The organism is Pseudonocardia sp. ZF1, assembly GCF_056835605.1.
On record NZ_JAJNBY010000001.1, the window covers coordinates 3,580,234 to 3,635,812 of the forward strand.

The 55,579-nt window shown below is 70.4% G+C and carries 59 protein-coding genes, 7 tRNA genes and 1 pseudogene (1 of these 67 cut by a window edge); 36 read left to right on the forward strand and 31 right to left on the reverse strand.

Annotated features, from left to right (window positions below; genetic code table 11):
* The 6 genes from ZF1_RS17165 to ZF1_RS17190 all read right to left on the reverse strand — a co-directional run.
* Positions 1 to 500: the start of a GmrSD restriction endonuclease domain-containing protein gene (locus ZF1_RS17165; protein WP_482637782.1), read on the reverse strand. Its footprint begins 1,966 nt before the window's first position; 500 of the gene's 2,466 nt are visible here — the first part of the coding sequence; its start codon is at positions 498 to 500; its stop codon lies off the left edge, out of view.
* A 122-nt stretch (positions 501 to 622) separates the two neighbouring features.
* Positions 623 to 859: a hypothetical protein gene (locus tag ZF1_RS17170; protein ID WP_482637783.1), complete on the reverse strand. Its 237-nt coding sequence runs from the start codon at positions 857 to 859 to the stop codon at positions 623 to 625.
* Positions 837 to 3,836: an AAA domain-containing protein gene (locus tag ZF1_RS17175; RefSeq protein WP_482637784.1), complete on the reverse strand. Its 3,000-nt coding sequence runs from the start codon at positions 3,834 to 3,836 to the stop codon at positions 837 to 839. Before ZF1_RS17175 ends, ZF1_RS17170 begins: the two co-directional genes overlap by 23 nt.
* Positions 3,837 to 4,052: 216 nt before the next feature.
* A complete protein-coding gene (locus ZF1_RS17180) occupies positions 4,053 to 5,309 on the reverse strand; it encodes an IS256 family transposase (RefSeq protein WP_073574061.1) in 1,257 nt (418 codons plus the stop codon).
* A gap of 83 nt (positions 5,310 to 5,392) precedes the next feature.
* Entirely contained in the window at positions 5,393 to 6,703 is a 1,311-nt protein-coding gene (locus ZF1_RS17185; RefSeq protein WP_482637785.1) for an AAA family ATPase, read from the reverse strand.
* A 707-nt stretch (positions 6,704 to 7,410) separates the two neighbouring features.
* Positions 7,411 to 8,016 (reverse strand): TetR/AcrR family transcriptional regulator, encoded by a 606-nt coding sequence (locus ZF1_RS17190; RefSeq protein WP_482637786.1) that lies wholly within the window; start codon positions 8,014 to 8,016, stop codon positions 7,411 to 7,413.
* Between the two features lie 45 nt (positions 8,017 to 8,061).
* Between ZF1_RS17190 and ZF1_RS17195 the strand changes: the two genes are divergently transcribed.
* From ZF1_RS17195 to ZF1_RS17205, 3 genes are all read left to right on the forward strand, one after another.
* Complete coding sequence (locus tag ZF1_RS17195; protein ID WP_482637787.1) at positions 8,062 to 9,114, forward strand: hypothetical protein; 1,053 nt, start codon at positions 8,062 to 8,064, stop codon at positions 9,112 to 9,114.
* A 68-nt stretch (positions 9,115 to 9,182) separates the two neighbouring features.
* Positions 9,183 to 9,389 (forward strand): hypothetical protein, encoded by a 207-nt coding sequence (locus tag ZF1_RS17200; RefSeq protein ID WP_482637788.1) that lies wholly within the window; start codon positions 9,183 to 9,185, stop codon positions 9,387 to 9,389.
* Between the two features lie 331 nt (positions 9,390 to 9,720).
* Positions 9,721 to 11,169, forward strand: coding sequence for an RNA-directed DNA polymerase (locus ZF1_RS17205; protein WP_482637789.1), 1,449 nt, complete (start codon positions 9,721 to 9,723; stop codon positions 11,167 to 11,169).
* Between the two features lie 48 nt (positions 11,170 to 11,217).
* Here ZF1_RS17205 and ZF1_RS17210 read toward each other — a convergent pair whose 3' ends face one another.
* Positions 11,218 to 12,405 (reverse strand): IS701 family transposase, encoded by a 1,188-nt coding sequence (locus ZF1_RS17210; protein ID WP_482637790.1) that lies wholly within the window; start codon positions 12,403 to 12,405, stop codon positions 11,218 to 11,220.
* Between the two features lie 718 nt (positions 12,406 to 13,123).
* On the opposite strand from ZF1_RS17210, the gene ZF1_RS17215 reads away from it, so the two are divergent.
* From ZF1_RS17215 to ZF1_RS17225, 3 genes are all read left to right on the forward strand, one after another.
* On the forward strand, positions 13,124 to 13,591 hold the full coding sequence (locus tag ZF1_RS17215) for a nitroreductase family deazaflavin-dependent oxidoreductase (protein ID WP_482637791.1): 468 nt from the start codon (positions 13,124 to 13,126) through the stop codon (positions 13,589 to 13,591).
* Between the two features lie 94 nt (positions 13,592 to 13,685).
* On the forward strand, positions 13,686 to 13,859 hold the full coding sequence (locus ZF1_RS17220; protein WP_357439865.1) for a hypothetical protein: 174 nt from the start codon (positions 13,686 to 13,688) through the stop codon (positions 13,857 to 13,859).
* 572 nt (positions 13,860 to 14,431) lie between these two features.
* Positions 14,432 to 15,229, forward strand: coding sequence for a transposase family protein (locus tag ZF1_RS17225; RefSeq protein WP_161152599.1), 798 nt, complete (start codon positions 14,432 to 14,434; stop codon positions 15,227 to 15,229).
* A gap of 318 nt (positions 15,230 to 15,547) precedes the next feature.
* Here the strand turns inward: ZF1_RS17225 and ZF1_RS17230 are convergent, their stop codons facing one another.
* Positions 15,548 to 15,853, reverse strand: coding sequence for a hypothetical protein (locus ZF1_RS17230; RefSeq protein WP_482637792.1), 306 nt, complete (start codon positions 15,851 to 15,853; stop codon positions 15,548 to 15,550).
* 1,070 nt (positions 15,854 to 16,923) lie between these two features.
* On the opposite strand from ZF1_RS17230, the gene ZF1_RS17235 reads away from it, so the two are divergent.
* The 9 genes from ZF1_RS17235 (at position 16,924) to ZF1_RS17275 (ending at position 24,635) form a co-directional block, all read left to right on the forward strand.
* The gene (locus ZF1_RS17235) at positions 16,924 to 17,928 is read left to right on the forward strand and encodes a hypothetical protein (RefSeq protein ID WP_482637793.1); all 1,005 of its coding nucleotides are present in this window, start codon (positions 16,924 to 16,926) and stop codon (positions 17,926 to 17,928) included.
* A complete protein-coding gene (locus ZF1_RS17240) occupies positions 17,925 to 18,815 on the forward strand; it encodes a hypothetical protein (RefSeq protein WP_482637794.1) in 891 nt (296 codons plus the stop codon). The genes ZF1_RS17235 and ZF1_RS17240 overlap by 4 nt, the downstream gene beginning before the upstream one ends.
* A 53-nt stretch (positions 18,816 to 18,868) precedes the next feature.
* Positions 18,869 to 19,864: an ImmA/IrrE family metallo-endopeptidase gene (locus tag ZF1_RS17245; RefSeq protein ID WP_482637795.1), complete on the forward strand. Its 996-nt coding sequence runs from the start codon at positions 18,869 to 18,871 to the stop codon at positions 19,862 to 19,864.
* Between the two features lie 107 nt (positions 19,865 to 19,971).
* Entirely contained in the window at positions 19,972 to 20,271 is a 300-nt protein-coding gene (locus ZF1_RS17250; protein ID WP_482637796.1) for a multiubiquitin domain-containing protein, read from the forward strand.
* Positions 20,246 to 21,535 carry a ThiF family adenylyltransferase gene (locus ZF1_RS17255; protein ID WP_482637797.1) on the forward strand — a complete coding sequence of 430 codons (1,290 nt, stop codon included), beginning with the start codon at positions 20,246 to 20,248 and terminating at the stop codon, positions 21,533 to 21,535. The genes ZF1_RS17250 and ZF1_RS17255 overlap by 26 nt, the downstream gene beginning before the upstream one ends.
* Positions 21,532 to 21,951 carry a ubiquitination-like system serine protease family protein gene (locus tag ZF1_RS17260; protein WP_482637798.1) on the forward strand — a complete coding sequence of 140 codons (420 nt, stop codon included), beginning with the start codon at positions 21,532 to 21,534 and terminating at the stop codon, positions 21,949 to 21,951. The genes ZF1_RS17255 and ZF1_RS17260 overlap by 4 nt, the downstream gene beginning before the upstream one ends.
* Before the next feature lie 567 nt (positions 21,952 to 22,518).
* A complete protein-coding gene (locus ZF1_RS17265; protein ID WP_337826584.1) occupies positions 22,519 to 23,574 on the forward strand; it encodes an HPP family protein in 1,056 nt (351 codons plus the stop codon).
* Positions 23,575 to 23,907: 333 nt separating this feature from the next.
* Complete coding sequence (locus tag ZF1_RS17270) at positions 23,908 to 24,228, forward strand: hypothetical protein (protein ID WP_161152560.1); 321 nt, start codon at positions 23,908 to 23,910, stop codon at positions 24,226 to 24,228.
* A 29-nt stretch (positions 24,229 to 24,257) separates the two neighbouring features.
* A complete protein-coding gene (locus ZF1_RS17275) occupies positions 24,258 to 24,635 on the forward strand; it encodes a hypothetical protein (protein ID WP_161152561.1) in 378 nt (125 codons plus the stop codon).
* A gap of 252 nt (positions 24,636 to 24,887) precedes the next feature.
* Here ZF1_RS17275 and ZF1_RS17280 read toward each other — a convergent pair whose 3' ends face one another.
* The 3 genes from ZF1_RS17280 to ZF1_RS17290 all read right to left on the reverse strand — a co-directional run bounded on the left by ZF1_RS17280 (position 24,888) and on the right by ZF1_RS17290 (position 26,645).
* Positions 24,888 to 25,499, reverse strand: a complete 612-nt coding sequence (locus tag ZF1_RS17280) for a flavodoxin family protein (RefSeq protein WP_345645670.1) — start codon at positions 25,497 to 25,499, stop codon at positions 24,888 to 24,890.
* 29 nt (positions 25,500 to 25,528) lie between these two features.
* Positions 25,529 to 25,678, reverse strand: a complete 150-nt coding sequence (locus tag ZF1_RS17285; protein WP_482636432.1) for a hypothetical protein — start codon at positions 25,676 to 25,678, stop codon at positions 25,529 to 25,531.
* A gap of 667 nt (positions 25,679 to 26,345) precedes the next feature.
* A complete protein-coding gene (locus ZF1_RS17290) occupies positions 26,346 to 26,645 on the reverse strand; it encodes a hypothetical protein (RefSeq protein WP_345645667.1) in 300 nt (99 codons plus the stop codon).
* Between the two features lie 73 nt (positions 26,646 to 26,718).
* Between ZF1_RS17290 and ZF1_RS17295 the strand changes: the two genes are divergently transcribed.
* The gene (locus tag ZF1_RS17295; RefSeq protein ID WP_345645664.1) at positions 26,719 to 26,979 is read left to right on the forward strand and encodes a hypothetical protein; all 261 of its coding nucleotides are present in this window, start codon (positions 26,719 to 26,721) and stop codon (positions 26,977 to 26,979) included.
* Positions 26,980 to 27,147: 168 nt separating this feature from the next.
* Here ZF1_RS17295 and ZF1_RS17300 read toward each other — a convergent pair whose 3' ends face one another.
* The 3 genes and pseudogenes from ZF1_RS17300 to ZF1_RS17310 all read right to left on the reverse strand — a co-directional run.
* Positions 27,148 to 27,903 (reverse strand): ANTAR domain-containing protein, encoded by a 756-nt coding sequence (locus tag ZF1_RS17300; protein WP_482636431.1) that lies wholly within the window; start codon positions 27,901 to 27,903, stop codon positions 27,148 to 27,150.
* 652 nt (positions 27,904 to 28,555) lie between these two features.
* Positions 28,556 to 28,807: a hypothetical protein gene (locus tag ZF1_RS17305; protein ID WP_345645658.1), complete on the reverse strand. Its 252-nt coding sequence runs from the start codon at positions 28,805 to 28,807 to the stop codon at positions 28,556 to 28,558.
* Positions 28,808 to 29,225: 418 nt separating this feature from the next.
* Positions 29,226 to 29,429, reverse strand: a pseudogene (locus ZF1_RS17310) (putative RNA methyltransferase); the annotation flags it as partial.
* 255 nt (positions 29,430 to 29,684) lie between these two features.
* On the opposite strand from ZF1_RS17310, the gene ZF1_RS17315 reads away from it, so the two are divergent.
* A complete protein-coding gene (locus ZF1_RS17315) occupies positions 29,685 to 30,356 on the forward strand; it encodes a hypothetical protein (RefSeq protein WP_482637799.1) in 672 nt (223 codons plus the stop codon).
* A gap of 391 nt (positions 30,357 to 30,747) precedes the next feature.
* Here ZF1_RS17315 and ZF1_RS17320 read toward each other — a convergent pair whose 3' ends face one another.
* The 4 genes from ZF1_RS17320 to ZF1_RS17335 form a co-directional block, all read right to left on the reverse strand.
* Complete coding sequence (locus tag ZF1_RS17320) at positions 30,748 to 31,935, reverse strand: IS701 family transposase (protein WP_482637790.1); 1,188 nt, start codon at positions 31,933 to 31,935, stop codon at positions 30,748 to 30,750.
* A 396-nt stretch (positions 31,936 to 32,331) separates the two neighbouring features.
* Positions 32,332 to 33,144 carry a hypothetical protein gene (locus ZF1_RS17325; protein ID WP_482637800.1) on the reverse strand — a complete coding sequence of 271 codons (813 nt, stop codon included), beginning with the start codon at positions 33,142 to 33,144 and terminating at the stop codon, positions 32,332 to 32,334.
* 338 nt (positions 33,145 to 33,482) lie between these two features.
* Positions 33,483 to 34,379 carry an IS3 family transposase gene (locus ZF1_RS17330; protein ID WP_482637801.1) on the reverse strand — a complete coding sequence of 299 codons (897 nt, stop codon included), beginning with the start codon at positions 34,377 to 34,379 and terminating at the stop codon, positions 33,483 to 33,485.
* The gene (locus ZF1_RS17335) at positions 34,376 to 34,687 is read right to left on the reverse strand and encodes a transposase (RefSeq protein WP_482637802.1); all 312 of its coding nucleotides are present in this window, start codon (positions 34,685 to 34,687) and stop codon (positions 34,376 to 34,378) included. Before ZF1_RS17335 ends, ZF1_RS17330 begins: the two co-directional genes overlap by 4 nt.
* 464 nt (positions 34,688 to 35,151) lie before the next feature.
* Between ZF1_RS17335 and ZF1_RS17340 the strand changes: the two genes are divergently transcribed.
* A complete protein-coding gene (locus tag ZF1_RS17340; RefSeq protein ID WP_482638718.1) occupies positions 35,152 to 35,706 on the forward strand; it encodes an HD domain-containing protein in 555 nt (184 codons plus the stop codon).
* On the opposite strand, the gene ZF1_RS17345 is transcribed toward ZF1_RS17340, so the two are convergent.
* Entirely contained in the window at positions 35,697 to 36,164 is a 468-nt protein-coding gene (locus ZF1_RS17345) for an NUDIX hydrolase (protein ID WP_482637803.1), read from the reverse strand. The two genes, ZF1_RS17340 and ZF1_RS17345, sit on opposite strands and share 10 nt — an antisense overlap.
* Positions 36,165 to 36,171: 7 nt before the next feature.
* Entirely contained in the window at positions 36,172 to 36,915 is a 744-nt protein-coding gene (locus ZF1_RS17350; RefSeq protein ID WP_482637804.1) for a helix-turn-helix domain-containing protein, read from the reverse strand.
* Between the two features lie 157 nt (positions 36,916 to 37,072).
* On the opposite strand from ZF1_RS17350, the gene ZF1_RS17355 reads away from it, so the two are divergent.
* The 7 genes from ZF1_RS17355 (at position 37,073) to ZF1_RS17385 (ending at position 42,581) form a co-directional block, all read left to right on the forward strand.
* Entirely contained in the window at positions 37,073 to 37,396 is a 324-nt protein-coding gene (locus ZF1_RS17355) for a hypothetical protein (protein WP_482637805.1), read from the forward strand.
* Positions 37,397 to 37,511: 115 nt separating this feature from the next.
* Positions 37,512 to 38,321: a hypothetical protein gene (locus ZF1_RS17360; RefSeq protein WP_482637806.1), complete on the forward strand. Its 810-nt coding sequence runs from the start codon at positions 37,512 to 37,514 to the stop codon at positions 38,319 to 38,321.
* Positions 38,314 to 39,285, forward strand: coding sequence for an FtsK/SpoIIIE domain-containing protein (locus ZF1_RS17365; protein ID WP_482637807.1), 972 nt, complete (start codon positions 38,314 to 38,316; stop codon positions 39,283 to 39,285). Before ZF1_RS17360 ends, ZF1_RS17365 begins: the two co-directional genes overlap by 8 nt.
* Positions 39,282 to 39,599: a hypothetical protein gene (locus ZF1_RS17370; RefSeq protein WP_482637808.1), complete on the forward strand. Its 318-nt coding sequence runs from the start codon at positions 39,282 to 39,284 to the stop codon at positions 39,597 to 39,599. The genes ZF1_RS17365 and ZF1_RS17370 overlap by 4 nt, the downstream gene beginning before the upstream one ends.
* A complete protein-coding gene (locus ZF1_RS17375) occupies positions 39,599 to 41,131 on the forward strand; it encodes a replication initiator (protein WP_482637809.1) in 1,533 nt (510 codons plus the stop codon). Before ZF1_RS17370 ends, ZF1_RS17375 begins: the two co-directional genes overlap by 1 nt.
* Positions 41,132 to 41,151: 20 nt before the next feature.
* Entirely contained in the window at positions 41,152 to 41,343 is a 192-nt protein-coding gene (locus tag ZF1_RS17380; protein WP_482637810.1) for a helix-turn-helix domain-containing protein, read from the forward strand.
* Positions 41,343 to 42,581 (forward strand): tyrosine-type recombinase/integrase, encoded by a 1,239-nt coding sequence (locus ZF1_RS17385; RefSeq protein WP_482637811.1) that lies wholly within the window; start codon positions 41,343 to 41,345, stop codon positions 42,579 to 42,581. Before ZF1_RS17380 ends, ZF1_RS17385 begins: the two co-directional genes overlap by 1 nt.
* Before the next feature lie 97 nt (positions 42,582 to 42,678).
* Here the strand turns inward: ZF1_RS17385 and ZF1_RS17390 are convergent.
* The 4 genes from ZF1_RS17390 to ZF1_RS17405 all read right to left on the reverse strand — a co-directional run bounded on the left by ZF1_RS17390 (position 42,679) and on the right by ZF1_RS17405 (position 44,946).
* Positions 42,679 to 42,750: transfer RNA gene (locus ZF1_RS17390), tRNA-Val, on the reverse strand.
* A gap of 62 nt (positions 42,751 to 42,812) precedes the next feature.
* Positions 42,813 to 43,340 carry a TIGR02611 family protein gene (locus ZF1_RS17395; protein ID WP_482637812.1) on the reverse strand — a complete coding sequence of 176 codons (528 nt, stop codon included), beginning with the start codon at positions 43,338 to 43,340 and terminating at the stop codon, positions 42,813 to 42,815.
* A 26-nt stretch (positions 43,341 to 43,366) separates the two neighbouring features.
* Positions 43,367 to 44,248 carry an anti-sigma factor gene (locus ZF1_RS17400; protein WP_482637813.1) on the reverse strand — a complete coding sequence of 294 codons (882 nt, stop codon included), beginning with the start codon at positions 44,246 to 44,248 and terminating at the stop codon, positions 43,367 to 43,369.
* A 20-nt stretch (positions 44,249 to 44,268) separates the two neighbouring features.
* Entirely contained in the window at positions 44,269 to 44,946 is a 678-nt protein-coding gene (locus tag ZF1_RS17405; RefSeq protein WP_251784990.1) for an RNA polymerase sigma factor, read from the reverse strand.
* A gap of 278 nt (positions 44,947 to 45,224) precedes the next feature.
* Between ZF1_RS17405 and ZF1_RS17410 the strand changes: the two genes are divergently transcribed.
* The 6 genes from ZF1_RS17410 to ZF1_RS17435 all read left to right on the forward strand — a co-directional run bounded on the left by ZF1_RS17410 (position 45,225) and on the right by ZF1_RS17435 (position 46,462).
* Positions 45,225 to 45,653: an SsgA family sporulation/cell division regulator gene (locus ZF1_RS17410; RefSeq protein ID WP_482637814.1), complete on the forward strand. Its 429-nt coding sequence runs from the start codon at positions 45,225 to 45,227 to the stop codon at positions 45,651 to 45,653.
* Positions 45,654 to 45,809: 156 nt separating this feature from the next.
* A tRNA-Gly gene (locus ZF1_RS17415) sits at positions 45,810 to 45,882 on the forward strand.
* A 19-nt stretch (positions 45,883 to 45,901) separates the two neighbouring features.
* Positions 45,902 to 45,976: transfer RNA gene (locus ZF1_RS17420), tRNA-Val, on the forward strand.
* A gap of 235 nt (positions 45,977 to 46,211) precedes the next feature.
* Positions 46,212 to 46,284 (forward strand) — tRNA-Gly (locus ZF1_RS17425).
* Positions 46,285 to 46,314: 30 nt separating this feature from the next.
* A tRNA-Cys gene (locus tag ZF1_RS17430) sits at positions 46,315 to 46,386 on the forward strand.
* Position 46,387: 1 nt separating this feature from the next.
* A tRNA-Val gene (locus ZF1_RS17435) sits at positions 46,388 to 46,462 on the forward strand.
* Between the two features lie 68 nt (positions 46,463 to 46,530).
* On the opposite strand, the gene ZF1_RS17440 is transcribed toward ZF1_RS17435, so the two are convergent.
* Positions 46,531 to 47,277 (reverse strand): SDR family oxidoreductase, encoded by a 747-nt coding sequence (locus ZF1_RS17440; RefSeq protein WP_405416578.1) that lies wholly within the window; start codon positions 47,275 to 47,277, stop codon positions 46,531 to 46,533.
* A gap of 113 nt (positions 47,278 to 47,390) precedes the next feature.
* Here ZF1_RS17440 and ZF1_RS17445 point away from each other — a divergent pair.
* A tRNA-Gly gene (locus tag ZF1_RS17445) sits at positions 47,391 to 47,466 on the forward strand.
* Between the two features lie 2 nt (positions 47,467 to 47,468).
* Here the strand turns inward: ZF1_RS17445 and ZF1_RS17450 are convergent.
* Entirely contained in the window at positions 47,469 to 48,287 is an 819-nt protein-coding gene (locus ZF1_RS17450) for an SDR family oxidoreductase (RefSeq protein WP_405416577.1), read from the reverse strand.
* 97 nt (positions 48,288 to 48,384) lie between these two features.
* A complete protein-coding gene (locus ZF1_RS17455) occupies positions 48,385 to 48,792 on the reverse strand; it encodes a hypothetical protein (RefSeq protein WP_405416576.1) in 408 nt (135 codons plus the stop codon).
* Between the two features lie 75 nt (positions 48,793 to 48,867).
* Here ZF1_RS17455 and ZF1_RS17460 point away from each other — a divergent pair, with 75 nt between their 5' ends.
* Both ZF1_RS17460 and ZF1_RS17465 read left to right on the forward strand, forming a co-directional pair.
* Positions 48,868 to 49,122, forward strand: a complete 255-nt coding sequence (locus ZF1_RS17460; RefSeq protein ID WP_020624102.1) for a type B 50S ribosomal protein L31 — start codon at positions 48,868 to 48,870, stop codon at positions 49,120 to 49,122.
* A gap of 21 nt (positions 49,123 to 49,143) precedes the next feature.
* Entirely contained in the window at positions 49,144 to 49,446 is a 303-nt protein-coding gene (locus ZF1_RS17465) for a hypothetical protein (RefSeq protein WP_179762439.1), read from the forward strand.
* Between the two features lie 65 nt (positions 49,447 to 49,511).
* On the opposite strand, the gene ZF1_RS17470 is transcribed toward ZF1_RS17465, so the two are convergent.
* Both ZF1_RS17470 and ZF1_RS17475 read right to left on the reverse strand, forming a co-directional pair.
* Positions 49,512 to 50,855 carry an FAD-dependent oxidoreductase gene (locus tag ZF1_RS17470; protein WP_482637815.1) on the reverse strand — a complete coding sequence of 448 codons (1,344 nt, stop codon included), beginning with the start codon at positions 50,853 to 50,855 and terminating at the stop codon, positions 49,512 to 49,514.
* A gap of 57 nt (positions 50,856 to 50,912) precedes the next feature.
* Positions 50,913 to 51,788 carry a metallophosphoesterase family protein gene (locus ZF1_RS17475; RefSeq protein WP_251784996.1) on the reverse strand — a complete coding sequence of 292 codons (876 nt, stop codon included), beginning with the start codon at positions 51,786 to 51,788 and terminating at the stop codon, positions 50,913 to 50,915.
* Positions 51,789 to 51,910: 122 nt separating this feature from the next.
* Between ZF1_RS17475 and ZF1_RS17480 the strand changes: the two genes are divergently transcribed.
* A complete protein-coding gene (locus ZF1_RS17480) occupies positions 51,911 to 53,251 on the forward strand; it encodes a cytochrome P450 (RefSeq protein WP_482637816.1) in 1,341 nt (446 codons plus the stop codon).
* 2 nt (positions 53,252 to 53,253) lie between these two features.
* On the opposite strand, the gene ZF1_RS17485 is transcribed toward ZF1_RS17480, so the two are convergent.
* Together ZF1_RS17485 and ZF1_RS17490 are read right to left on the reverse strand one after the other, a co-directional pair.
* Positions 53,254 to 53,739: a DUF6069 family protein gene (locus ZF1_RS17485; protein WP_062395952.1), complete on the reverse strand. Its 486-nt coding sequence runs from the start codon at positions 53,737 to 53,739 to the stop codon at positions 53,254 to 53,256.
* Between the two features lie 103 nt (positions 53,740 to 53,842).
* Positions 53,843 to 54,916, reverse strand: coding sequence for a phosphotransferase family protein (locus ZF1_RS17490; RefSeq protein WP_482637817.1), 1,074 nt, complete (start codon positions 54,914 to 54,916; stop codon positions 53,843 to 53,845).
* Between the two features lie 140 nt (positions 54,917 to 55,056).
* Between ZF1_RS17490 and ZF1_RS17495 the strand changes: the two genes are divergently transcribed.
* A complete protein-coding gene (locus ZF1_RS17495; protein ID WP_224402138.1) occupies positions 55,057 to 55,533 on the forward strand; it encodes an SRPBCC family protein in 477 nt (158 codons plus the stop codon).
* Positions 55,534 to 55,579 lie beyond the last annotated feature (46 nt).

The following is a 55,579-nucleotide window of genomic DNA, read 5'->3' on the forward strand; positions in this document are numbered from 1 at the left end:
TCGAGCTGCAGCAGCCGGGACAGGTACACGCCGAGGTTCGGGCGCATCCACTGCTCGTCGATCAGCTGGTCGTACTTCTTGGCCTGGTCGGCGTTGAAGAGGCCGGTGACGTCCACCCACAGCAGGTCGGCCCGCGCGGTGGACGGAGCGAGGAACTGGAAGGCCTCGGTCTCCACGTTGAAGTAGAGCCGGGTGAAAATCGCCGGGTCACCCTCGAAGAACGCGGGTGGGCGCCCGCGGATGATGCCGTAGAGCGTGGTGATCCGCTGCTGACCGTCGAGGAGGAGTTGCTTGGTGCCGCTGCCGGCCTCCGCGCCACGGACTGCCTGCTGGTGCCCCTCCGCCTCCCAGACGAGCAGCGCGCCGACGGGGAAGCCCTTGTAGAGCGACCGCATGAGGCCGCGGATCTGGTCCTTGTTCCACACGTAGCCGCGCTGGAACTCCGGGAGCAGCATCGACCCCGAGTCGATCTGATCCAGGATGGTGCTGAGCCGCGCCATGTCCGCCCCTCCATTGCCGCCGTGCTGCGCCTTCCCGATCCCAGGGCGCCCGTTGATGATGTACCGAACGTGACCGTGTTGCCGTCCTCACCCCAATCGGACACCCCGATCGTGTCGGCGACTCAATCCGCCGTGCCGGGCAGGACGTAGCGGGTGCCCTTCGTCCGCCCCACCTTCTCGAGACGGCCGTCTTCCACGAGCGCGGTGAGGATCAAGCGTGCCTCCGGCAGGCTCACGGCCAGGAGGTCCGCGACCTGGCTCGTCGACAGCGCGCCTCGGCCGGCCAACATGAGGACGAGGCCGGAGCGATCCGCGTCGGGGTCCTCGTCCGGCTGTTCAACGACGGGTGGTAGGATCACCGGGACGCCGAGGACGGGTGTGGGGGCCTCGTCCTCCATAAGCTCCGGCCGCTACCGTCACCTCCGCCGTCTCGGCGAACTCGGGCATCTCAGGGCTCTCGGCCGGTGCGTCGCTCGCCACCAACGGTCCGATCCCCAGGGTGTCGAGCTCGGCCCACACCGGGGCCAGGGCGCGCTCCTCGTTCAGGACGTACTCGGACTGCCGGATCCGCTGGAACGTCCACCCGCACCGCTTGAGCTCCTGCTCACGGTGGAGGTCCGCGAGCTGCTGTTCCGGCGTGGTGTGGAACGCGTCCCCGTCGCACTCCACGGCGAGCTTGCCCGCCGCCCCGGTGACGACCAGGTCGATGAAGCGCCCGTTGGCCTCCACCTGCGGGGTCACGTGGAAGCCGCGACCGAGAAGGTCGAGGAAGACCCGCTGCTCGAAGAGCGAGTCGAAGGCGTCGTGGCGGCGGGTCCGGGTCACGTCGGCGAGCACCGGGGGGAGCTCCGCGCCGGCGCCGGACGTCATGTGGTCCAGCAGCGACCGCCGCAGGTCCGTCGGGCGCAGCAGATCAGCGGTCACCGAGTGGAACAGCCATAGCTGGTCCTGGGCACGGGAGACGGCCACGTTGAAACGTTGCTCCGCGTCCCGCTTGGTGAAGGGGAACGCGGCCCGCTCCTTCGGGGCCACGACCATGGACAGGAACACGACGTTGCGCTCGTCGCCCTGGAATTCGGGCGGGGTGCCGACTCGGATCCGCCGCCGGTCCCACTCCTCCGGATCGATCACCCGCTTCAGCGCGGAGGCGATGATCTCTACCTGCGCCTGTCCCTGGAGGACTACGACCCCGAACGACAGCCCGTCGTACGCCTCGTCCGCCAGGCATGCGGCCAGTGCCGCCGCGATCTCCTCCGCCTCGGCGACGTTGGCCGCCCGACTGCCCGTGCCCTCGGTGAACCCGCCCTCGACGTAGGTAGCGCGCAGCGGCGGGAGCCGGTCGGCCCCGAACTGCCGGAGTGGGACGAGCGGCGCGTCCCGGTAGAACGAGTTCGAGCACCAGCTGATGATCTCCGGCATGCACCGGAAGTGCTCCCGCAGCCGGATGACCTGGCCGAACCGGCTGCGCAGCAGCGAGAAGATGCTGTCGCGAGGCGTGAAGCTCGTGCGCAGGTACTGGGGAATGTCATGCAGCTCCGAGTCGATGCGGTCGAAGATGGGCTGCAAGGAGCCACTCGTGACCTCGGACGGTGTGCACTGCTTGTCGTCGCCGACGACGATCACCCGCGGCGCGAGCCACAGCAGGAACGCGCTCGTCAGTTCGGCCTGGCTCGCCTCGTCGACGATCACGACGTCGAAGGTGTTCGCCCGCGGCGGGACCGAGGCCAGGACCTGCTGGATCGGCATGACCCAGGCGGGGACCGCGCCCTGCGCCACGCGCATGGCGTCCCGCGCGGCCTGCCGGTAACGCTCGGCGTACTTTCCGGTGCCCTTACCGACGTTCGCCATGTTGTTCTTGTACGACTGCAGGGCCTGCACCTGGGTCGCGTTCATCCGGCTCAGGCAGGCGCGCCAGGACCGGGCGGCGGCCAGGCGGCCGGTCAGCCGGGCCAGGTCCTTGGTCGCGATCGCCAGGTCGGCCTCGAGGCGCTGCTCCCGGCCCGGATCGATCTGGACCTGCAGCCAGGTCGCCGCGCACGCCCGCGCCCAAGCCTCCGGCCAGCGGCGGAGACGGTCCGTCCAGCCGTCGAGCGGGTGCTCGCGGAGGTCCGCGGCGAGGTGCGGCGCCGCGACGTGGACGCGGTCGAGCAGCTCGTCGCAGCGCAGCTGGGCCGTCTGCTGGTCCGCGGCATGGGCCAGCGAGGCGAGGGCCTCTGCGTAGGCGCCCTGGTCCGCCGCCTCGAACGCCCGCAGGGCATGTGCCAGCTCGTGCGGGCGCACCTCCAGCGGCACCGCGGCCACGAGGTCGTCGCGAGCGGCGTCGAGCTCGGCACGGGCGATCGCGGCCGACCGGGCGTGGGTCACCTGGACCGCGACAGCCGTGACCTGCTCGACGGCCCCGATGTCGTACAGCGCGGGCCTCGCGGCAGGCGGCAACGTGGCGAGCACCGCGCGGAGGGCGTCAGTGGCGGCCAGGACCCGCGCGATCACCCCGCACACCGTCCGGAGCTGCTGGAGGAGGTCGATCAGCACCACGCGGGGCTCGCCGAGGCCGACGCCGATGCGAAGGGGCCCGAAGGCCACGTTGATCTGCTGCCCGATCGCGAGGACCGCCAGGTGATGGGCTGCAGCGTGCGCCGCGGCCGCGGAGTCCACCGGCCGTCCGCCCACGAGCACGGCCGCCTCGAACGGTGCGACGGCCTTCTGCTCGGGGCTCTTGAACATCTTGCGGAGGGAGCCACCACCGTCGAGGTGGGCGCCGAGCGCAGCGAAGGCGTGCGCGGCGGCGTCCAGATCGACCTGGGCGTGGACGGAGACGTCCGCGAACCCGGCCGCCTGGTTGTGCTGCACCGCGGCGTCCACCAGCCCCAGACGCTCCACTGCGCGCTGCCAGGCGTGCGGCCCCGTTCCGCCCAGCAGTGCGGACGTCATGTCCCGCGCCCAGTCCCGGTGCGCGGGCAGGTCCCGCAACGCCAGGAGGCTCTCGTCGGCTTCGGTGCAGGCGGGACCCAGCCGGACGAGCTGCTCACCGTCGAGAGTCTCGAGCGTGGCCACCAACAGCGACGTGTCGCCCCGCCGGACCGACTCACCCAGCGCGACCGCCTCCGCTAGCTCACCGAAGCGGCGCTGGTCGAGCAGACCGGTAGGAATCCGCTGGTCACGACGGCTACGGCGTTCGTCGGTCTCTTCCCCGAGCAGCCGCACCAGCTCACCGAGCTCGGCGGCCGACACCGGGAGCTCGCCCGCGACGCCCTCCCCCAGCCAGCCATCCCGCTCCTGCGTGCGACCGAGCTCTGCCGCGATCCGGGCGAGCGTGCCCCGGAAGCCGACGGCCACCTCGGGGTGCTCGAAGGTCTCCGCCTCGCGGACGGCGCGAATCTCCTCCAGGAGCCGCGCGCGGTCCCGATGGACGGCCTCGCGCTTCTCGGTGAGGTCCGCGATCTCGCGGTCGGCCCGGGAGGGGTTGAAGTCGGTCTTGCGCCCGGCGAGGGTCGGGTCACGTCCGGCGGAGTGGTGTATGAGATCGACTCCGCGTGATCTTGGTTCGGGATTCTAGGCGGTTATTGCCTCGGTTGTCATGAGTGCCTCGCTGCCGGTCGGTGCGGCTTCGGTGGTGACGATGCGGATGCGTGAGCGGGCCAGTAGATCGAGGCCCATGTAGCGGCGGTTCTCGGTCCACTCATCACTCTGTTCGGCCAGGACGGCGCCGACGAGGCGGATCAGGGAGTCGCGGCCGGGGAAGATCCCGACCACGTCGGTGCGACGGCGGATCTCCTTGTTCAGTCGCTCTTGAGGGTTGTTCGACCAGATCTGGCGCCAGACCTCGCGCGGATATGCGGTGAACGCCAGCAGCTCATCGCGGGCGTTGTCGAGGTGCTCGGCTGCGTCGGGCCAGCGCGCGGTGAGAGTGTCGACCACGCGTCCGTACTGGGCTGTGACGGCGTCGGCGTCGGGCTGGTCGAAGATCGTGCGCACCTGCGTAGCGACATGCGGCTGCGCCGACTTCGGAACACGGGAGAGCAGGTTACGCAGGTAGTGGGTGCGACACCGCTGCCACGCCGCACCCGGCAACGCCGAGGCGATCGCCGCCACCAAGCCGGGATGGGCGTCGGAGATGACGAGCTGGACCCCGGACAGGCCGCGGGCGACCAGACCGCGCAGGAACGCCAACCAGCCCGCTCCGTCCTCGCTGGAGGCCACATCCAGGCCGAGGATCTCGCGGTGCCCGTCGGCGTTCACCCCGGTCGCGAGCAGCGCGTGCACGTTGACCACCCGGCCGTCTTCGCGGACCTTCACCGTGAGCGCGTCGACCCACACGAACGTGTACGGGCCCTGGTCGAGCGGGCGCTCGCGGAACGCGGCGACCTGCCCGTCGAGGTGGGTGGCCATCTCGCTGACCTGCGAACGCGACAGCGACTTCACCCCGAGTTGTTCGGCCAGCTTCTCCACCCGCCGGGTGGAGACACCGAGTAGGTAGGCCGTGGCCACGACGGTGACCAGGGCCTGCTCGGCGCGGCGGCGGTGGGTCAGCAGCCAGTCCGGGAAATAGGAGCCCTGGCGCAGCTTCGGCACCGCCAACTCGATCGTGCCCGCTCGGGTGTCCCACTCCCGGGCCCGGTAGCCGTTGCGCTGGTTCGTCCGCTCGCTGCTGCGCTCGCCATAGCCGGCCCCGCACTGCTGATCGGCCTGCGACGACATCAACGCGTTCGCCATCGTCGCGATCATCGTCTGCAACAGATCCGGCGACACACCCGCCGAGGCGAACTCCTCGACAAGCTGGGCAGGGTCCACACTGTGTGGTGCGGCCATCGTGGTGGTCCTTCCTGGAGTTCCTTGGTCGGTACTCGAGAAAGATCACGCGGTGGCCGTCTCACGTCACGACGCCACGCCGCTCACCAGCGACGAACCCGTACACCACCTCCGCGGACGTAACCGAGGGTCGCCACGCTGCGCGAGAGGTCGGACTTCCCCTTCGCGGAGGCGTCGGTGAGCGACACGCACAGCTCCTGCATCTCGGGCGGCAGCTTGTCCCGCAGCACCCGGAGGGCCTGCGCCTTCTCCGCGGTGACCAGGACCCGCTTGCCCTGGGCGAGCAGCGCGCTGACCAGGTTGGCGATGGTGTGGGTCTTCCCGGTGCCGGGCGGACCCTCGACCACGACGCCGCTGTCCGCATCGAGCCGATGGATGATCTGAGACTGTTCCTCGTTCGCGGCCAGAGGGAAGAGCGGGGCCTCCCCCGCCGTGGCAGTGCTGAAGCCGGTGCGCTCCAGCCAGGCGAGGCGCTGCTCAGGCTCGATTGCCTCAACAAGCTGCGCGAGCCCCAGCGGCACGGGCGAGGACTCATCCGCGAGGGACGTGGCGATCGCGTCGTAGTACGCCCTGATCGCGTAGGCGCCGCGCGGCCGGGCGACGAGTGCCGGACTCATCGACACCAAGGAGTGCTCGGTCCGCTCAGGCTCCCAACCGTCACTCACCTTGTGCGCGACCTGCAGAACCCGGGCCGCCCACTCCTTCAGGAACTCGGGCAGAGCGGGTTCGATCGGGCCCACAGCCCGCTCGAGAAGCTTGTCCCGCAGGATCGCGCTACCGGACAGGTCGAAGGAGTCCAGCCCGCCCAGGAGCTCGTCGTCCTCAAGGCGGAGGCCGGACTCGTCGGCGAGGACGCAGATCATGTCGCCGGACTCGAGGTCCTGGTCGATCCGCACGGCCTGGCTGATCATGTGGACCCGCACGCCGGGGGTCTGCAACAGCCCGGAGGCGAGCACGAGCTCGACGGACTCCGGCTGGTCCTGTGCGAGCCGGTGCATGTCGAACAGCGCCTCGAAGACCTGGCGACGAGGCCTCCGCAGCCGCTCCTGCTCCGCCCACGCCCGCCAGTCGACGAGCCACGCGTCGAACTGCCCGCGGATGTGAGGGTGCTCGTCGATCGGGACCTCGCCCTGCCCTCGGACGACTACGCGCTCCTTGAGCCGCGGCTCGCTGAGGTCGTCTGTGACGGAGCGGTCCAGCCACCGCTTGAGCTCGCGGGACACCGCCGGTTCGGGATCGCGGTGCACCCGGGAGACACGGAGCACCTCGGCCCCAGGTCCGTCCGGGCTCTGGATCGTGGTCGCCTGCTGGGCGTAGTGCAGCCACAAGGTCCGGTGGTAGCGGTCGACGCTTCGCACAGGCGCGAAGCGGGCCGCGGCCATCTGCCGTAGCACGCCCATCAACCGTGTCACGCGATCCCTGGTCAACGGGTCGTGCTCGTGCGTCATCGACTTCCTCCCCCGAAGTGCCCGATCTGAGCGCCACACCCCTCATCGAAGGCAAGCACAACACCGTCACCGAGACGAGGAAGATTCACTCGAATCGCGCAAGGGATTCGGGACTCGCTACGAGGCACGTGCGGATTCGCACTCCGCTGCCTGGCCAGATGGCCGGATACGCGGGCTAGTTGTACTCGACCCCCGGGACGTTGAAGCTGATGTCATCCGGGCTTTCCACCCGCCCATCAACGTCGACCACGCCCCGGGGCACGCCACCGAGGTCGTCAAGGCAGCGCGACGCCGCCACTACGACAGCGCCGGGCCGCGCCCGTCCGACGGGCAGCCGTAGCCAGTTTGGAAGGCCTCGTAAGACTGGCGTTCTCCGTCATCGACTAGCAAGAACAGCGGACTACACACCCCTGCGGCTGACCTGGTTGACCGCCGGTAGGTGCACGCCAATTGCACGCTCCGAGCACTGCAGCTCCGGTCACGAGCTCTTCCGTGTGAAGCAACCGGACCGTCGAGCAGACGGGCGGTAGTGCCCGTCTCACCCCCGGGCGTCCGCAGGACGCTGCCGTAGTGAGCAGTCGCCGTCAGGCAGTTGGTCGAGCAGACCGTGGTCACGTCGGTGCCGCTCCCTGGATCCGGGGAGACGAGATCCGCTACGTCAGCCCGCACTCGGAGAGACCCCGTCCACGGATGAGCGGCATGAAGAGCTCGTCGATGATCTCCATCAGGACCTCGTCCGGTACGGCTGGAACACCGCGCAGGGCGTACTCGCCACGCAACACCGTCATGGGGAGCGCCGCCACCCGCGGATGAACGGCCTCCGGCGGAGCTTCGCCGCGTGCCACTGCCTGGTCCACGATCGTTACCCAGGCGGCGTCCAGCGCGCCCCCTCCGGCCTGCTCGCGCAGCAGCTCCAGCAGCGCGGGCTCGTCGGCGGCCGCGGCCAGGAGATCACGCAGGATCTCCCCATGAGACGAGGACCAGGTGGAGTTGACCTGCCGCAGCAGCTCGACGGCATCACCGCGGAGTTCGCCCGTGTCCGGCGTCAGAGTGCGAGCGTCCGCGACGTAGGCGTAGGCGGCGACGCCGAGCGCGGCGCGCCCGGGCCAGCGCCGGTAGATCGCGTTCTTGTTCGTGCCGGCGCGCCGAGCGACCTTGTCCATCGTCATACCGGCGTAGCCGGAGGCAACGAGTTCATCGGCGGCCGCACGCAGGATCGCCTGCTCCAGTTCCGCACCGCGCCGCCGCCCCCCTGTCACGGTACGGAGCGTACCTCCCACCTGATACGGTACTGTTCGTACCTTATGGAGGTTGCGATGCGCGCATGGGGCGTCACCTACGACACCGGCTTCACCAACTGCGGAAGCACGACACACGAACCGTTCGACCCCACGGTCGTCGCCGAGGACATGCGGATCATCCGTGAAGAGCTTCGCGCCGACGCCGTACGGATCACCGGCGGAGTCGCCGACCGCCTGGAGACCGCCGCACGGCACGCGGCAGCCGTCGGGCTGGAGGTCTGGTACTGCCCGTTCACCCATGACCTGACCACCGACGAGCTGTTGGCATTCCTGCTGGACGCAGCCGAGCGCGCGGAGCGCATCCGACAGGAAGGTGCGGACATCCGGTTCCTCACCGGCTCGGAGATCAGCATCATGACGATCGGCCTGATGCCCGGGCAGACGCTGGCCGAACGATCCGCCGTGCTCACGGACGCGGCGCGTGTTCGCGAGATCCTCCCGGGAGTGCAGCACAGGACCAACGCGCTACTGGCCCGAGCAGTCGAGGGGGCACGCGAGCGATTCGGAGGCCTCATCGGCTACGCGTCACTCCCCCTGGAGGGAGTGGACTGGACGCCGTTCGACTTCATCGCGACCGACGCGGGTTACCGCGATGCCGGCAACGCTGACGCCCTTCCCGCGAACCTCGCCGCCATGACCTCGCAGGGAAAACCGTTCGCAGTGACCGAGTTCGGCTGTGCAGCCTTCTCCGGAGCAGCCGATCGGGGTAGCCGGGGCGACATCATCGGCTACGACGACCGGACCGGGCACGCAACGCACCTCACAGAGACCGTCGAGCGCAACGAAGCCGAACAAGCCGCCTACCTCCTGGAACTCCTCCACCTCTACGACTCGGGAGGCGTGGACACGGCGTTCGTGTACACCTTCGCCTCCCGACACCTGCCGACCTCCGATCAGCCAGAGCGGGACTTCGACCTGGGGAGCTTCGGGATCGTCAAGACCCTTACCCACGGGCGCACCGGCAACGCCTACCCAGGTATGCCGTGGGAGCCAAAAGCAGCCTTCTCGGCACTGGCCGAGTACGGCCGAATGCGGACCGGCCACCCCGTGACCTGAAGCTGCGACGAGCCGCCGCGTACCACCCGTTTCCCTGTGGAGGGCCCCGCGGATGTCGGCTGCACCGCATGCCTACCGGCACAGACAACTCACGCAGGAAACAGCGCCGGCTCGTCGACGACGGCGTCCCGCCGAACATGGTGCAGCGGATCCTGGGCCACGAGCGGTCCTCGACGACGCTGGACCTCCACCCCCGGCGGACCGACAACAGCGAGCGCATCCTCCAGGCCCTCGACGACGAGGACGATCGCGGAACGTCCGTCGCTCCGGAATGAACGATGCTCCAGAAATGCTCCGGGAACACCCCGGGGAACGACGAAAACCCCTGGTCACATCCGGCTCGGTGAGCCTGTGACCAGGGGTTTTGACTGTGGGCGATACTGGGATCGAACCAGTGACCTCTTCGGTGTGAAGGGCGCTCCTCGGTGTCAGGCTGTGCCGCCAGCTCCTGGCGTCACCTCCTTGACCAGCAGCGGCGTGACTCCTCGTGCCAGCTCGGACTGCCGCTCGGTGATGGGCTTGCTGTCGGATCGCTGCCTACGATCATGGGCGCCGGGGCGGGGTTCTCAGTACAGTCGCAGGTCCGCACGTAGGGAGTTCGATGGCATGTCGTCGTTTCCATTTGGCCTGAACCTTAACGCAGGATCGAATCTTTGGCGCCAAGAAATATACGGAGACTGGCATCGAGACCCGTGGAGCTGGCCCGAACTAGACTGGGTTGAGCAAAGTCCCGAGTTATTCCCTCTGGACGACTTCGTAACCAAAAAGCCTAATCAACTACGCGTACAGGCTTCGTTCCACCCTCTGGATGTTCCTAAGAACACGATCGGCACTAGACCAGCGGTTGTGCAGGATCCGCTTAGCCGACTGCTCTACCTTGCCTCAATCGGAACAATTGCCGCTAGGATCTGTGCCCAGTTAAACAAAGATGTCTACGGGTGGCGATATCGCGAGAATCAGCCCACAGAGAACAGTTCGGAGTGGCAGGCCTATCTGGAACGAGTTCGATCAGGTAAGGACTCCCCAGAAGGCCTCCGTACAGACATTACTTCATTCTTTGCGTCGATTGATCGCGATCGTCTAATCGAAGACCTATACTCCATTAACGGCCAGCTTGCTGCCGTCAGTCTGATCTCGGATGTCACCGAGCAGCACAGCAGACTTCAAACTCGGAATGGTCTGCCGCAGCGAAGTTTCGGTTCAGCAATTCTGTCTAATGCGTACTTGGCCCCCCTTGATGACCTACTCTTCGGATTAACGAAGCGTTCCGGGATCGACGTCGCAGTGCGCTGGATGGACGACATAACCCTCTTCGGTTCGGAAAAAATGCTATTCGCCGCCCACGTTGAGATTCAAGAGCGGATGCGCCTTCTGGGACTTGAAGCGAACGCGTCGAAGAGCTCTCTAGTGAGCTCAGTGGAAGCTGTCGCCGAAGTAGACTTAGAAGCAGAGTCGCCATTCAGGGTCGAGATCGAGCACCGTCCAGGGCCAGCGTCTGGAACTGTTCGTTACGTGAGTAACCCGGACGACGCTGCACGACTAGACGAATTACAGGAAGCGCTTTTCGGGGACCCCAAGAGCGTTGGGCGAACGCAAGTACGCGCAACGCTGGTCACGTTAAGAAACTCTGGGATTTTCGACGAGGTTCAAAGTTGGCAGTACGTTGCGAAGTACCTGCCGCACGGTTCGGACCATGTAGGGCGATACTTGCGCGATGCCGCGGCATGGGGCGAGTGTGAAGATGCAGAGTTCAAGTTCGGCGATCTCGAAGAATGGCTAGTCGACTTTCTTAGCAGTGAATGGGCTGCAATAGATTGGGTCAAGGCACAGTTGGCCCTCGCCGTCCCGACCGGATGGACCGGCAAGGCACTCCTAGATCGAATGGAGACGTGGCTTCTCTTCAGTAATCACTTAGATCTAGTACTGCAACGGCGTTTTGTCAGGCTGGTGGGCGTTGGCCGCGGCGGCGGTAGTGGCAGGTCCGGGCCTGGTGCTGGCGTCGTCGGCGCCAGGTGGACCAGGCGAGTGTGCTGGCCAGGCAGGCGGCTGGGGTGAGGATGAGGGTGGCGAGCAGACGCCGTATCTCGTTGCCGCTCAGCGGGATCAGGCCGGTCCGCTCGGCTGGAGATCCCCCTTTTCGGCCTCCTGTGCGCGGGTGACGGACAAGTAGGCGGCGGCGAGCATGGCCAGTGTGATGTGGGCGTACCAGGCTCGGTAGGAGCGGACTTGGTAGTGGTCGAGGCCGGCTTCGTCCTTGGAGGTCTGGAAGCATTCCTCGATCGCCCAGCGTGCGCCGGCGACGCGGACCAGCTCGCGCAGCGGCGTGGCCGCGGGGGCGGCGCAGCGGTAGAACGCCAGCTCCCGGGTGGTCTTGCCCTGCCCGGGTTCGGTCTGGCGGCGCACGAGCAGCCAGTGTCCCCAGCCGTGGGGTAGGCCGGCCGGGTCGAGGGCGACGGTGGTCCAGTCATAGATCCGCTCTCCGTGCGCGCCCGCGCCGACCTGGCGCCGTTCCCACCCGCTGCGGCCGGTGTCGGGGTCGCGGGCGCCGGCGATCGTGGCGAGGACCTTGGCCTGGCGGCGATGCCCGTCCGGGCTGGTCAGGACGTCGTCGTTGCGAGTGGCCAGCACGAACGGAATCTCCCGGTCGGCCAGCCAGGTGCGGAAGGTCGGATTCTGTCCGTAGATCTCGTCGGCGGTCACCCACGAGCGGGGTGTGAGGGCCCCGCAGGCGTGGGCGCGGTCGAGCATCGCCAGCCCGAGCTGGGGTTTCGTGGCGAACCCGACCTCATCGGGCACGTCGGCTCTGGCGCAGCGGTCCCGGTCCTCGGTCCACGAGGTCGGCAGGTAGAGCTCGCGGTCGATCAGCGCCCGCCCCTTCGAGCTGGCATAGGCCAGGAACACCCCGAGCTGACAGTTGTCGACCTTGCCGCTGGTACCGGTGTACTGGCGTTGCACTCCCGCCGAACGCAGGCCCTTCTTGATGAACCCGGTCTCGTCGACCACGAACACCTCACTTGCGGGGTCGCCGAGGGCGTCGAGGACGTAGTCGCGCACGTCGTCGCGGACCCCGTCGACGTCCCAGTCAGCGGTGCGCAGCATCCGCTGCGTCCCGTCCGGCGAGACCGCCCCCGCATGCTCGGCCAGAGTCCACCCGTTCTTGCGCTCCAACCCGGCCAGCAGGCCGCGCACATACGCCCCGGCCCGCGCGCGGGGCTCACGACGGAAGAACCGCGGCCCGATCGACGCGATGACCTGGTCCAACGCCGCTACCCATCCAGCAAGATCCACCACCCGGCGATCATCACCGCCGAACCCGGATCAGCCTCTCACGACACGCCGAAACGCCGTTGCAGTACTAGGAGGCCGACAACGGGGCAAGATCGATATCTGGCGGGCTCGGGCGCTGCTCAAGCCGTGGTGGGAATCCGGTGCCAACGTCGCCGGGCTGCGCCACGCCCTCGAGCATCACCCCGAACGGCCCGACCGTCCGCGTGGCCCGGTCACCACCGGTGCCCGGGATCCGTTGGGAGTCATCGGCGCGCGGCTGCGGCCGTGGCAGGGACGCCTCGGCGAGATTCGTGCCGTGCAGATCGGTCGTATGCGCGCCGTCCCGAGCGGCACCGAGCCCTCCTCGCCCGTTTCAGGAGCAGTTGTGGGACTGCGCGACCAGGCCGCGGGACGCGGAGCGCGGATGGCAGCACGCGAGGCGCTCAGCGAGCACCTCCGCGAGCTGCGCGAAGCCCGCGCAGGACGTGATGACCCGCGCTCCTCAGTGCCGCCGGCCGCGGGGTGACCGCGCCCGGTCCGTCCGCCCGCGCGGGCCCCGGGCTCTTGGCCCGCGCGCGGGGAGACGCCACCAGCTGCACACCGGTAGGCCCCACGCTCGACCCGTCCGGGCTTGCGTCCCGCGACCTGATCGGCACGGCGCTGCCCTGAGACAGCGGCGCAGCTCGAACGCCGTCGCCGGAACACGGGTGCGTCCGCCCGGCCGCAGCCCTAAGGTCGGGCGATGGGCAGGTCACCGGTGCAGCGCGTCGTCCGGTCGCTCGCCCGCGCCCCGATCCCCGTCTTCACCGCCGGCTACGGCGTCGTGTTCGGCCACCGCGTCCTCATGGTCGAGCACGTCGGCCGGCGCACCGGACGTCCCCGCCACGTCGTGCTGGAGGTGATCCGCCACCTCCCCGACGGACGCGTGCTCGTCCCCGCCGGCCTGGGGCGGACCGCCGACTGGTTCCGCAACGTCGAGGAGAACCCCCGGGTGCGGTTCTGGCTCTCGCGGCAGCGGGGGGTGCCGGCGACGGCGCGCGTGCTCGGCGAGGCCGAGGCGCTGGACCGCTTCGCCGAGTACCGGACGGAGCATCGCTGGACCTGGTCGCTCGTCCGCCGGCTGCTGACCCGCATGCCGGGGCGCGCCGGGCAGCCGGACGAGGCGCTCTTCCGGTCGATCCCGCTGGTGGAGCTGACCCCGGACGGCTGACGTCGCCGCCGTCGCGTCCCGTCCGGTCAGTCCGCCGGGGCGATCGGCGACGGCCGTGCGCTGGCCGCAGCGCTGACCCCCGGGGCCGAGCGCGGTGCAGGTCGGCACCGCGCTGCTGCGCACCTCCGAGGCCGGGATCGACGACGGCTGGTCCGCCCGCCTCGATGGCCTCGACCCGACCGGCACGACGACCACCCGCGCCTACGCCGGCCGGCTGGCCCGCGGGTTCGGGCAGCGAGCATCAGTGGTCATGGCTAGGCGACCGTAACAGCGTAATGTCGCCCGCAAAACCCTTCCAGCATGATCCACATCGCCGTCACGAGTTATTCGGTACCGGCATCTAGGTCAGAAGCTTGCATTCCTCGAAAGTATCCATAAATGCTACTGTCTGGTGTGGTTGGGGTTTCTGAAGTAACGACTACTGACTTCCTTCTTTCTGGGTAGTCATCAGTTCCGGAGTTTCTGGGGGCGGAGCAGTCCGTGGGCGAGCTGCGCCCGTGGCGCGACAGGAGTCAGTCCTTGGGCGCAGAGCTGGCGACGGCGCGCCGCCGGCCGGACCTGGTCGGCGGGACTCTCGACTCTCGTGTCGTGCCCGGTCCCGAGGGGTGCGTTCGGACTCGCCGTTCTCCGCGGGCGATCTCGCGGAAGGCTCTCTGTGTCTGCTCCGGCGGTGCTGTCGGTCGGCGTGCACCTCTTGTCGCGATCATCGGTGAGTGAGCCTTTGCCAACCTGACGGACGGGCAGGTCAGAGCGTGTGCGGCGTGGCGTGACCTCGAAGGGGTGAAGCTCCTGGTAGACGAGCGGTTGCTGAGACCAATCCGTCCGACCAGGAGCTTCAAGGTGCTGTCCTACCCGTCCGGGATGACCGTGTCCACCCACACGCTGAAGATGGTCAGCACGCTGCTGCGTCGTCACCGCCGCGAACGCGCGACCCGCTGGCGCAGGCTCACCCCGGGCCGTCAAGCCCTGCTGGTCGTGGCGCACCTGCGCACCGGTGACACCTACGCCCAGCTGGCCTGCGGATTCAAGGTCGGGACCTCCACGGTGTACCGCTACCTGCGCGAGGCCATCGACCTGCTCGCTGCGATGGCCCCGACCCTGGAGCAAGCGATGCAGGTCGCGGCGCGCAAAGCGTTCGTGATCATCGACGGGACCCTGCTGCGCATCGACCGGGTCGGCATGGCGAGCGGCTATGACCGGGGGTTCTACTCGGGCAAGCACAAATGCCACGGGCTGAACGTGCAGGTCATCGCCGACCCGGTCGGCCGGTTGGTGTGGATCTCCCCGCCGCTGCCCGGGGCCCGTCACGACATGGGCGCAGCCCGCGAGCACGGCATCATCGACGCGCTCACCGAGTACGCGATCCCGGCCGCCGGCGACACCGCCTACCAGGGTGCCGGGCCTACGGTCGCGGTCCCGCAGCGCCGTCGGCGCCTCGACCCCGACACCGGTCGTTACCGACCCTTGTCGGTGAACCAGAAGGCGGTCAACGCCGCGCACGCCCGCCGTCGCGGGCCGGGCGAGCGGGTCAACGCCGAGCTGAAGACCTGGAAGGTCCTGCGCAAGATCCGCTCCAGCCCGAACCAGGCCGCAGCGCTCATCGCCGCAGTTCAGACCCTCATGATCGCCAACACTTGATCAGGTTGGCAAAGGCTCACTGTGTGAGCAGGCAACTGTCGTGTTCGGACGCGACGATGGCGGCAGCACGACAGCGGGCCGCGCGGGAGGGAGGCCTGGCCGCGCCGTTCGACAGGGCCAATCCGCGGCATCGGACACGCCCAAGGCTCCGCCGGCTGGCAGCCCAGGCGGGCGACGGCGGCTACGGCAGGGCGGCGGCCTACACCCCGCCGGCGCGACCCGACTGCACCCGCACCACCGTGATCACCACGGAACGCGAGTCCGAGTTCGCCTCACCCGCAGCGATCATCGCCCCGTGGGGCCTCGGACCAGGGGTAGCTAGGCGGGGAACAACGCCGTCTGCTCCGGAACCCCTGCCGACGGTCCGACGCGCATCGCGCACTTTCGGCACGTCACGGGATCACTGGTGGCGAGTAGGTCGCCGGCGGCGGCGAAGCCTGACCAGCCCTGGTGGCAAGCCGGGACCGGCAGCGTGAGATCCCCGAGCCAAGCGCGGAAGGCGACAGCGTGCACGACTCGGGAGCGGCCTATGCGGAGCTGGTGGTCGGTGAAGCGCTCGACCTGGGCGCGGGCGAAGTCCTCCGGATCCACCCGGCGGGGGAACAGCTCCAGGGCGATAGTCACCGCGCAACTCCTCCTCCGGACGGGCCGGGCTCATCCGGAGCGTGGCACACAGGACCGACAGTCACCGCTGCTGATCGGCAGCAGCGCGGCTCGGCGCTGGCCTCCGGAGCAGTGGTGGTCCCCGCTGGAGTCCGGCCCCGAGGAGAGGATGCTCAAGGGGCGGTGCCGCCATGCCAGTCGCAGTAGTCCTTCGCTGCTGCCCGGTCGCCGCGGGCGGAGGAGGAGTACACCGCGACCGAGGCTTCGCCTTCCTGGGCGTAGCACCGGACATCGCCGCCGGGCAGCGCGAGTCCTGCCCCTCCGGGAAGACGCGGGTAGGTGGCGCACTCGGAGAAGTCGTGCGCTCCCGCGGACGCGATCGCCAGCACGAACCTCCCGGCGTCCTGGTCATCGACGAAGCAGGTGACCGGTCCGGGATCTGCGTGCCATCGCCGGACGCCACGGCCGGGGCCGGACTCGCGAGAGCCAGGGGAGCTGCTGCAGAGGTCGGCGCTGTGGGCGGTGTGTCAGCCGGCGTCGTCGGGACTGTGGTGGGTGGGCGTCGCGGTGATCGCCGGCAGGAGCGGCACCGACGCGGAGGCGGTCGTGGTCGGAGGTCCGGGACGTGCGACATCGCCTGCCGGGCCTGGCGAGTCCTGCGGCTGGGGTGAGTGTGGGGACGGGGCCGTTCGGGGCTGCGAAAGCGCCGCCGCGGGCGCAGGCAGTGGCGGGACAGGAGGGACGCGGAAGACTGCCGCAGGTCATCGTGCAGATCACGAGCCTGGTCCAGGCCCAGGAACGCTGGACGTTCGAGATCGCTACTGAGGGGGCCACGAAGCCTAGCCCCGCTCGGCGGGCAGGCGCGCCGTTCGTCGCAGGGCGAGAAGGCTTTCCGTCTGCTCGAGTATCCCCTCGGCGTCGTCTGGCGTCCGCTCGGCGCGGGATGTCGCAGCGACCTCCCGTCACGGATAGTGAAGTCCGACACTCGATGGCGTGAACGACCCGTCCGCCGGGATGCTCGCTGAGATCGAGAGTTCGGTCCCTGGCGGCTCCGTCCGTGCTCTGTCGCTGCTCGTGGCCGGTGGCCAGCCGTGACGGTCGCCGACGAGCTCCGGGAGCGAGGCGACCTCGGCGGCTCCGCCACCATGAAGATGCTGACGCAACGGTGGTCCAGTGCGATCAAGCCGCTCTTCGTGCTGGAACCGCCCGGTGGATGGGACGAGGACAGCACGCAGGATCTGCTTCACAAGTTCCTCGTCGAGCGGCTGGAGGACCTCACTGACGCGCTCATCGCGGTGGGCGCGGACGAAGAGGCTATCCTGAAGCGGACCAGTCGCATCATGCGGAACTGGTTGATCGACCAGGCCCGCAAGACCGACCTCGGGGCGATCCGGGTTCGTCTGGAGGAGTTGCTCGGGCGCAACAGCGAGTTCGTTCGGCTCTCGGATCAGCCGCCGCGGTGGGCCCTAGCAGGGCAGACAAGTGCTGAAGTCGGCCGTGACGACCCGGACTCCCTGCACGCTGCAGCCAGAGCGGTGCCGGACGTCAAACCGGTGCGCTGGCGCGACCAGAACCGGCGGGCCCCGATGGCCAGCGGGCCGGATCTCATCCGCATTCTGATCGCGGTGCTGGAGTGCGCGGGCCCTGGTGGGCTCGAGATCGGTCTGCTGACCCACGTCTTCCAGCGCCGTTTCGGCGTGGTGCTCACCTCGCACGTCCCCCTCGACGACAACGACACGCTGCGGGACCGGATGACTGCACCGCAGGTGTTCGACATCGACGAGGAGCACCGAGCGACAGTTCGCGCGCGGGAGGTGTACGCCCAGCTCAGCGACCGCGAGCGCCGTATCGTTCTCCACTTTCACGACCGTGCTCAGGTCGAGCGGATCCTGGGCGTCGGTCGCAGTGTCGCCTACGTCCATATTGCCCGGGTCCAGGAAGCGCTCGCTGCGCTTGCAGGGGAGGACGTCGACGCCAGAGCTGTCGTCGCCGAGCTGGTGAGGCTGGCTCGTGGGGACGCCGGGCCGGACGACGTGCAGGATGCGACGTCAGAACTGTCTGCCGCCGCCGACACGAAGGGAGCGCAGCGCAGGTGAGCCCTCACGATGACCGCCTGCACGCTGCGCTCAGCGCGTACCAACCGCCCGAAAGCTTGCGAAAGGCGCTGGCCGCGGAGAGCCGACCCGACGTAGCTTTTGGGCAAATATGGCGAGCCAGAATTGATGGAACTGCTCTATTGGTCTTGATTGTCAGCGACTTCGCAAATGGCTCCGGTGAGGTCGTCGCCGCAAGTCCCGGAGAAGCGCCCCCACCTGGTTCGACAATCGAGCACCAGCGCGTCCCCACCTCCACATTCCGCTCTCTGACGTTGTGGCCGACGGTCCATGGAGTCCTGCACCATCGTGTTCTCGACATCATGGTGGAGCAATCCGAGGTCAGTACGGCCCTGGCCGGTCAAGTGCGCGCTGACCTCCCCCGGGATGGCACCAATGAAGACCCTCTCGACCCGGGCAGCGAGCTCGTGGCCGAGCTTCGGGACGACCTAGTTCGACTTCAATCAGCCCCGGCCGTACCCAGACTCTCCGCCGGCCCAGAAGCGCGAGCTCTAGGGCTCCCAGGCAGTGGACGGGAACAGCTTGAGCTGCTGATCAAATGCCTCGACATCAATCAGAACGAAGCCATGGAGCTGCGCCGTGGGCGGCGCACGCTTACCTCTGAACAAGCTCAAGCACTCGAAACCGTCCTAGGAATGGAGCCCGGTTCCTTGCCGTCCTCGGCCGGAATCGACCCGGCCCTCGCTCTTGAGATCGAGCACCCGCGCTGGCGCGAGGCCACTCGCCGGCGCGCCGCCAGGACAGGTATGGACGAGGTCAGCGCCCGCATCAGCTTGGCTTCGGATGCCTATGCGCTCGCGGCCCGCGAAAGCACCACGGAACCGGACTGGAATCAGCGAATCGCTCTTCTTCTCGCAGGTGAGGAATGAGTAGACGCTCGGCCGCGCTCTTGCGTCCGGCAGCGAAAGCCCAGGCCGACAGGATGATCGCGCTGCTCGAGGCCACCGCTCCCGAGCTCCTGGCCGCTCTGCACGACGACGCCGTGGCCGCACTCGAACGCCACCCTGGTGTGGCTCTGCGTCTGGTCCCGGAGAGCGACACCGGAGACGGGTGCACCGTCGCCGGCGGATATCGAGGCAATGAGACCCCGCCGGCGCTCGTGGTCACCACCTCACTCTCACAGCGACGCCGCGCCTTCACGGCGCTGCACGAGTTCGGTCATCACCTCCAGCGCACCGACCTCGACCTCGCCGAGCAGCTTCTCGATCACCCCGCCGAAGAGGAACTCGAGGAGGCCGCCTGCCAGGTCTTCGCCAGCCGGGTTCTCCTGCCCGACGCTCTGGTCACCCCGCTCACTCCATCCCGAGGCCCGGACGCGTCGACCATCGCGGAGTTCTACGCGCGCAGCAACGCCTCCCGCGCTGCCTGCTGCGTCCGCGCTGCAGAGCTGCTGACCAGCAGCGGCGCTGTCGTCCTCTACCGCGGGAACGGGACTGTCGACATGACCGCGAGCACCGGCCTCATCCCCCCGGCCCGCGGCAGCGACCAGTCCGCCACACCGCTGATCGCCCGCGCGCTCGCCCGGCCCGGGAACACCGTGGAACACGACGACACCAGAATCCTCTACTCCACCGGCACGTCCGACCTCCTGTACGGCCACGCCACGTGGATCGACGGGTACCTCGCCGCCGTACTCGTGCCCGACAACGCCGGCTGGAAGGCGTTCGCCCCGCCCCGCCCTGGCACCAGCACCTACACCGGCCCCAGCAGGTGGGCCACCTGCGACCAGTGCCTGCGCGAGTTCACCATCACCGACGACGTGTGCGCCCGCTGCGACACCCCGCGCTGCCCACGCCGGCACTGCGCCTGCCCCAGCAGCAGCGGGGAACGGACCTGTCCGTGCTGCCACCTCACGCTCGCCAAGGCCCGCTTCGCCGACTTCGACAACCCGCGCACTCCCTGTCGGGACTGCGCCTGACCTCGCCCCGGACGATCCGGCACTTCCTACGTCAACCCCCGGTAAGAGCGCATGCCGCGCTCTCCGGCCTCGCGAGGCCGAGCGACCGACATGGAAGAGGCACGCGCATGAGCGCCCAGTCCGAGCAGCACAACACGACCGACACCGCCGCCCGTGGGAACGCCCGCCCCCACGGGATCACCATCGTGATCAACGCGCGCGAGCGCACCGTCACCGACAAGGAGCTCACCTTCGAGCAGCTGGTCGCTCTGGCGTTCCCCTCCGCCCCGACCGGCGAGAACGTCCTGTTCACCATCTCCTTCCGCCGCGGGCACGGCAACAAGCCCGAGGGCTCGCTGCTCGCCGGCGAGACCGTCAAGATCAAGGACGGGATGGTGTTCGTTGTCTCCGCAACCGACAAGTCCTAGCCCCGACCTGCAGCGGCTGCTCGACGACGGTTACGACATCGAGCTCCGCGAGGGCTATCTGCTCGTCCACGGCATCCCCTACGTCAACGCCGCCGCACAGGTCGATCACGGGACTCTGGTCAGCACGCTCGACCTCAGCGGCGACGTGACGGTAACCCCGAGCACGCACGTCGCCAGCTGGATCGGCGAGCACCCCTGCCACGCCGACGGGACAGTTCTGCAGCAAATCGCGCATTCCGGCCCGCAGGAACTCACCCCCACCATCACGGTCGGGGCGAGCTTCTCCAGCAAGCCCCCCGAGGGCTACGTCGACTACCACCACAAGATGACGACCTACGCCGAGATGATCATGGCGCCGGCGCTGAAGCTCGACCCGACGGTCACCGCCCGGACCTACCCGGTCCGGCGCGACCCCGAGAGCACCGGGCCGTTCCTCTACGCCGACACGGCCACCGCCCGCGCGGGCCTGGGGATGGTCACCGCCAAGATCACCGGCCGCAAGGTTGCGGTGGTCGGGGTCGGTGGCACGGGCAGCTGGGTCCTCGACCTTCTCGCCCGCTGCCCGGTCGAGGAGATCCACCTCTTCGACGACGACCGATACCTGCAGCACAACGCGTTCCGCTCGCCGGGGCCGACGCCGCCGGGGGAGCTAGTCGGCGGGGCGCCCAAGGTCGAGGTCTATGCCCGGCGGTGGGCGTCTATGCGGACCGGAGTAATCGCTCACCCCGAACGCCTCGCGGATCAGCACGCCGAGCTCCTGTCGCACACGGACATGGTGTTCGTCTGTGTCGATACCGGCGACTCCCGCCGCGAGGTCGTCGAACTCCTCGAACGCATCGGGTGCGACTTCATCGACGTCGGCATGGGCTTACTCCTCGACGAGGAGCAAGCTCAGGTGTTCGGGCAACTCCGCACCACGCTGAGCACTCCAGGTACCCGCGAGCAGGCCCGCCAGCACATCCCGCTCGTGGGCAGCTCCCAGGACGCCGTCTACACACAGAACATCCAGATCGCCGAGCTCAACGCGCTCAACGCCGTCCTCGCCGTCCTGCGTTGGAAGCAGGCCCGCGGCGTTTACACCGACCTTGAGCACAACCTCAACTCCACGTACTCCATCGACGGCAACACCATCGCCCATACCCCACAGCACGCTGGGCTGGCTGCCGACACCCCGACCCACACGAACACTCCATCGGACGACTACCCGGACGGCGACACCACCGACCGGGGAGTCTCCGACGACGACAGCCGGAGCGTCGCGTGATCTCCCAGCTTCAACCCCGCCTGGTCGACACGGTCCCCGAGCATCCTGAGCCCGGCGTGCTCTACGTGTCGATCGAGTACGCGACGACCCTGCACCTGTGTGCATGCGGGTGCGGGTACGAAGTCGTCCTGGGCATCTCACCCCACGATTGGAAGATCACCTGGGACGGGCCGACCGTGACGATCAGCCCCTCGGTCGGCAACTGGAGCCTGCCCTGCAAGTCGCACTATCTCATCCGTTACAACAAGATTCGCTGGGCGCGGCGCTGGAGCAGGGACGAGATCGAAAGGGGCCGCGCCGCCGACCTCGTCCGCCAGCGTTCGGCAGATGGCTCGCAGGCGGGGTTGGAAGATCTCACGGTAGACGACGCGGTATGCCCTCGACCATGGTGGCGCCGTTTCCGAGCACGCCGGTAGTCGGGCCGCCCCGGCGTCTCATGCTTCAGCCGGACCGACTAGGAGACGTTGTGAGACCCGCTTATCGAGAACGCCCGAGCCGGGAGGAACCCGGCTCGGGCGTTGTGTGTCCGGGCCCGCTAACACCGGGCCCGGCGCTCCGCGGACGCTACACGCGGTGGAGTAGATACGAATCCCCATCAGGGGGCCGGCGTTCCACACATCACGGTCTGAGGCGAGGCACTCAATGGTGCCGGGTCATTGGCGAAGCAGTCGTGGGCGGCATGATGACCGCCCGCATCTGAACCGTTCAGCTGCCGGCTCGAGTGGACACTGGTTGGGCGATCGGAACGCGGCCTGACGGGTAGGCGGCAACGTGGAGCCGACTCCCGTCGGAGATCGTCAGCCTGCATCGCCGCTCACGATCCTGCCTGGTCAGACGGTCATGCCCTGCCTGCCTGGAGAGGCCACTCCTGCCCAGCCCTTGGACGAGGTACGGGATGACTTGGAACGACATCTGCCCGTAACGTCCCGACCGGCGCCACGAGCTGCCGGAATCGACGGGTCGAGAGTTCCTGGAGGACGCGCGTGGCGGCTCTCTCGCGCCGACTCCCGCAGTTCCGCCCGATCCTCGCCGGTGCCCGGTTGTCCGACCGGCTGTTCGCCTGTGCCGGGGCGCTCGCGGCCATCTCGGTCGCCGGTGCCATCGGGGCGCTCGTCGTCGGGCCGGGCGCGGCGTTGCCGTTCATCGTCGCACCGGTCGGGGCGTCGGCGGTCCTGGTGTTCGCGGTGCCGTCGAGCCCGCTCGCGCAGCCCTGGCCGGTCATCGCGGGCAACGTCGTCTCGACACTCATCGGGGTCGGGGCGCGGCTGGTCGTACCCGACGTCCTCGCCCAGGCGGGGCTGGCCGTCGCCGTGGCGATCGCGACGATGTCGCTGTTGCGCTGCCTGCACCCACCCGGAGGGGCCGCAGCCCTGACGGCCGTCATCGGCGGCAGCGTGATCACCGGAGCGGGCCCGCTGTTCGCCCTGTTCCCGGTCGGGGTGAACTCGGTCGTCCTGGTCGCGATGGGGTGGCTGTTCCACCGCCTGTCGCGGCACCCCTACCCACACCGGACGGCGCCGTCCGACCGGGCCGATCGCCGCAGCTGCTTCCGGGCCGACGACGTGGACCGGGCGCTGGCCGAGATCGGCGAGACGTTCGACATCGACCGCGACGACATCGGTCTGCTGCTGCGCGAGGTCGAGACCCAGGCGCTCGTCCGGCAGCACGGCGACCTCGTCGCCGCGGACGTGATGTCGCGCGACACCGTCTCGGTCCGGTCGGGCGACGATCCGACGACGGCGCGGGACCTGTTGCTCGAGCACGACGTCCGGACGGTGCCGGTGCTCGACGACGACGGCGCCGTCGTCGGCACTCTCGGGCTCCGCGAGCTCGCGCACCCCGCGGGCACCGTCGGCTCGATGGCCTCACTACCGTCGACGGCCTCGGCGGACACGCCCCTCGCAGCGCTGAGCCGCATCCTGACCGACGGACGCACGCACGCCGTCGTCATCGTCGACGAGCGGAACCGCCTGCGCGGCATGGTCACCCAGACCGACCTGCTCATCGCGCTGTGCCGCATCCTGGCCGATTCGGCGTGACAAGCCTCGAGATGCGCGGCGTCCGCGCACATCGGCGGCTCGCCACTCGTTCGGTAAGTGCGAAGCAGGTTTCCGCCTGATGTGGGGCGGTCGCGACCCGGCATCCAGCCCGTCTTCACGTGTCATCACTGCGCATCCCCGAGCGCCACAGTCCCAGATGCGGCGCGAGACGCCGAGCCGTTGTGGTACCGCCGCGTCTCGATCAGATAGCCGTCACGGAGTGCGACGGTCGAGGGGCTGCAGCCCTGCAGGACGACCGCGCAGGTGTCCTTCTCGGTGCCGCGGCTGCGCAGGATGCCCTCAGCTTGTGGTGGTAGCGCTACGATGTCTCCTGTGAGCGAGGCGTTCGAAGTGTCGCCCGACGATCCGGATGGGGTCGCGGCCGCGATCGAGCGTGCGTCGAAAGGTTCACGAGTTCGCGTCGTCCGTCAGGGCCACGCCGTCGCCGACATCGTTCCGATCGCCGCGGCCGGGCCGGGAGAGCTGCGTCCTGAGCGGCGCGACTCTCGCCACGACCAGGTCGTGCGCGACCACGCCACCCGGTTCGGCGCTCCGACCTTGGAGCATTACCGGCGCATCTACGCCACCGCCGGCCGTGAGTGGCCGGGCGAGGATCACATCCGAGCGCATTACCCCGTGGCGGACGTGTCCTGAGCACTCAACCTGCGCTTACCGCGAACACTGTGAGCGGGAAGGTCCTCGACGCGAGCGCGCTCGACGCCTACGCCAACGGGCATCTGGGCATGGCTACCTGGTACGCCCTGGCCTGGGAACTGGGGCTCACGTTCGTCGTTCCGCGTTTCGCTCGTGACGAGGCCCTCTGTCTGCGGCCGGGCCTCGTCGCCGAGGTTGACCTGCTGCTCGCCGCGCCCTATGTCGTCCTGACCGACTCCCCCGCCGAGGCAGCCCGTCTGCTCGACGAGACCTCCGCAGCCTCGGTGTACGACCCGCTGGCAGCGTCCGTAGCCGCCTTGTGCCGGGAGCGGGGATGGCCGGCGCTGTCCACGGACCCAGAGCGACTGCGTCGCGTCGACCCGTCGCTCGAGGTAGACCTGCTCTGAGACGGGAACGGCCAGCGTCACTGACCCTGGCCCTGTGCATCACGCCGACCGCCAGGCCGACCCTCAGATCAACTGGCCGCTACTGCACAGCGCCCATCCAGTCGCGGCGGGCCCGCCGGTAGGCCGTGCACGGCGCTGTGCTGCAGGCTGTTCACCGCGCGGTAGTAGCGCATCGTCGTGCCCTGCCGCTGACGCCCCGGCCCGGCAACTACCGCGCAGCGCAAACTGGACATCCCTGAAGGGGGCTCGGTCTCAGGAGGCCGGGTACTGCTGGGCGCCGAGCACCCGGGCCAGGTGGGCGGCGTTGCGGCCCAGCGTCGCGGTCGTCGCCGCGACCGGTTCCGGGGTCTGGTCGAGATCCTTGTAGTCGACCGGGTTCATCGCTTCGGAGTTCCAGTAGGTCGCTCCGCCTGCGGGGATGGTGAACCCCATGTCGTTGAGTGCCTGGAACGAGTCGGCGACGATCTTGTGTGCGCCGTCCTCGTTGCCGACCACAGCGACGACCGCGACCTTGCCGAACAGTTCGGGTCGCCCCTGGTCGTCGGTTTCGGACAGCTCCGCGTCGAGCCGCTCCAGGACCCGCTGTGCCACGCTCGACGGGTGCCCGACCCAGGTCGGGGTCGCGAACACCAGGATGTCCGCGTCATAGATCCGGCTGCGGATCTGCGGCCACTGGTCACCCTCGCCCATGTCGGCCGCGGTGCCGGGCTTCACGTCGTAGTCGGCGACCCGCAGCGTGTCGCCGGCGACACCGTGATCGGCCATGGCGTCGAGCACCTGTCGGGCCATCACCTCGCTGCTTGAGGCCTGCGGGCCGGGCTTGAGGCTGCACACTAGTGCGAGGGCACGAATCTCGTGGTCCATGACCAGCTGCGTACCCGAAGGACCGTGCTTCACGCGTCGGCGGGCGGGAACGGGATCGAGGCGACCGCCCCGGCCACGATCAGCTCCAGGCTGCCCTTCACCCACCACCGCGATGCGACAGCAGCTCTGCGCTGCACCTTCCATGACCCGCGCCAGCGCCGCACCGACCCCCGGGCCACCGGGACCACCGAGCGGATCGCCTTCGCGTGTAGTAACAGGCCCCACGCTGGGGGTCTTAAGCTCATACCGCCTAGACCAGGCGCGGCCACGGCGCTCGCGCACCGTGACCGCTCATAGAGGAACGCGCGGGGCGCGAGGTGACGACGGCTAGCACGGCCAGATCGCGTCGCCTGGCGCAGCACGTACTCCGCGAGGCAGGCCGATACCGGGTGACCGACCGGGGCCGCGATGGCGGGCGCGACGCGTTCCCGGTCGGTCACCTGTGGTGTCGCCGCCTCAACAGGGGTCAAGCGGCGGCACCGGATCCGCGTCTGTCGACCTCCTGATCTCCGTGGTCTCGCGTGGAGCTGACACGCTGACGCGGACCGGTAGAGCTACCCCCATCGGGCCGAAGTACACAGCCTGCAGCGAGGGCGATTGCTCCGGCGCCGCGCCCGAACCCCCGATCCACGAGACAGCGCGCCGGCGTGGCGCCCGCAACACCGAGCCCCGCCCGCGGAGCGGGTGAAACCGCGTGAGCGGCGACCTGCCGCGGACGAGAGGACTCATGCTCGCTGCTGGGAGCGTTCGCCGGGTGGCGCAGGCTGCCGCATGGTCGCAGGCCCGGCCCCGGCGTTTACCCCCGGGAACGGATCGACGCGGTCGGACGAGCCGAGCACGGCGCGCTCAACGGCGGCGCGCCCCGGTCGGCGAGGGTGAACGTGGGCCGAAGGGCCGTATCCCGCCGCCGCCACCACCGCCCCCGTCGCCGGCGCCGCCGCCACCGGAGCTGCCGTGACCGTCGACCGGCCCGGCGCTGTGGCCGGGCAGCACCGAGGCCAGCACGAGCAGCACAGCGATGACCCAGACCACCTGCCCGGACAGCGGCCCGGCGAGCGCGGCCAGCCCGGTGGTGAGCGCGACGAGCTGCAGATCGGGCTGTGCGACTAGGTCGACGAGCCGATCGATGGCTCCGGCGCCCGTCATCCGCATAATTCCACGTACCCGATTCGTCGGCCTGACGCACATGACACTGTCGTCTGCGCCATACTGGTGCAGCGTGATCGGCCCCGACGTGCCCCTGGACCGCGCTCAGACCGACTCCGGACTGATCATTGTGACCGTCATCGGCGGGCGGTCCGTCCCGGTCGTCGGTCGCGGTCTGCCGGTCATCCTGGCCGGTCCCGCCGTGCAGGTGCTCTGGCTCCTGGCGCTGGCGGTAGCCATGCTTATGCGGCGGCGACCGGCCTCTGGACCCGGCGGCGGTGACGGAGGATCGGGCGGCGGCCTGATCGGGCCGGACCTGTTCAGCCCCGTCTGACCGAGCCCCCTACTGCTCGCCCGGCTCGTCCCGGGTGCCGTGAAGGGGCCGCTGTCTGCTGTCGCGCCACCGGTCGGGCACCGAGTTCGAGGCGCGTCAGGTTCGCACCGGCGAGGGCCGCCGAGAGTGTCGCTCGCCGGGATGCCGGCGGCGTCAGTGGTGGCGGCGTCAGTGGTGGCGTCGCTGGGCCTGGGTGCTCACCTCGCGGGCGACGTCGACGAGCTTGGCGTCGGTGTTCTGGGAGGCTTCGACCAGGATCGCGAATGCCTGATCGTCGTCGACATCGAACCGTTCGATCAGGACGCCCTTGGCCCGGTCGATCACGTCCCGGCTCTGCATCGCCCGGTGCATCTGCGCCGCGCGCCGGGCGCCGAACAGCGCGATCGCGGTCTGCGTGGCGAACGCCTCTCCCGCCAGCACACTAACCTCGGTGAACGCGTCGGTCTCACGGGCGTAGAAGTTCAATGCCGAGCCGGGCTCCTCGGGCGGAGCCATCGCGAACGACAACAGGCTGCCCACCCCGGCCGCCACGGCCTCGCCGGCCCACCGCGGCCACCGCATCCGCCCGGTCACCGCCATATCCGCGACCTCGATCACCTGATCGTGCCCGGCGACCTGCACCACCGTCGACATCTCGTCGACCCCCAGAGCGATCCGCGATGCCAGCACACACGGGCCCTCGCCGAGATCGGCCTGACGCCGGTCGAGCTCGGCCACCCACGACGAGCTGGGCACCCGCGCCGACACCCGCCCGTCCCGCCCGACCTGGGTGATCCCGGCCCCGTCCGCACCGGGAACCGCCCGCGCCGCCGCCGCCACCACCTCGGCCAGGACATCCTCAGGCGAGCGCAACCGGCCACGCAGAACCGACCGGGCGGCCCGGGCCAGCGCCGCGGTCAACTGCTCCCCCTCGACCGGATCCATCTGGCGGGCTCCCTGCTCCTCAGCCCCGCAGGGGCTCACTCCCGCCCACCCCGGCGGCAGGCCACGGCGCCTCGATTACGGACGTGATAGCCGACTGTTGATCTCACAACCGTACCCAGATCGGCGGCCATCCGCCGATCGGTCCGAGCCGACTCGACAGACAGCTCAGCTGGTATGAGGACCGCCTTGCGCGACGGTCGCCCGCCACCTGTGAAGCGTGTCGCGATGAGTCGGCTACCCTGCGCACCGTCCGGGTTGCGGTGCGAGCCACCTTCGGCGGTGCGCCAGCCGGCCCGGGCGCCCTGTCCGGCCGACCCCTCAGATGCCCCGGCCGGTGCGTCACCGCGGCCGCCGGCCGACGCCCCCGATGGCGGCCACGCGGCCGCGGTGGGCGGCTCCTCGGTGACGGCACGAGCTGCCAGTCGGGCATGTCAGAGTCGGTGGCTGCGATGCACCGGTGGCTTCGTAGAGGTTCCACCAGATCTCGCCGCCGGTGGGGTGTTACGCGGTGTCCAGCCCGCCGCCCTCGAAGACGACGTCCGCCACGAGTGCACCGTCAGGGCTCGTGGGGTCAGCGCGTGATACCGACAGGCTCCTGAGCCACGGCGCGGCTCACGCACGCAGCGTCTGGGCTGTCCGCGCGGCGCGACCGTCACGGCTGGGCTTGGGGGTCCGGGTCGATCGCGACCGAGAGGTGCGCTGCCGCGCTGCGGTACTCGCGTACCCGTTGCCGGGCCGGCGCCAGCGCGGCCCGGGTCGCGGAGAGTCGGGCCGTGATCTCCGCGATCCGCGTGGCGGGGTCCGCGCCCTCGTCGTCGGCGAGAAGCCGGTGGTCGCCGTAGTGCTCGACCTGGCGCTGCAGCACCTGCAACGCTTCGTCGGTGCGGTCGAACAGCTCGGTCAACGCCCACCCCCACGCATAGAACTCGTCGTGGCTCGGATCTAGGTTCGACCTCCTGGGGGTTGCGGGGCCCGAACACGCTGAGCGCGACCCCGGCCGAGCCGGTGGCAAGCGGTAGGGGCGCCCAGACGTCGGCGGCGATCGCGGCCGCGCGTGGGTGGGAGCGGGCGGCGCGGCGTAGCGCCGCGGTGGACAGGTCCACCGTCATGCCGTGTGCGGCGGGCAGGGCGTCGAGCACCGGTGCGAGGTAGTGGCCGATGCCGCCGGCGAGGTCGACCACCAGCCTGATGCCCGCGGGGGCGTGCTCGACGGTGAGAGCGGTGATGGTCGAGCGCAGCGGCCGGTAATGGTCTCCGGCCAGGAAGGCTTCGCGGGCGGTGACCATCGCGGGGGTGTCGCCTCGGTGGCGCCGGCGCCCGGGCAGCAGTGACAGATGCCCGGTGCGGGCGATGTCGAACGTATGCCCGCACCGACACCGCATGATGCGGGTATGGCGGCAGAGCGGGCCGGCGCAGTGGGGGCAGCTCAGCCACGGAGCGACGGCGTCGAGCGCGTGGCGGGTGTCGTCTGAGGGGTGGTGCTGGGTGGTGTCGGCGCAGCGGCCGGCCACGGGTGGGGTGTCCACGATCGCGTTGTCCCTTGAAGTGAGTGTGGGGACGCGGCGGTGTCACGTCTGGACGACGAGCCCAGGTCGGCACGGGTCAGAGGCCGCCGAACCCCTCAGAGACGGGGTCGGGCGGCGGGGTGCACCGCCGTCAGGCGGTGCGGGGACGCTGCGCGAGCGGAAGCCACATGAGACTGAACCTACTACCAGGCAGCGAGACCGCGCACGGCCCGCCGGCGAGCGCGTTCCTGTCGTCTCAGCTGTCAGACTCAGACGATGGGACCAGCTCCACCCCACGATCGCGGCCACCCTCCGATCGACTTCCCGTTCTTCGGGGTCTCCCCGTGGACGGGCCCGACCTGGGTCGAGTTCTACGAAGGCGCGCTCGGCAACCCGATGACCACCCTCTGGCTCGGGCACCGGGTCGAGAACGGCCGTGCCCACATCTCCGTCGGCACGAACACCTACCGACCCGGCGGACTCGAACTGGGCGAGGAGCTCGCCTTCGGCAGCCTCTTCACGCTGTCCGAGCGCATGCGCCCAGACCGAACCGCCGTCGAGTTCCCCGAGGGCTTCAACAAAGCTCAGATCGACCACGTCTACGAGTCCTCCCAGAGACGGCGGGAATGGCCCACCGTCCCGTGCGAGGTCGACGGACGGGAAAAGGTCCTGTCCCACCGCCGCTACGCCTGGGGCTGGGCCGGGTTCATCTGCGACGTCGGGGTGGCCGGGGTCAAGCTCGTCGCCGTCGACGTCGAGCCGGACATCATCGCGTTGCGAACGGTCAGGACACCGCAGACCTACGGCTTCGACCCCTCGCAGCGGCTGTCCGTCTCCGATCTCCACGAACAAGCGGACCTGGCCGGGGACGCCCGTCTGCCACTGCCCTGGGCCGACACGGTCCATCCCGACCAACAGGCGCTGATCGACCACCACGGTCTCGGATGATGAAGACGGGACCTGCTGCAGGGCGCTCGGAACTCGCGGTCGGCGCTGCGCGTGCAATCGGTGGGTACGCGGTCGTCGTCGACCGGTGCCACCCGTTCGCCGCCGCGATCGACACCGACGGAGCGGTCTGCGCGACGGCCTCGTGGGCTCATCTGCTGTCCCCGCCGAACGCGTGGCACCACCCGCGGCGCGGAGGCTCAGCCACCTAGTACTGCAACGGCGTTTTGTCAGGCTGGTGGGCGTTGGCCGCGGCGGCGGTAGTGGCAGGTCCGGGCCTGGTGCTGGCGTCGTCGGCGCCAGGTGGACCAGGCGAGTGTGCTGGCCAGGCAGGCGGCTGGGGTGAGGATGAGGGTGGCGAGCAGACGCCGTATCTCGTTGCCGCTCAGCGGGATCAGGCCGGTCCGCTCGGCTGGAGATCCCCCTTTTCGGCCTCCTGTGCGCGGGTGACGGACAAGTAGGCGGCGGCGAGCATGGCCAGTGTGATGTGGGCGTACCAGGCTCGGTAGGAGCGGACTTGGTAGTGGTCGAGGCCGGCTTCGTCCTTGGAGGTCTGGAAGCATTCCTCGATCGCCCAGCGTGCGCCGGCGACGCGGACCAGCTCGCGCAGCGGCGTGGCCGCGGGGGCGGCGCAGCGGTAGAACGCCAGCTCCCGGGTGGTCTTGCCCTGCCCGGGTTCGGTCTGGCGGCGCACGAGCAGCCAGTGTCCCCAGCCGTGGGGTAGGCCGGCCGGGTCGAGGGCGACGGTGGTCCAGTCATAGATCCGCTCTCCGTGCGCGCCCGCGCCGACCTGGCGCCGTTCCCACCCGCTGCGGCCGGTGTCGGGGTCGCGGGCGCCGGCGATCGTGGCGAGGACCTTGGCCTGGCGGCGATGCCCGTCCGGGCTGGTCAGGACGTCGTCGTTGCGAGTGGCCAGCACGAACGGAATCTCCCGGTCGGCCAGCCAGGTGCGGAAGGTCGGATTCTGTCCGTAGATCTCGTCGGCGGTCACCCACGAGCGGGGTGTGAGGGCCCCGCAGGCGTGGGCGCGGTCGAGCATCGCCAGCCCGAGCTGGGGTTTCGTGGCGAACCCGACCTCATCGGGCACGTCGGCTCTGGCGCAGCGGTCCCGGTCCTCGGTCCACGAGGTCGGCAGGTAGAGCTCGCGGTCGATCAGCGCCCGCCCCTTCGAGCTGGCATAGGCCAGGAACACCCCGAGCTGACAGTTGTCGACCTTGCCGCTGGTACCGGTGTACTGGCGTTGCACTCCCGCCGAACGCAGGCCCTTCTTGATGAACCCGGTCTCGTCGACCACGAACACCTCACTTGCGGGGTCGCCGAGGGCGTCGAGGACGTAGTCGCGCACGTCGTCGCGGACCCCGTCGACGTCCCAGTCAGCGGTGCGCAGCATCCGCTGCGTCCCGTCCGGCGAGACCGCCCCCGCATGCTCGGCCAGAGTCCACCCGTTCTTGCGCTCCAACCCGGCCAGCAGGCCGCGCACATACGCCCCGGCCCGCGCGCGGGGCTCACGACGGAAGAACCGCGGCCCGATCGACGCGATGACCTGGTCCAACGCCGCTACCCATCCAGCAAGATCCACCACCCGGCGATCATCACCGCCGAACCCGGATCAGCCTCTCACGACACGCCGAAACGCCGTTGCAGTACTAGTCTGCGTCGCGGCTCAGCGGCTTGCCCAACAGAGGCCGGATTCGTGCTGGCAGATTATCAGCGCACGAGCAGACTCGACATTTGACCCCGCGCTTCTCCGAGTGTTTGCCCTTGCGGTACTCACGGCAGGAGGAAGCCGAGCGGTCGCTCGAACTCTACTAGAGCGTCAAGAGCAAAATCGATTTCTAATCTTGGCTTTAGACGAGATGCGTTGGTCACCGCGTCCCGTATCCGTTGACTTCGCTCAGGGAGATTCGATTTACATTAAGGAGCTGCTGAGCAAAAGTTGACCGGAACGTCCCGTACCTGGTCGCAATGGCGTGACGCATTAATGGATCCCAGATCTGCGTAGAGTAATGTCAGCCGCGATGTGGACGACACTAACCGTCGTAGTCAGCTCGGCAATGAAGCGGCCCGGTAGCGACTTCGTGCGCGGAACAAGCCACGGCCACGCGAATCCGTGAGCCACGCCGCTGTAGACATTAAAGATCCAACGTACGTGCTCTTTATGAGCCTGCACAAGATCATCTATCGCTCCACCTTGAATCGATGTTCCCGATTCGCGCACGAGCACTTCACCAACTACATCCGCCATCGAATCCAAAGTCTTAGCATCACCGGGCGGACGGCCACCTTGCATGAGGCCAGGACGCCGCCGTTCATACTGCGCAACAGTCTCGGCGGGCGGGACAAGACTTGTCAACTGCTCGAACTTCGAGAACTGGGTATATGCACGATAATAGCTTTCCGCTTCCTGACTCATGACAGTTCTTGCGTTAGCGATTCGCTCAGAATCAGACTGAGGTCCCAGCATGTAGAGGATTCGGCCCGCACCCATAACCGCCGATCGAAGTAGAACCGTCAATACTGAGGGAGCGATCGGGGGGCTGTTATTGATGAAGATGCTTCGTACAAGATCGAGCGTGCCGCGCGCCAAGCCCAGCCCTTGGCTGATCGAAAGCCGCAAGTCTACCTGCGGTTCCGGCAAAGCCTCGATTAGGCTCCTTAACTCGCTATTCGGCCGGTCGAGGTCGGTTAGGTCGTCGGGGAGTTGGTCACACAGCTCACCGATGCGCTGAATGATCTCCAAGTTGCTCGCTAGTTGATCCCAATCTTCCTCAGCATCTAAGCCCAGATCCATGTCGGGATCTTACTGCGGCGCCCAAACAGAGTCCCGATTGGGGATGACTTGACCCGCTGGGAACGGAAAGCTCGACTGTAGCGATCGAGGTAGACAAACTCGGGCGAGTTCTTTGCAACCCAGTCGACCATGGTCGTGTAGTCCGCGCGGACGCCATGGTGGCCTCCGCGATCGCGGGGACCTGTCGGGCCCGTCCCTGGTGGCGGGGTGCGTTCCCCCGCCTCCGCGCGGAGCGCCGGTCATGGCCGTGGAGGCTTCTGTGTCAAGGGCCGCCGGAGGCGGTCGGCGCCAGCCGATGCGCAGCACCCTGAGCTTCCCCCGGTTTCCCGGAGTCCGGGTTACCTGTGATTGTCGCGCTGGGCGCGATGGTAGGCGTCCTCGTACTCGTCGGGCGAGAGCCCGCCGAGGCCGGCCTGGATCCGGCGGGGGTTGTACCAGCCGTCGATGTAGCGCAGCAGGGCGTGCTCGGCCTCGGCGCGGGTGGCGAACGTCGTGCCCGGCCAGTACACGAGCTCAATCTTGAGCGTGGACCACAGGTTCTCCGCCAGGGCGTTGTCGTAGCTGTCGCCTGTGGACCCTGTCGAGGGGGCGACACCGGCATCGACCAGGCGCTGGGTGAACCGCAGCGCCGTGTACTGGGCGCCCTTGTCGCTGTGGAAGATCAACTGCCCGGAGCGCACCGCCCGGGAAGCCAGCGCATGATCCAGGGCGGTGAGCACCAGCGCGGTCGTCGCCCGCGCGTGGGTGGCCCAGCCGACGACCCGGTTGGCGAACGCATCGCGCACGCTGGCCAGCCACAGCACGCCCTCGCCGGTGACCAGCCGCGTCAGGTCGGCCACCCAGAGCCGGTTCGGCGCCTCGGCGTGGAAGTCGCGCTCGACCCGGTCCGGCGCGGCGGTGTGGTTCGGGTCCTGGCGGGTCGAGCCGTGCTTCCAGCCACGGCGCAGGTGCGCGCCCTGCAGACCGTGCTCGCGCATGATCCGCTCCACGCGCTTGCGCCCGACGCGCACGCCCTGGCGGCGCAGCTCCAGCCACACCCGCGGCGAGCCGTAGGTCGTGGCGAACTCACTGACGTTGCGCACCTTGCAGATCTGTTCGAGCAGCGCGGCGTCGTCGAGCTCGCGCCGGCTCGGCGCCGCGCGGCGGGCCCGCCAGTCGTAGTAGGTCGAGGCGGGGATGCCCAGGACCCGCAGTACGAGACCGGCCGGGAAGTCATGGGTGTCGATGAAGCTCATGACCACCTCCGGGTCGGGCCGATCTCGCTGGCGAAATACGCACTCGCCGCGCGCAGGACCTCGTTGACTCGCCGCAGCTCGGCGTTCTCGGCCGCCAGCCTGCGGTTCTCGGCCACCATGTCGGTGCTCGGGCGATCCTCGCGCTCGCCGGCATCGGCCTCGGCCTGGCGGACCCAGTTCCGCAGGGCCTCGGGGTGCACGTTCAGCTGACCGGCCAGCCGCTTGAACGACGGCCGCGGGTCGGACTCCCGATACAGCCGAACTGCCCGTTCCCGCAGCTCATCGGGGTACTTCCTCGGTGCTGGCAACAGAGCCTTCCTTCCCAGTCCCCTCGATGGGACCAGTCTTCAAAGACTCCGGAGAACCGGGGGAACCTCACCCTTGATGCAGAGGGCGGCCATGTGACGCTGCAGGGGCCGTTAGGTCCCCCCGCCGGAGGCGGTCCGACTGGCTCCTCGGCCTGTGCGGCCTTGAGCACGACCTCTACCAACAGCTCGTCCCCCGGCCCGGTTCCGTTCGTCCCTGTCGCACAGTTCGTCGGCGGTGGGGACTTCTGCGTCCCCGCTGGGGCCTGACTCCGTGGCGGGCGTGCGCGCGCCGGTCGCCGGGCCGGAGGCGATAGGCGAACCGGCAGCGACGCCGTCCGTCCGGCCCGTCAGGGCCGGCTTGAAGACGTGAAGAAAGTCCTCACCGACCGAGCGAGTGGATTTCGGTCGGCCACGGTCAATGGTCCGGGCAAGCGCCCGGGCAGCCTCTTAGGCTCGGAGATGTGATGGTCCTCGACGCAGCCCGCTCGGTGGCAGAACGCCACCTCGCCGAGGCGTTGCCGCGTCGCTGGAACCACGTCCAGGGCGTCGCCACACGCGCTGAGGTCATCGGCCCACATCTCGATTGCGGCCCGGTCCTCGTCGCCGCCTGCTGGCTCCATGATGTCGGCTACGCGCCGGACCTCGGTGCGACACGGTTCCATCCGCTCGACGGTGCCCGTGCACTCCGCGACTGGGGTGCGGATGACCTGATGTGTGGCCTGGTCGCATTCCACTCCGCTGCGGCCCACGAGGCTGACGTCCTGGGCCTGCTCGACGAGCTGCGTGCCTTCGACGATCCGCAGGGCCTCGTCCGCGATCTGCTCTGGTACCTCGACATGACCACGAGTCCGGACGGCGAGCGCGTCTCGTTCGACGAGCGCATGGCAGAGATGCGGGAGCGCTATCCCGCCGACCACTACGTGAGCCGTGCTCTCGACGGCAGCATGGCCGACCGCCGTGGTGCCGTGGATCGAGCAGAGGCGTGGTTGTCGTCCGCCGGTCTGGGCGGTCAGGTGTAGTACGGGTCCCGCCGGCTGAACCCGTGCTCGATGCGCAGCCGGATCGAGGGATGGACGTCGATGCTGTCCAGCGCGGCCCGCTCGACCCACAGCACTTCTGAGGACTCGTCGCTCGTCCGCGGTTCCCCGCCCACCGGCCGGGCGCGGAAGCAGATGGAGAACTCTTGTCGGACTTCGCCGTCGGTGTAGGCCATGACGTGGTCGGGGTTGCTGTAGATCCCGACCAGGCTGGTGACCTCAATGCGGATGCCGGTCTCCTCGTCGGTCTCGCGGACCGCGGTCTCGGTCATGGTCTCGCCGAGCTCGTGGCGTCCGCCGGGGAGCGCGTAGAGGCCGTTGTCGGTGCGCCGGATCATCAGCAGCCGGTCCCGCTCGTCGGTGACGAACGCGCTCACGGCGATGACGATGCTGGTCGCCTTCGGCGCGTCGGGGTCGTGGAAGTGGTCGGTCCGGGCCACGCGCCGGTCACCAATGCGCTGGGGTCGAGGTGCTCCACACGTCGACGAAACTACGCGCATAGGTGTCGAACAGGTCCCCGGCGCCGAGCTTGCGCAGATGCAGCGCAGGGGCGTGAGCGCCCGGGACCCCGTAGACGTGGGTGTTGATGATGGCCTGGTCGTCGAACCGGAAGATCGAGTTGTAGAGCGTGGTCGTGTGGAACCGGAACTCGATGCCCGGGGTGTCCAGTAGCGGCCGGTACGCGGCCAGCCCGTAGCGGATCCGCGCGGCGAGCGTCCCGGTCCCGAGGCGTTCTTCCTGGCTGCGCAGCTCGACGGCGTCGCTGTCGGGGTCGCCGAAGTTGATCCGCACGGTCACACCGGCGCCGGCCTTCTCGGCCACGGTGCGAATGAAGTCCGGACGCTCGATGAGGAACTGGCCGGCGTGGACCAGGACGTCGATCCGGTCCGTCGCCGAGGCGAGCAGCTCGTCCCACAGCTCGGCCGGGACCGCGCCGCGGTGCGGGTAGGCCGCGACGATCTCCGAGGCCGCGATCCTCGCCTGACGCTCCGGCGGCACCGCCGCGGGCCACAGATAGGACTCGCTCTGCCCGACCAGCGCGGACAGCGCGGCCCGGTGCCGGGCGTACGGGGTGCGGCCCTGGGTGGCCCACCGCTCGACGGTCTTGGCGTCAACGCCGATCTGCTCGGCCGCCGTCGCGGGCGTGAGGCCGGCGCTCATCAGCGCGTCGCGCAGTCGCTCGTTCGCCATCGCCGTACCCCTCCGTGGACACGAGCTGGGACGTCTTGATCCTAGCTGAGACGTCCTGAGATGTCCCTCTGTGTGGTCGGGCCGTCCCGGTGATTTCCGGAGTGTTGGACCTGCCCCGCTACGAGGGCCATCCCGATTCAGTCCCTGGAGGACGGTCATGGCAACGATCAAGGTCGACACCACCGGTACCCGCTACACCGTGGGCGCGGCTCCGCGTCCGAAGAACGACATGGACGGCCGTCAGCGCACCGACCGGCAGACCGGGACGCCGCTGTTCACCACGCAGCTGGTCAAGGTCGACGCGGAGGGCGCGGAGATCCTGACCATCACGACCCCGGGTGCTCCGCAGGTGGAGCAGGGCGCGGAGGTCCGCCCGGTGGGTCTGGTGGCGATCCCGTGGCAGCAGGGCCAGCGGGCCGGTGTGGCGTTCAAGGCCGACCGGATCGAGCCCGCCCACGTGCAGGCGTCCAAGGCGTCCTGACCGCCTGTCTGGTCGGTGGTGCGGGTCGGGGCTGTCGTCCCCGGAGTCCCGCCCCGCACCCCGGCACCTCGCCGCTCCTGCCTCGTCGCCCGCCCCGCGTCCGGAAGGCCCTGTCATGGCTCGCAACGCCGCTCCTGCCCGCACCTTCGGTGCCGGGAAGTCCCGTGTGGACTCCTTCGAGATCATCTCCGCCCCGCCCGCCAACCCCGCCGTCCGCGTCGCCGCCCTGCTCCTGCGGCTGCGCGCGGAGCTGCTCGTCCTCGCCGTCGGCGTGTGGGCGTGGGTCGCGCTGGGCCCGGACCACGCCCGTGACGAGGCCGGCCGATTCGTCGCCGTCCCGGGCACCGGCTTTGACACCGCGACGCGGGTGGCGCTGTTCGTCGCGGTCGGGCTGGTGCTGGCAGGGCTGCCGTGGACGCGGCGGTTCCTGTTCCACCGCGCCCAGGCCGTGCTCACCCGCCACCGGGTCCGTCAGGTCCTGGTCGAGTGCCGGGTCCTGAACTCCCGTTCTCGGGCGTGCCCGTTGACGGTGTGGGCTCGTCCGACGCAGGTCGGTGAGGTCGTGTGGGTGGTGCTGCGCGCCGGGATCGCTCCGCATGCCGTCGCGGATCAGGCGGAAGAGCTGGCGTCGGCGTGTTTCGCCCGTGAGGCGCGGGTGGTGGTGTGGCCGCGGTTCACCAACGTCGTGCGGGTGGAGATCATCCGTCGCGACCCGCTGGCGCCGAATCTGATCCGCTCGGACCTGTTCCGCTACGCCTCCGGCGACATCCATGACCCGGGCTGGCCCACCAACGACGGCCCCGACTCGCCGGTTCCGACTCCGCGGCGTGAGGCGTCCCGTGCGGCGCTGCCCGCGGCCCCTCAGCCCGCGTTCGACGGCCCGTCCGACGGCGGGCGTGGTGGGGACTGGTCGGACTATGTCTGAGCACCCGCCCACACAGCCCCTGCCCCTGCCCCTCACGATCCCTGCCGAGGATGCGACCGGTCGACTGGTCCGCCCGCTGCTGGTCCTGCGCCGCTGGGCCGACGAGTACCGCGCCCACCGCCGGGAGCGCCGCACCGACGACGGCCCGTCGATCTGGGAGCCGATCCACCTCGGGATCGCCGAGGACGGGCGTCCGGTCCGGGTCCCGCTGATCTACCGCAACATGCTCCTGGCCGGGGAGCCCGGCGCGGGCAAGTCGGTGGGGCTGAACAACATCGTCGCCCACGCCGCACTCGCGACCGACTGCCGGTTGTGGCTGTTCGACGGCAAGATCGTCGAACTCGGCCTCTGGCGGAGCTGCGCGGACCGGTTCGTCGCCAACAGCCTCGACGACGCCATCGCGGCACTGCTGGACCTGCAGTCGGAGATGGATCAGCGCTACGCCGTTCTCGACGACGAGCGGCGCCGCAAGATCGCCCCCGCTGACGGTGTCCCGCCGATCGTGGTCGTGCTCGACGAGCTGGCCTACTTCTCCGCGACGGTCGGGACCAAGCGCGAGCAGGAAGCCTTCTCGGTCCTCGTGCGGGACCTGGTGGCCCGGGGCCGCGCGGCCGGGATCATCGTCGTCGCAGCCACGCAGCGCCCGTCCTCGGACATCATCCCCACGAGCCTGCGGGACCTATTCGGCTACCGGTGGGCGTTCCGCTGCACCACCGACGCGTCCTCGGACATCGTGCTCGGGCACGGCTGGGCCTCCCGCGGTCACTCCGCCGCGAGCGTGGCTCCGGAGACGAAGGGCATCGGGTTCCTGCTCGCCGAAGGTGGTGTCCCGCGCCGGATCAAGGCTGCGCATCTGTCCGATGAGCAGGTCTACGCCCTGGCTGACCGCGCTGCGCTGCGACGGCTTGCCGCCGGGATCGCCCACGGCCAGGACCTCGACGACGCCACTGGTGGTGCGGCATGACCGCCAGCCCGACGACCGCCGAGCTGGTCCATGACGGGCTGCGTCGGTGCGCGGCCGCCCGCCGTCAGGTCAGCGCCCGCTACGACCGCGGAGCCCTCACCGCTACCGAGTGGGCCGACTTCCTCGCCGCATTGCACGCCCGCGACGCCCGCTGGTGGTCTGTGCTCGCCCGCACCACCATCGCCGATCACACGATCCCGCTGGTCTATGTCGCGGCTGTGTCCGACGCCGAGGCCGCTGCCCTGCGCGCTGCAGCCGACTGGGCCTGCACCGCCCGCGAGTACACCCGCAACGTTGCGGCTCGGGTGGCGTGATGAGCACCGGCCACGGCTCGGCGACCGTCGACAGCCTTGCGGCCCGACGGCTCACGCGTCTGGCCGGACAGACCCCCGCGGCCGACCTCGTCGCTGCTGCCGGACGACGTGAGGATTTCGCTGGCTGGCTGCGCCACGTCACCCCCGCCGCCGGATGCGCCCACCCGATCCGCCTGTCCGGGAACGTGTTCCGGGTCGAGGAAGCCACCGGCCGCATCACCTCCGAGCGCCACACCGCCGAGATGCCCGACGGCCTGATCTACACCGCCTGCGGCAACCGCCGCGCCTCCGTCTGCCCCTCGTGTGCCGAGACCTACCGCGCCGACACCTTCCAGCTCGTCACCGCCGGACTGGTCGGCGGCAAAGGCACCCCGGCCAGCGTCGCCGCGCACCCGTGCGTGTTCCTGACCGTCACCGCGCCCTCGTTCGGGCCGGTCCACGCTCACCGGACGGACCGGAAAGGCCGGCCTCTTCCGTGCCGCCCCCGCCGCGACGAGACGAGCTGCGGGCACGGTGTGTCGCACGCCTGCTGGGAGCACCACGCCGCAGACGACCCGCGCGTCGGGCGGCCGCTGTGCTTGGACTGCTACGACCACCCGCACCAGGCGGTGTGGAACCTGCACGTCGGCGAACTCTGGCGCCGCACGATGATCGCCGCCACCCGCAACCTGCGGCAGCTCGAGAAGCTCACCGGCGCCAACCTCCGGCTGAGCTACACCAAGGTCGCCGAGTTCCAGGCCCGCGGCGCCGTGCACCTGCACGCTCTGGTCCGGCTCGACGGCCGCGACCCCGACCCAGGCCTGTCGCACCTGACCCTGTCGCCGCCGCCCGGCGTCTCGGTCGCCCAGGTCGCGCTGCTGCTCCGCTCCGCGGTCACCGAGACCTCGTTCACCACCGCCCCGCACCCCTACCGGCCTCAGGGCTGGCCGATCGCGTGGGGCGAGCAGGTCGACCCCCGACCCGTCCGGCTCGCCGCCCGCGACCTCGACGACGCTGCGGAGATCACCACGACCGCCGTCGCCGCCTACCTCGCCAAGTACGCCACGAAGGCGACCGAGACCGCCGGGCATCTCTCGACGCGGCTGCGCCCGGATACGGTGCGCTCCTACACCGACCACGCCACCCACTCCGGGCGTCAGATCGACGCCTGCTGGCGCCTCGGGCAACGCCCCGGTGGCTGGGACCCCGACGAGTGGTCGACGTCCTGGGGGCGGCTGTGGCGGTGGGCGCACATGCTCGGCTTCGCCGGCCACTTCTCCACCCGCTCGCGGCGCTACTCCACCACGTTGACCGCGTTGCGGCAGGCACGGCGGGACTGGCAGCGCGACCACGCCAACCCCCGCCCCGCCGCCGAGGACGTCGAGCGCCTGGACGACGGCGAGGACACCACGGAGGTTGTCATCTCGGCGCTGCACTTCGCCGGGATCGGCTGGCACACCACCGCCGACGCCCTGCTCGCCAACACCGCCGCCGCACAGGCACGGGCCAGGAGGCGCACCGCCCGCGAGGAACTGAGCACGACCACCGCATGACGACGAGGGAGGAGAGACAGGTGGAGCAGTTGACCTACACCGTGGAGCAGGTCGCCGAGATGCTCGGCGTCGCCCGAGGGGTCGCGTACGAGCAGGTCCGGAGCGGTGAGATCCCGGCGATCCGGGTCGGCCGCCGATGGCTGATCCCGCGGAACCGGTTCCACGCCTGGCTGGACGGCGAGACCAGGGCAACCGTTCGGGGCGTGGCCTGATGGGGTTCGTGCGCAAGACCGACGGTGGGCGCTACAAGGCGTTCTGGCGTGACCCCACCGGACGGCAGCGCTCCAAGACGTTCCGGACGAAGAAGGAGGCCGGCGCCTTCCTCGCGGAGACCGAGACCTCCAAGAGCCACGGGACCTACGTCTCCCCGCACGCGGGCCGGATGACGTTCGGCGATCACGCCGAGGCGTGGGCCGCGTCCTGGAACACCGAACAGACCACCGCGGCTCGGGACCGATCGGTGATGCGTACCCACGTCCTGCCCCAGTGGGCGGACTGGCAGCTCGCCAAGATCGACCACCTGTCCGTCCAGCAGTGGGTCACCGAGCTGGGACGCACCCGGTCCCGCGCGACCGTGGCCGAGGCATACCGGCTCACCTCGGCGGTCCTGCGCTCCGCGGTGCGGAACCGGCTGATCGCCTTCAACCCGGCGATGGACGTCCGGATCCCCAAGCGGCGGCGGCAGGACACCGACGAGCGGGTGATCAGCCGGGAGGACCTGCGCGGCGTACTGCTGCCCGCCGTGCCCGAACGTCACCGCGCTCTCGTCGCGACCGCTGCCGGGGCCGGCCTCCGCTGGGGTGAGGTCGCCGGTCTACGGGAGGACGTCGTGGACCTAGATGCCGGGACGGTGTCCATCGTGCGCACGGTGATCGAGGTCGCGGGCAAGCGGAGCTTCAAGCCGTTCCCGAAGTCGACGGCGGGCCGTCGCGTCGTCCCGCTCCCCCAGTGGGTCGTGACCGCGATCCGGGAGCACGTGCGCCGCTGGCCGCAGGAATCGACATCGCCGATCTTCGCGAACGAGCTCGGCGGGCCGCTGGGCCGGACGATCTTCCGCTCGCGGGTCTGGCGGCCGTCGCTCGTCCGGGCCGGTCTTCTGGGCTCCGTGGTCCAGGTCGGTCCGAAGCTGTTCCGGGCTCGCTGGCTCGATCGGGAGGGCAACCAGCACACGGAGACTGCCCCGACGTACGCCCAGGCCGTGATGGAGGTCGCCCGCAGCAGCGCCGACGGTCTCCGCTTCCACGACCTACGCCACTCGTACGCCACCTGGCTCGTCGACGACGGCGTTCCGCCGAACATGGTGCAGCGGGTCCTGGGGCACGAGCGGTCGTCGACGACGCTGGATCTCTATACCCGGCGGACCGACAACTCCGCGCGCATCCTCCAGGCCCTCGACGACGAGAACCCGGCCGACGGCTCCGGAGCCGCCGGCCTCGGGCAGCGTGCCTGATGACCGCTGCTGCCTCCACGCTGCCTACTCGTCCCGAGGAACGAGAAAACCCCCGGTCCCGAACCTCTTGCGAGGCTGTGACCAGGGGTTTTGACTGTGGGCGATACTGGGATCGAACCAGTGACCTCTTCGGTGTGAACGAAGCGCTCTCCCCCTGAGCTAATCGCCCTCAGCGGTGAAACCAACTCTACACAGCCCGTCCCACCGCCGTTCACGGGGGTCACCCGTGGATCACCGCGGGCCCGTGACCAGCTCCGATCCCGGAACGGGCACCGGCGGGGGCGGCGGCTGGATCAGCGGCAGCAGCGGCGAGCGCAGCCACTCCCAGTGGATCCCCACCCACCCGCCGGCCGTCTCAAAGATCCCGAACAGCCACGCGCACACGGCGACCGTGCCGAGGATCAGCGTCATCACCAACAGCTGCACCACGCGGTTCTGGCGGCCCATCCAAGCCACCCAGCCGCCGTAGCGGACACGGACCCAGTGCAGGAGCCGCTGCGCCCAGCCGAACTCGGCGGCGAGCACGCCCAGGCCGAGGAAGATGATTGCCCAGCCGGGACCCGGTGCGGGCAGCGCGATGATCCCGATGATCACGATCGCGGTGCCGAGGACCCCCATGGTGATCCGGTAGGTCAGGTCCAGCACCGGGTTGCGGGCCACGCGGGCCCGGAACACGCGGTAGCGGACCTTCGCCCGCCGGTACTTCTTGCGGATACCGGTGTACCGGCGCCCGGAGGTGGTTCTCCCGGACGCCGGCACACCGACGTCGTTCTTCTCCGTCGTACTCAGGTCTCCACCTGCCCGGCCGCGACTACCTTGGTCGGCGCGGGAGGAGCCTCCCTTCCGCGCTCGAGCGAGACGGCGTATGTCCCGTAGCTCCCGCTGTCGGGCGATTCTACGGACACCGGTCCCGACTGCCCCGCTCGCACGTCGAACGTGCCGACCGCGCGCGGAGTTCCGTCACCGTCGAGTCCCCACAGGACGTAGGTCTGGTCCGCGGTCTCGTTGGGGTCCAGCCCCATCGGCATGACCTGGCGCTGTCCGTCCTTCACGACGACCGCGGCCACCATCGGCGCCCCCGGCTCCGCGGAGAGGAACGCGTGCGGTGTCCCGGGCTGCGCGATGGCGGAGAGCACGTCGCGCAGCTCCTGGGCCTGCGCGAGGCTCGCGTCCCGCTCGGCCTGCAGCGACTGCACCCGACCGACCGCCGCTCCCCCGCCGACGATCACCGCGAGTGCGAGGGCCGCCGCGACCAGGACCCGTCCGGGGCGGCGCGACCACCCGTTCCGGGCCGGACCGCGTCCGGCACCTCCCGACGGGCGTGTCGCGGGCCCGGTGGACGGCTCGGACCGCGACGGGCGGGCGCGCGCCCCCCCGTCGGACGCGGCGCCGGTGGCCGACGTCTCGTCACGGAGGGCGTGCCTCGGCACCGGGCGGTCGGACTCGCGTCCGACCTGCGGGGTCTGCCGGGCCTGCTCCAGGATCGACTCACGCAGCGACGACGGCGGCTCGACCTGCGGCACCGCGCCACCGAGCACGGTCGTCGTCCCGGCGACGTCCGCGGCGAGCCGTCGGCACTCGTCGCAGCCCTCGAGGTGCTGCACCACCTCGATCTCCTCGTCGGGTTCGAGGGCGTGCAGCGCCCACCCGACCGTCTGTTCGTTCATCGGACAGGGCCTCCCCTCGTTCACGACAGCCCTCCCGCCAGGTCTCCCCCGGCCTCCCCGAGCGCCGGGCCCAGCAGGTTCCGGAGCTTGGCCACCCCGGTGAACATGCGGGACTTCACGGTGCCCAGCGGCACCCCGGTCATCGCAGCCACCTCGCGTTGTGTGTAGCCGCCGTAGTACGCCAGCGCGAGGACCTTCCGCTGGTCCGCGGGCAGCTGACCGAGCGCGTCGCGCACCTGTCCGGCGACGAGTGCGCCGATGGCCCCCTCGTCGGCGCCCGGGCCGGGCGGGGCGTTCCACTCCGCGCCGTCGTCCGACGCCGGGACGGTGCGGCGCCGGATGGCGCTCTCCCGGCGGACGGCGTCGACGGACTTGTGGTGCACCAGGGTCAGCAGCCAGGTACCGAAGCGGCCCTTGGCCGGGTCGAAGCGCGACGGGTCGCGCCAGAAGGCCAGGAAGACCTCCTGCACGACGTCCTCGGCCAGCCCCTCGTCGGCACAGATACGTCGTGCGAGGGAGTAGGCCTGACGCCCGAAGCGGTCGTACAGCTCACCCAGTGCGGTCGAGTCGCCCGACACGATCCGTTGCACGAGTCGCGTGTCCCCCGCGTCGTCACGACGCGACGGGTCACGGCGCGCGGCAGGCCCGGCGGCCCGCCCGTGCTCGGGGCGGTCCGGCGGATCGGCGATGCCTGCCACCAGCGTTGTCCTCACGATTGCTGTGTTCGGTGTCCGTACCCGTTCCGGTTCGAACTCCGACGAGAGTAGTCGTTCTCGGTCACACGGCTCACACGCCAGGACGGCGCGGAGCCCGTTCAGCCCTGTCGCCACACGCAGCGAGTTACACCGTTGTGACTCGATCGGGGGTCATCCCACGGTGATCCACGTTCTTGCGCATCGAACCCGTCACCCCGAGGCCTTCTGTCTCGTTCCCACACTGACGCCCCACGCAACGCCCCCACGAAAGAGGATCACCGATGCGCGACGAGTCCAAGACGATCCGGGCGACGGCCATGTTCGAGCTCATCGCTCCGGACGCGCCTGTCGTTCCCGTGAAGGTCGAGCTGTCCTACACCAGCCGCGACCCCTACGCCGTGCAGGCCTCGTTCAAGACCGGTCACCACACCACGGTCGACTGGGTCTTCGCCCGCGACCTGCTCGGCGACGGGCTGGTCGACTCCGCCGGCACCGGCGACGTCCGGGTGCAGCCGATGAGCGACGACCCGACCCGGATCGAGCTCGAGCTCACCTCTCCGTCGGGCCACGCCCTGTTCACCACCTCCGCGGCGACGCTGTCGGAGTTCCTGCAGGCGACCTACGACGCCGTGCCGGCCGCCGCCGAGTACTCGTGGCTCGACTTCGACGCCGCCCTCGCCGACCTGCTCGACACCACCGCCCGGGACTGACCCGACGTACCCCACCACCGGGCGGAGCCCGTCTCCGCACGTGAGAGGACATCCGGTGGTGGAGAGAGGGGGCGGTCGGACCCCCCTCGGGGCGGGTGCTAGTGTTCTCTCACCGCACCGCGGACGGGCCTCACGGCCCAGGACGCGGTGCACGGTGCGGACGTAGCGCAGCTGGTAGCGCATCACCTTGCCAAGGTGAGGGTCGCGGGTTCGAATCCCGTCGTCCGCTCGGAGACTTCTCTTCCCACGCGCGATTAGCTCAGCGGGAGAGCACTACCTTGACACGGTAGGGGTCACTGGTTCAATCCCAGTATCGCGCACCATTTCCCGGATCCCCGGGGCCGCACATCGGCCCCGGGGATTTCGCATTTCCGGGTACGGCGACGCGCACCGCCGACCCCCCACGGCACCCTCCCCCGCGCTCGTCCGGCGGTCGTGGCCCCGCTGACCTGGACGGACGATCATCGGGTACCCCCTCGACAGCGGCCACGGACGGTGCGCTACTGTTCTCCCAACGCACCGGGAACTTGCGGAAACACCTCGGGAACGGTGCGACATGCGGACGTAGCGCAGCTGGTAGCGCATCACCTTGCCAAGGTGAGGGTCGCGGGTTCGAATCCCGTCGTCCGCTCTGCCGGGCCCCGACAGCAGGCCGGTTTCCGGCGGCGTGGCCGAGTGGCTTAGGCAAGGGCCTGCAAAGCCCTGTACGCGGGTTCGATTCCCGCCGCCGCCTCGCGCGATTAGCTCAGCGGGAGAGCACTACCTTGACACGGTAGGGGTCACTGGTTCAATCCCAGTATCGCGCACCATTCCCGGATCCCCGGGGCCGGAAGTCCGGCCCCGGGGATTCTGCTTTCCGGGCCTCCCCCGCCGCGGTTCAGCGCACCTGTTCCACCGGGCGCACGAGCATCTCGTTGACCGCCGCGTGCCGCGGGCGGGTCACGATGTAGACGACGGCGTCGGCGATGTCGGCGGGCTTCAGCACCCCGCGCCCGCCCTTCGAGGTCGCATCCGGTGCGTACTCCGCACCCGAGGTCGTCATCTCCGAGGCGACCAGGCCGGGCTCCACGAGGCCGACCCGTACGTGGCGCTCGGCGTACTCCTGGCGCAGCGCCTCGCAGAACGCGCCGACCCCGTGCTTGGTGGCCGCGTAGACGTTGCTCTCCGGCGACGGGACCCGCCGCCCGGCCACCGAGCTGATCGTGACCACGTCGGCGACGCCGCGCGGCCCACCGGCCGCCGTCGCCAGGTGCGGCAGGGCCGCGTGCGTCGTCGACAGGACGCCCGTGAGGTTGACGTCGATCATCGTACGCCAGTCCGCGACGTCGGACTCGGCCGCCGGGCCCCAGGACCCGAAGCCGGCGTTGTTGACGAGGACGTCCAGCCCGCCGTGCTGCTCGACCACCGCCGCGACGGCGGCGTGCAGCGCGTCGTCGTCGGTGACGTCCACCGGGTGCACCGACGCCCTCGGCAGCTCCGTCGCCAGCGCCTCGAGGCGCTCCCGGCGCCGGGCCAGCAGCGCCACCGTCGCCCCCTCGGCTGCCAGCGCCCGGGCGGTCGCCTCGCCGATACCGCTCGACGCGCCCGTCACGATCACCGTCGTCCCGTCCAACCGTCCGCTCATGACAGCGGTGTACCCGCGGACCCGGCGACGTAGTGATCATCGCCGGGGTGCGGCGCAGCTCCCGGGAGCGGGTGCGTTATCGTGGGGCAGCACGCGCCGGAGACGGTGCGACTGCGGACGTAGCGCAGCTGGTAGCGCATCACCTTGCCAAGGTGAGGGTCGCGGGTTCGAATCCCGTCGTCCGCTCCACGTCACCACGGTCGCCACCCGTTGCGATGCCGGGCGAACCCACCCTCCGAGTCGATCACCTGTCCGGTGATCCAGGCCGCCTCGTCGGTGCACAGCCACGCGATCAGCCGGGCCGGGTCGTCGGGCTCACCGAATCGGCCGAACGGGAACATCGGGGCCATCGCCCGGAACGCCTGCGCGCCGAGGTAGCCGGTGTCGACCGGCCCCGGGTTCACCGTGTTGACCCGCAGCCGCCGGTCCGCGAGCTGGTCGGCCAGCGTCGGGGTGATGCCCGCGACGGCCGCCTTCGCCGCTGCGTAGGCCACCTCGCCCGGCATCGGCCCGCGTGCCTGCCCCGAGGTGAGCAGGACGGCCGCGCCGCCGGGGCGGGTGTCGTCGTGCGCGTTCGCCCACGCCTGGACCAGCAGGATCGACGCGCGGGCGTCGACCGCCCAGTGCCGGTCCAGCTCCTCGGACAGCTCCCCCAGCGGACCGTCGGAGCCCGACAGGGCCTGGTTGGCGACGAGCAGGTCGACCGGCCCGGTGAGCTCGCGGGCGGCGTCGAGCAGACGCTGCGGCGCGGCCGGGTCGGCGAGGTCGGCGTGCACCCCGGCGACCGGTGCCGTCGCGTGTCCCCGGACCTCCGCGAGAGCGGCGTCGACGTCGTCGGCGCCCCACTCCTGCGTCGCGTCGTGCGGGGCGAAGTGGTGCACGACGACGGCCGCGCCGTAGGCGGCGAGCCGGCAGGCGGTCGCGTGCCCGATCCCGCCGCGCCGGCCGCCTCCGGTCACGAGCGCGGTCCGGCCGCGCAACGGCATCGGGTCCCGGCGCAGCGTGCTCACTCCCCGACCCTGCCCGACCGGGGCGCGCCCGCGCGAGGGAGTTGTCGCCCCGCGCCGACGTCACCGGCCGGCGGCCCGGGGAGGCGCTTCGCGTGCGTCAGCCCCGGGCGGTCTCCGGGGTGATCGCGCAGCGCAGCCGAGCGGGCAGTGCCTGCGGGTCGGGGGCGCCGCCGTCCTGCAGCCAGCGGGTCACCGCACGGACGTCGTCGGTGCCGCGGACCGGGCCGACCGCGACCACCGGCGACTCGGGACGCGTGCGGGCGGCGTCGCACGCCTGCACCAGCACCATCAGCCCGGGCCGCCGCGCCGCGCAGACACCCGGCCCGAGCCGGCACCCCGCGGTCACGAGCACCCCCTGGGTGCTGTCCTGCACCACCGCGCGCAGGCCCTCGACCAGCACCTCGTCGACGCCGGGCAGGGCCGCGACGGTGCCGTGCGCGTCCTCGTCGAACCCCGACGGCGCGTGGGCGCAGGCCCCGCACCGGACCACCGTGAACCCGTCCACCGGCACCCCTTCCTGCAAACAGTAATCGTTGTCGATTACAGTCGACGGTAACACCCGCGACGCAGGAGGAACACCGTGAAGCCCGGCATCCACCCCCCGTACGGTCCGGTCGTCTACCGCGACACGTCCACCGGCGACGAGTTCCTGACCCGGTCGACCGAGACCTCGCGCGAGACCGTCGAGTGGTCGGACGGGAACACCTATCCCCTGATCAAGGTGGACACGACCTCGGCGTCGCACCCGTTCTGGACGGGCAACGCCCGGGTGCTCGACGCCGCGGGCCAGGTCGAGAAGTTCCGCCGCCGCTTCGGGGAGCGCACGCGCGGCTAGGCCCGCGTAGCGTCGGGAGGCATGCGCCGCCGCCGTCGCGAACGGGTCCAGGTCGTCACCGACCTGACCGAGCCGCTGACGGTCGAGCACGGTCGTCGCATCCGGATCCGGCTCGTCGCGATGGTGGTGTGGATCGCGGGCTGGATCGTCGCCGGCGCCCTGTGGCGCGACGGCTGGCTGGCCACCGCGATCCTGCTGACCAGCGGCCCGGGGCTGTGGATCCTGTGGTGGCTGTTCGTCCCGCCCCGGGAGCGGGGACGGCGCGAGCCGGTCGGGCGCCGACCCCCACGGGCACTGCCCGGGCCCCGGGACCCGCGGGAGTGATCGGGTGGGCGGCCGCGGGGTTCCGCGACCACCCACCCCGGCATCCGGCGTCGTGGGCCGGAGGGTCATCCCGTCCTGCTGATCTCCACCATGTCCTCGCGCGGCACGACCTTCGTCCGCTCGCGGCCGCGTGCCTCGCCGAGGCCGCGCTCGTGCTTGTCGAGCGCGAGCCAGCCGGTCCAGGTCGTGTACTCCACGCCCCGGCGTTCCAGCAGCGCGTCGACCTCGGCCGGGTCGCGGCGGGGCGCCCGGGGCAGCTGCGGCGCGTCGGCCAGCAGGCTCGCGACGGTCTCCGAGGCGCAGCCCTTGGTGTGCCCGATCAGCCCGACCGGGCCGCGCTTGATCCAGCCGACGGCGTAGACGCCGGGCAGCTCCTGGCCGTCGATGTCGTGCACCCTCCCCTCGCGGTGCGGCAGCACGCCGTGCTCGTGGTCGAAGGGCAACCCGGCCAGGTGCGAGCCGGTGTAGCCGATCGCCCGGTAGACCGCACCGACCGGTATGTCGGTGAACTCGCCGGTGTCGCGGACGTCGCCGTGGCCGGTGTACTCGGTGCGCTCGATCCGGATGCCCTCGACGCGGTCGGTGCCGAGGATCCGCTCGGGGCGCGCGAGGAAGTGCAGGTGCACCCGGCGCGGGTCGCCGCGCCGGTCCCGCAGCGCCCATCCCTGCAGTGTCCGCACCACCATCTCGACGTGCTTGGCCGAGCGGACCTCGGCGGCGGCGACCTCGTCGAACTCGACGTCGGCCGGGTCGACGACCACCTCGACGCCCGGCACGTGGTCGAGCTCGCGCAGCTCCATCGGGCTGAACCGGGCGTGCGCGATCCCGCGGCGGGCGAACACGTGCACGTCCGTGGCCTGGTTGACCGCGAGCCCGGCGTGGACCGAGTCCGGGATCTCGGTACCCGAGAGGCCCTCGGCGGTGCTCGCCAGGATCCGGGCGACGTCCAGGGCCACGTTCCCGGCGCCGATCACCGCGACCGACGACGCGTCGAGCGTCCAGTCGCGGGGCACGTCGGGGTGGCCGTCGTACCACTGCACGAAGCGGGCGGCGCCGTGGCTGCCCGGAAGGTCGACGCCGGGCACGTCGAGGTCCCGGTCCCGCTCGCAGCCGGTGGCCGCGATGACCGCGTCGTAGTGGTCGCGCAGGTCGGACAGGGTGATGTCGGTCCCGACGTGGACGTTGCCGAACAGCCGCACGCCGGGGCGGTCCAGCACGCGGTGCAGGGCGTGCACGATCTGCTTGATCCGCGGGTGGTCCGGGGCGACGCCGTAGCGGACCAGCCCGAACGGGGCGGGCAGCTTCTCGAACAGGTCCACGGCGACGTCGGCATCGGACTTCAGCAGGGTGTCGGCGGCGTAGACGGCAGCCGGACCGGCGCCGATCACGGCGACGCGCAGCGCAGTCATCGTTCTCCTCGGGTGTCGACGGACCCCCGAGGCTATAGCAAGGTAAGCCTTACCTAACTATGACGCAGGCAACACCGTGCGCGGCAACAGATCCGGGAAGTGGCCGCCGACCCGCTCGGAGTGGCGTCGCCACTCCCGCGGGTAGCCCAGCGACACCTCGACGAACGGGACGCCGTCGACCGTGACCGTCCGCGGGATGTGCAGGTGGCCGTGCACGACCACCCGCGCCCGGTAGCGGCGGTGCCAGTCCGCCGTCGCCGTCGTGCCGCACCAGAGCGCGAACTCCGGGTACCAGAGGACGTCGCAGGGCTCGCGGACCAGCGGCCAGTGGTTGACCAGCACCGTCGGCAGGTCCGGGTCGAGCGCGTCCAGGCGGGCCGCCGTCGACGCCACCCGGGCCGCGGACCACTCGGCCCGCGTGGCGTACGGGGCCGGATGGAGCAGGTACTCGTCGGTGCAGACGACACCGGCGGCGTACGCGGCGGCCAGCCCCTCCTCCGACGTCGTGGTGCCGGCGGGCAGGAACGAGTAGTCGTAGGGCACGAACAGTGACGCGACGACGGCCGGTCCACCCGGGCCGTCCCACACCGGCCACGCGTCCTCCGGGGTCAGCACCCCGACGTCCCGGCAGCGACGGACCAGCTCGTCGTAGCGGGCGACGCCGGCGAGCTGCTCGACCGCGTCGGCCCGGGCGTTCTTGGCGCGGGTCCAGAGCTCGTGGTTGCCCGGGGTCCACAGCACCTGCGCGAAACGCTCCCGCAGCACGGCGAGCGTGGCGACGACGCTCTCGATCCGCTCGTCGACGTCACCCGCGACGATCAGCCAGTCCCCCGGGTGACCCGGGTGCAGCCCCGCGGCGATGTCGGCGTTCTCCGCGTGCCGCACGTGCAGGTCACTGACCGCGAGCAGGCGCGGCTCCCCGACGGCGGTCACCCGCCATTGTTACCCGGTGGGGTCCGGCCCACCGTCCGCCGGGGCCGGAAACGTACCTACCCGCGGTAACTTACTGCTGGTAGCTTCGGGACCGAGCTCGACGACGAGGCGGGGAGGCCGGGATGGCGGCATCGCGGGGAGTACGACGGTGGATCCGGTGGGTGCTGCGGCACGGGGCGATGCGGCGGGAGGTGACCCGTCAGGCGGCCAAGGGTGACCTGGGCGCGCACATGATCATCAACCCGGACGCGGTCCGGGACCCGTACCCGGCCTACGAGCAGATCCGTGAGCAGGGCCGGATGGTGCGTTCCGCGCTGACCTGGACCACGGTCGACCACGAGATCACCACCGAGGTGCTGCGCAGTTCCGACTTCTGCGTCGGCCTGCGCATGCCGGAGAACGCGCCGGGCCTGCTGCGCGCGCTGCTCGCCGCGGGCGGGACCTGGCCGCTCGGGCCGGCCGAGCCGCCGTCGCTGCTGTCGATCGACCCGCCGGACCACAACCGGGTCCGCAAGCTGGTCACCCGCTCGTTCAGCGCCAAGGCGATCTCGTCGCTGCGCGGGCGCACCGAGGAGGTCGCCGCACAGCTGCTCGCCGACCTGGAGGCCCGCACCGGCGCCGACCGGCGGGCCGACGTCATCTCCGGCTACGCCTCACTGCTGCCCGCGACCGTCATCACCGAGATGCTCGGGGCGCCGGTGGAGATGCGGGAGAAGTTCCTGGAGTGGGGCGAGGGCGGCGCCTACTCCCTCGACATGGGCCTGGACTACGCGACGTTCCACCGCACCGAGCGCGACATCGATGCGCTCACCGACTGGATGGCCGGGCACTTCGAGCGGCTGCGCCGGGAGCCCAACGACTCCATCCTGTCCTCGCTGGTCGCCGCCTACGACCAGGAGGAGGGCCGGCTCACCCACGACGAGCTGCTGTCGCTGGCGATGCTGCTGCTCGCCGCCGGGTTCGAGACGACGGTCAACCTCATCGGCAACGGCACCCGGCTGCTGCTGACCCACCCCGACGAGCTCGCCCGGCTGCAGGCCGACCCGGCGCTGTGGCCGAACGCCGTCGACGAGGTCCTGCGCTACGACTCCCCCGTCCAGCGGACCGGGCGCGTCGCCGCGCGCGACACCGAGGTGTGCGGGTTCCCGGTCAAGCGGGGCGCGCTGGTGCTCACCCACCTCGGGGGCGCGAACCGCGACCCGGACGTGTTCCCCGACCCCGCCCGGTTCGACGTCGGGCGCGCGGGCGCGGACCGGCACGTGGCGTTCAGCCAGGGGATCCACTACTGCCTGGGCGCGGCGCTGGCGAAGATGGAGGGCGAGGTGGGGCTGCGGGCGCTGTTCGACCGCTACCCCGACCTGCGCGCCGACGGCCCGGCCGAGCTGCGCGGGACCCGGGTGCTGCGCGGCTACCGGACGCTGCCGGTCCGCCTGGGCGACGCCCGGGTCCCCGTCGACGCCTGAGCTCAGGCCCGGTTGGTGGCGCTGGTGACCGTCGTCGTCACCAGGCTGATGATCGACATCCCGATCACGAGGTGGATCACCGCGGTGGCGATGCGGACGGTCCAGGGTTGCTCGGTGAGGATCAGCGGGGACACCGCGGCCAGCGCGGTGAGCAGCCCCGCGATCCAGCCGAAGTAGGACATCGGGCTCGGCACCGCGACCAGCAGCAGGTGCGCGAGCCCGGTGGCCGCCAGCCCGGCGACCGCCGCCCAGATCGCGAGGCTCTGCGCCGCGGCCCAGCCGTCGAGCGGCTCGGAGACGGCCGGGGCCAGGTACGGGATCTGCAGCAGGACCTGCAGGATCAGCAGCCCCACCAGGGCGATCAACGCGGCGATCACCGCCGTCGCCACACCGCCGGCCCACAGCCGACCGGGGTTCACCCCGCTGCGGGGACGCGGCCGGGCGGTCTCCCGGCTCATCTCTCGGGTGCGGTCGTCGGCCTCGGACATCGTCGTACTCCCCCGGTCGCGGACGGGCCGTGCGCGGCGTCGGTGTGGCGCGGCGCGACGGGGACCACCCGGGCCCGGGTGATCACCTGTGGTGGGCAGCAGACTACGCCCCGCGAGGACGCCCCGTCGGCCCGCGCCGCAACGCGGCGAGCGCGGCCTCCGCGTCGGCGACCACGCGCCCGCGACGGCGCTCCAGGGCCTCCCCGGACTCGGCGCCCGAGCCCATGTTGCCCTGGGCGTAGCGCGTCCAGACCCCGGTCCCGATGCAGGCACAGCGCCAGTGCGCGAACGCCACCCAGTACGGCAGCTGGTCCAGCGCGCGCCCGGAGCGCTCGGCGTAGCGGGTGGCGACGAGGTCGCGGTCGGGCCAGCCGGGCGCCGCGGTCGGGCCGCTGGTGATCGCGGGCAGCGTGTCGCCCGGACGCTCCCAGGACGCCAGCAGCCACCCCAGGTCGGCCAGCGGCTCCCCCAGGGCCGCGAGCTCCCAGTCGAAGACGCCGGTGATCCGGCCGCCGCGGAACGACAGGTTCCCCGGCCGGAAGTCGCCGTGGGCGATCCGCGGCCCGCCGTCCGGCTCCGGCGGCATCGCCTCGACCAGCGCGGCGTGCGCGGCGTCGAGCGCGGCGAGGTCGGTGAACGCGCCCGCGTGCGCCTGCCGGTGCCAGCGGCGCAGCTGCCGTTCCAGGTAGCGGCCGGGCCGCTCCAGGTCGCCGAGCCCCACCTCGGCCGGGTCGACGGCGTGCAGCGCCGCGAGCACCTCGGCGGTGTCGAGACCGCAGGCCCGCCGCTCCGGTTCGGGGACGGCCTCGCCCGCGGCGCGGTCCCCCGGGACCACGCCGTCCACCCAGCCCATCAGGTAGAAGCCGGCGCCCAGCACCGCGGTGTCCGAGCACAGGGCGACCGGCTCCGGCACCGGGACCGCGGTGCCGGCCAGCGCGGTCAGGAAGCGCCACTCCCGGCCCATGTCGTGTGCGGTGGCGAGCACGCCCCCGGTCGGCGGGCGGCGCAGCGCGTACGGCGTGCCGCGGGCGTCGGTGACCCGGAAGGTCAGGTTGGAGTGCCCGCCGGAGATCCGCTCCACGGCCACCGGGCCGTCGCCGAGCTCGACCTGCGGCACCTCGGCGGCCAGCCAGCGGGTCAGGGCGACCGGGTCCACCCCGTCGTGTGCGTCGGTCATCCCCCGATGCAACATGATCGCCCCCGCGCCGACCACCCCCGTTTCGGGCGCGACGATTGCGGGCACCTCTCCCCTGATCATGACCGGTCGCGTCCGGCGCACCCCGGCGCCGTCGACGACGACCGGTGGGAGAGGAACCCGTGAGCGACCAGATCACCGTCACCCGCACCGTGTCCGCCACCCCGCAGCAGCTGTTCGCGCTGCTGTCCACCCCCACCCGGCACCAGGAGATCGACGGCGCCGGCATGCTGCGGGGCGTCGAGGGCTCGACGGAGATCAGCGGTGTCGGCGACGAGTTCGTGATGAACATGCACAACGGCGACCTCGGCGACTACCAGATGAAGAACACCGTCACGTCCTTCGAGCAGGACCGCGTGATCGGCTGGGCGCCGTCGATGCACCCGATCGACGCGAAGAAGGACACGATCGGCGACGTGCGCGCCGAGGGCCACACCTACACCTGGCACCTCGCGCCCGAGGGCGACGGCACGACGGTCACCCAGGTCTACGACTGGAGCGGCGTGCAGGACCAGGGCTTCCGCGGCTTCTTCCCGATGCTCAGCGAGGACCAGCTCGCGGACTCGATCGAGAAGGCCGGACGGGCCGCCTCCTCCTGAGACCGTCCACACCCGACGGCGCCGCACCGGTCACCGGGCGGCGCCG

Coding starts and splice junctions, on each gene's coding strand:
- ZF1_RS17180 (WP_073574061.1), bottom strand. CDS start 5,309: ATGGCCGCACCACACAGTGTGGACCCTGCCCAGCTTGTCGAGGAGTTC.
- ZF1_RS17195 (WP_482637787.1), top strand. CDS start 8,062: ATGGAGGTTGCGATGCGCGCATGGGGCGTCACCTACGACACCGGCTTC.
- ZF1_RS17200 (WP_482637788.1), top strand. CDS start 9,183: ATGCCTACCGGCACAGACAACTCACGCAGGAAACAGCGCCGGCTCGTC.
- ZF1_RS17205 (WP_482637789.1), top strand. CDS start 9,721: ATGTCGTCGTTTCCATTTGGCCTGAACCTTAACGCAGGATCGAATCTT.
- ZF1_RS17215 (WP_482637791.1), top strand. CDS start 13,124: ATGGGCAGGTCACCGGTGCAGCGCGTCGTCCGGTCGCTCGCCCGCGCC.
- ZF1_RS17245 (WP_482637795.1), top strand. CDS start 18,869: ATGATCGCGCTGCTCGAGGCCACCGCTCCCGAGCTCCTGGCCGCTCTG.
- ZF1_RS17250 (WP_482637796.1), top strand. CDS start 19,972: ATGAGCGCCCAGTCCGAGCAGCACAACACGACCGACACCGCCGCCCGT.
- ZF1_RS17280 (WP_345645670.1), bottom strand. CDS start 25,499: ATGGACCACGAGATTCGTGCCCTCGCACTAGTGTGCAGCCTCAAGCCC.
- ZF1_RS17290 (WP_345645667.1), bottom strand. CDS start 26,645: ATGACGGGCGCCGGAGCCATCGATCGGCTCGTCGACCTAGTCGCACAG.
- ZF1_RS17300 (WP_482636431.1), bottom strand. CDS start 27,903: ATGGATCCGGTCGAGGGGGAGCAGTTGACCGCGGCGCTGGCCCGGGCC.
- ZF1_RS17315 (WP_482637799.1), top strand. CDS start 29,685: ATGGGACCAGCTCCACCCCACGATCGCGGCCACCCTCCGATCGACTTC.
- ZF1_RS17325 (WP_482637800.1), bottom strand. CDS start 33,144: ATGGATCTGGGCTTAGATGCTGAGGAAGATTGGGATCAACTAGCGAGC.
- ZF1_RS17330 (WP_482637801.1), bottom strand. CDS start 34,379: ATGAGCTTCATCGACACCCATGACTTCCCGGCCGGTCTCGTACTGCGG.
- ZF1_RS17340 (WP_482638718.1), top strand. CDS start 35,152: ATGGTCCTCGACGCAGCCCGCTCGGTGGCAGAACGCCACCTCGCCGAG.
- ZF1_RS17350 (WP_482637804.1), bottom strand. CDS start 36,915: ATGGCGAACGAGCGACTGCGCGACGCGCTGATGAGCGCCGGCCTCACG.
- ZF1_RS17355 (WP_482637805.1), top strand. CDS start 37,073: ATGGCAACGATCAAGGTCGACACCACCGGTACCCGCTACACCGTGGGC.
- ZF1_RS17360 (WP_482637806.1), top strand. CDS start 37,512: ATGGCTCGCAACGCCGCTCCTGCCCGCACCTTCGGTGCCGGGAAGTCC.
- ZF1_RS17365 (WP_482637807.1), top strand. CDS start 38,314: ATGTCTGAGCACCCGCCCACACAGCCCCTGCCCCTGCCCCTCACGATC.
- ZF1_RS17370 (WP_482637808.1), top strand. CDS start 39,282: ATGACCGCCAGCCCGACGACCGCCGAGCTGGTCCATGACGGGCTGCGT.
- ZF1_RS17375 (WP_482637809.1), top strand. CDS start 39,599: ATGAGCACCGGCCACGGCTCGGCGACCGTCGACAGCCTTGCGGCCCGA.
- ZF1_RS17385 (WP_482637811.1), top strand. CDS start 41,343: ATGGGGTTCGTGCGCAAGACCGACGGTGGGCGCTACAAGGCGTTCTGG.
- ZF1_RS17400 (WP_482637813.1), bottom strand. CDS start 44,248: ATGAACGAACAGACGGTCGGGTGGGCGCTGCACGCCCTCGAACCCGAC.
- ZF1_RS17410 (WP_482637814.1), top strand. CDS start 45,225: ATGCGCGACGAGTCCAAGACGATCCGGGCGACGGCCATGTTCGAGCTC.
- ZF1_RS17440 (WP_405416578.1), bottom strand. CDS start 47,277: ATGAGCGGACGGTTGGACGGGACGACGGTGATCGTGACGGGCGCGTCG.
- ZF1_RS17465 (WP_179762439.1), top strand. CDS start 49,144: ATGCGCCGCCGCCGTCGCGAACGGGTCCAGGTCGTCACCGACCTGACC.
- ZF1_RS17470 (WP_482637815.1), bottom strand. CDS start 50,855: ATGACTGCGCTGCGCGTCGCCGTGATCGGCGCCGGTCCGGCTGCCGTC.
- ZF1_RS17480 (WP_482637816.1), top strand. CDS start 51,911: ATGGCGGCATCGCGGGGAGTACGACGGTGGATCCGGTGGGTGCTGCGG.
- ZF1_RS17485 (WP_062395952.1), bottom strand. CDS start 53,739: ATGTCCGAGGCCGACGACCGCACCCGAGAGATGAGCCGGGAGACCGCC.
- ZF1_RS17490 (WP_482637817.1), bottom strand. CDS start 54,916: ATGACCGACGCACACGACGGGGTGGACCCGGTCGCCCTGACCCGCTGG.